Annotated in this window: 51 protein-coding genes, 3 tRNA genes and 1 pseudogene (2 of these 55 only partly in view); 27 read left to right on the top strand and 28 right to left on the bottom strand. The window is 71.6% G+C overall.

Translation table 11 applies throughout. The features are described 5' to 3' along the window. Window positions 1-274, bottom strand: the 5' end (the start) of a protein-coding gene (locus OG627_RS23000) for a sensor histidine kinase (protein ID WP_329067999.1). 1,259 nt of this gene lie to the left of the window's left edge; the window shows 274 of its 1,533 coding nt (coding positions 1-274); it begins with the start codon at window positions 272-274; its stop codon lies off the left edge, out of view. Further along, window positions 271-960: a response regulator transcription factor gene (locus tag OG627_RS22995; protein ID WP_329067998.1), complete on the bottom strand. Its 690-nt coding sequence runs from the start codon at window positions 958-960 to the stop codon at window positions 271-273. The genes OG627_RS23000 and OG627_RS22995 overlap by 4 nt, the downstream gene beginning before the upstream one ends. A gap of 134 nt (window positions 961-1,094) precedes the next feature. On the opposite strand from OG627_RS22995, the gene OG627_RS22990 reads away from it, so the two are divergent. Then, window positions 1,095-1,670 (top strand): hypothetical protein, encoded by a 576-nt coding sequence (locus OG627_RS22990; protein WP_329067996.1) that lies wholly within the window; start codon window positions 1,095-1,097, stop codon window positions 1,668-1,670. A gap of 93 nt (window positions 1,671-1,763) precedes the next feature. Here the strand turns inward: OG627_RS22990 and OG627_RS22985 are convergent, their stop codons facing one another. Beyond that, entirely contained in the window at window positions 1,764-2,630 is an 867-nt protein-coding gene (locus OG627_RS22985; protein ID WP_329067994.1) for a spermidine synthase, read from the bottom strand. A gap of 90 nt (window positions 2,631-2,720) precedes the next feature. Continuing rightward, complete coding sequence (locus tag OG627_RS22980) at window positions 2,721-3,098, bottom strand: hypothetical protein (protein ID WP_329072895.1); 378 nt, start codon at window positions 3,096-3,098, stop codon at window positions 2,721-2,723. 304 nt (window positions 3,099-3,402) lie between these two features. Here OG627_RS22980 and OG627_RS22975 point away from each other — a divergent pair, with 304 nt between their 5' ends. After that, window positions 3,403-4,869: a tetratricopeptide repeat protein gene (locus tag OG627_RS22975; RefSeq protein ID WP_329067992.1), complete on the top strand. Its 1,467-nt coding sequence runs from the start codon at window positions 3,403-3,405 to the stop codon at window positions 4,867-4,869. Window positions 4,870-4,899: 30 nt separating this feature from the next. Here OG627_RS22975 and OG627_RS22970 read toward each other — a convergent pair whose 3' ends face one another. Continuing rightward, window positions 4,900-5,496 (bottom strand): histidine phosphatase family protein, encoded by a 597-nt coding sequence (locus OG627_RS22970; RefSeq protein WP_329067990.1) that lies wholly within the window; start codon window positions 5,494-5,496, stop codon window positions 4,900-4,902. A 218-nt stretch (window positions 5,497-5,714) separates the two neighbouring features. Here OG627_RS22970 and OG627_RS22965 point away from each other — a divergent pair, with 218 nt between their 5' ends. From OG627_RS22965 to OG627_RS22930, 8 genes and pseudogenes are all read left to right on the top strand, one after another. Further along, entirely contained in the window at window positions 5,715-6,680 is a 966-nt protein-coding gene (locus OG627_RS22965) for a phosphatase PAP2 family protein (RefSeq protein ID WP_329067988.1), read from the top strand. Further along, a complete protein-coding gene (locus tag OG627_RS22960) occupies window positions 6,592-7,833 on the top strand; it encodes a hypothetical protein (RefSeq protein ID WP_329067986.1) in 1,242 nt (413 codons plus the stop codon). Before OG627_RS22965 ends, OG627_RS22960 begins: the two co-directional genes overlap by 89 nt. Beyond that, entirely contained in the window at window positions 7,833-9,452 is a 1,620-nt protein-coding gene (locus OG627_RS22955; protein ID WP_329067984.1) for a hypothetical protein, read from the top strand. Before OG627_RS22960 ends, OG627_RS22955 begins: the two co-directional genes overlap by 1 nt. Window positions 9,453-9,513: 61 nt before the next feature. Next, on the top strand, window positions 9,514-10,860 hold the full coding sequence (locus OG627_RS22950; RefSeq protein WP_329067982.1) for an AAA family ATPase: 1,347 nt from the start codon (window positions 9,514-9,516) through the stop codon (window positions 10,858-10,860). Between the two features lie 179 nt (window positions 10,861-11,039). After that, on the top strand, window positions 11,040-11,468 hold the full coding sequence (locus OG627_RS22945; protein WP_329067979.1) for a hypothetical protein: 429 nt from the start codon (window positions 11,040-11,042) through the stop codon (window positions 11,466-11,468). 126 nt (window positions 11,469-11,594) lie between these two features. After that, window positions 11,595-11,945, top strand: a complete 351-nt coding sequence (locus tag OG627_RS22940) for a hypothetical protein (protein ID WP_329067977.1) — start codon at window positions 11,595-11,597, stop codon at window positions 11,943-11,945. 116 nt (window positions 11,946-12,061) lie between these two features. Continuing rightward, window positions 12,062-12,808: pseudogene (locus OG627_RS22935) on the top strand (bifunctional DNA primase/polymerase). Next, window positions 12,799-12,872 (top strand) — tRNA-Lys (locus OG627_RS22930). The pseudogene OG627_RS22935 and the gene OG627_RS22930 overlap by 10 nt, the downstream one beginning before the upstream one ends. A 78-nt stretch (window positions 12,873-12,950) precedes the next feature. On the opposite strand, the gene OG627_RS22925 is transcribed toward OG627_RS22930, so the two are convergent. Next, window positions 12,951-14,195 (bottom strand): M6 family metalloprotease domain-containing protein, encoded by a 1,245-nt coding sequence (locus OG627_RS22925; protein ID WP_329067976.1) that lies wholly within the window; start codon window positions 14,193-14,195, stop codon window positions 12,951-12,953. 472 nt (window positions 14,196-14,667) lie between these two features. Between OG627_RS22925 and OG627_RS22920 the strand changes: the two genes are divergently transcribed. Continuing rightward, window positions 14,668-16,704, top strand: coding sequence for a putative bifunctional diguanylate cyclase/phosphodiesterase (locus OG627_RS22920; protein ID WP_443073523.1), 2,037 nt, complete (start codon window positions 14,668-14,670; stop codon window positions 16,702-16,704). A gap of 160 nt (window positions 16,705-16,864) precedes the next feature. Here the strand turns inward: OG627_RS22920 and OG627_RS22915 are convergent, their stop codons facing one another. The 4 genes from OG627_RS22915 to OG627_RS22900 form a co-directional block, all read right to left on the bottom strand. Beyond that, on the bottom strand, window positions 16,865-18,310 hold the full coding sequence (locus OG627_RS22915; protein ID WP_329067974.1) for a WGR domain-containing protein: 1,446 nt from the start codon (window positions 18,308-18,310) through the stop codon (window positions 16,865-16,867). Window positions 18,311-18,453: 143 nt separating this feature from the next. Further along, on the bottom strand, window positions 18,454-19,506 hold the full coding sequence (locus OG627_RS22910; protein WP_443073645.1) for an LLM class flavin-dependent oxidoreductase: 1,053 nt from the start codon (window positions 19,504-19,506) through the stop codon (window positions 18,454-18,456). A 245-nt stretch (window positions 19,507-19,751) separates the two neighbouring features. After that, a complete protein-coding gene (locus tag OG627_RS22905) occupies window positions 19,752-20,471 on the bottom strand; it encodes a maleate cis-trans isomerase family protein (RefSeq protein ID WP_329067970.1) in 720 nt (239 codons plus the stop codon). Then, a complete protein-coding gene (locus tag OG627_RS22900; RefSeq protein WP_329067968.1) occupies window positions 20,468-21,361 on the bottom strand; it encodes a maleate cis-trans isomerase family protein in 894 nt (297 codons plus the stop codon). Before OG627_RS22900 ends, OG627_RS22905 begins: the two co-directional genes overlap by 4 nt. 155 nt (window positions 21,362-21,516) lie before the next feature. On the opposite strand from OG627_RS22900, the gene OG627_RS22895 reads away from it, so the two are divergent. Continuing rightward, window positions 21,517-22,479, top strand: coding sequence for a D-2-hydroxyacid dehydrogenase (locus OG627_RS22895; RefSeq protein WP_329067966.1), 963 nt, complete (start codon window positions 21,517-21,519; stop codon window positions 22,477-22,479). Continuing rightward, the gene (locus OG627_RS22890; RefSeq protein WP_329067963.1) at window positions 22,472-23,989 is read left to right on the top strand and encodes an amidase; all 1,518 of its coding nucleotides are present in this window, start codon (window positions 22,472-22,474) and stop codon (window positions 23,987-23,989) included. The genes OG627_RS22895 and OG627_RS22890 overlap by 8 nt, the downstream gene beginning before the upstream one ends. A 126-nt stretch (window positions 23,990-24,115) precedes the next feature. On the opposite strand, the gene OG627_RS22885 is transcribed toward OG627_RS22890, so the two are convergent. Further along, a complete protein-coding gene (locus tag OG627_RS22885; protein WP_329067961.1) occupies window positions 24,116-24,613 on the bottom strand; it encodes a DUF3830 family protein in 498 nt (165 codons plus the stop codon). A 107-nt stretch (window positions 24,614-24,720) separates the two neighbouring features. Between OG627_RS22885 and ehuB the strand changes: the two genes are divergently transcribed. From ehuB to OG627_RS22860, 5 genes are all read left to right on the top strand, one after another. Beyond that, window positions 24,721-25,623 carry an ectoine/hydroxyectoine ABC transporter substrate-binding protein EhuB gene (gene ehuB / locus OG627_RS22880; protein WP_329067959.1) on the top strand — a complete coding sequence of 301 codons (903 nt, stop codon included), beginning with the start codon at window positions 24,721-24,723 and terminating at the stop codon, window positions 25,621-25,623. Next, window positions 25,620-26,294 carry an ectoine/hydroxyectoine ABC transporter permease subunit EhuC gene (gene ehuC / locus OG627_RS22875; RefSeq protein WP_329067957.1) on the top strand — a complete coding sequence of 225 codons (675 nt, stop codon included), beginning with the start codon at window positions 25,620-25,622 and terminating at the stop codon, window positions 26,292-26,294. Before ehuB ends, ehuC begins: the two co-directional genes overlap by 4 nt. After that, window positions 26,291-26,941 carry an ectoine/hydroxyectoine ABC transporter permease subunit EhuD gene (ehuD, locus tag OG627_RS22870; RefSeq protein WP_329067955.1) on the top strand — a complete coding sequence of 217 codons (651 nt, stop codon included), beginning with the start codon at window positions 26,291-26,293 and terminating at the stop codon, window positions 26,939-26,941. The genes ehuC and ehuD overlap by 4 nt, the downstream gene beginning before the upstream one ends. Beyond that, complete coding sequence (ehuA, locus tag OG627_RS22865) at window positions 26,931-27,713, top strand: ectoine/hydroxyectoine ABC transporter ATP-binding protein EhuA (protein WP_329067953.1); 783 nt, start codon at window positions 26,931-26,933, stop codon at window positions 27,711-27,713. Before ehuD ends, ehuA begins: the two co-directional genes overlap by 11 nt. 187 nt (window positions 27,714-27,900) lie before the next feature. Then, a complete protein-coding gene (locus OG627_RS22860) occupies window positions 27,901-28,659 on the top strand; it encodes an IclR family transcriptional regulator (protein ID WP_329067951.1) in 759 nt (252 codons plus the stop codon). Window positions 28,660-28,717: 58 nt separating this feature from the next. Here the strand turns inward: OG627_RS22860 and OG627_RS22855 are convergent, their stop codons facing one another. After that, window positions 28,718-29,320 (bottom strand): DinB family protein, encoded by a 603-nt coding sequence (locus OG627_RS22855; protein ID WP_329067949.1) that lies wholly within the window; start codon window positions 29,318-29,320, stop codon window positions 28,718-28,720. A 186-nt stretch (window positions 29,321-29,506) separates the two neighbouring features. On the opposite strand from OG627_RS22855, the gene OG627_RS22850 reads away from it, so the two are divergent. Further along, window positions 29,507-29,580: transfer RNA gene (locus tag OG627_RS22850), tRNA-Lys, on the top strand. Between the two features lie 68 nt (window positions 29,581-29,648). Here OG627_RS22850 and OG627_RS22845 read toward each other — a convergent pair. The 4 genes from OG627_RS22845 to OG627_RS22830 form a co-directional block, all read right to left on the bottom strand. Beyond that, complete coding sequence (locus tag OG627_RS22845; protein ID WP_329067947.1) at window positions 29,649-30,152, bottom strand: phospholipase; 504 nt, start codon at window positions 30,150-30,152, stop codon at window positions 29,649-29,651. 295 nt (window positions 30,153-30,447) lie between these two features. Further along, on the bottom strand, window positions 30,448-31,038 hold the full coding sequence (locus OG627_RS22840; protein ID WP_329067945.1) for a lytic polysaccharide monooxygenase auxiliary activity family 9 protein: 591 nt from the start codon (window positions 31,036-31,038) through the stop codon (window positions 30,448-30,450). Window positions 31,039-31,300: 262 nt separating this feature from the next. Next, complete coding sequence (locus tag OG627_RS22835) at window positions 31,301-33,169, bottom strand: SPFH domain-containing protein (RefSeq protein WP_329067943.1); 1,869 nt, start codon at window positions 33,167-33,169, stop codon at window positions 31,301-31,303. Window positions 33,170-33,180: 11 nt separating this feature from the next. Beyond that, window positions 33,181-34,641: a peptidoglycan-binding protein gene (locus tag OG627_RS22830; RefSeq protein WP_329067941.1), complete on the bottom strand. Its 1,461-nt coding sequence runs from the start codon at window positions 34,639-34,641 to the stop codon at window positions 33,181-33,183. 183 nt (window positions 34,642-34,824) lie between these two features. Here OG627_RS22830 and OG627_RS22825 point away from each other — a divergent pair. The 4 genes from OG627_RS22825 (at window position 34,825) to glyA (ending at window position 40,995) form a co-directional block, all read left to right on the top strand. Beyond that, window positions 34,825-34,898, top strand: a tRNA-Lys gene (locus OG627_RS22825). 586 nt (window positions 34,899-35,484) lie between these two features. Next, window positions 35,485-37,506: a glycosyltransferase family 2 protein gene (locus tag OG627_RS22820; protein ID WP_329067939.1), complete on the top strand. Its 2,022-nt coding sequence runs from the start codon at window positions 35,485-35,487 to the stop codon at window positions 37,504-37,506. Beyond that, window positions 37,503-39,458 (top strand): kelch motif-containing protein, encoded by a 1,956-nt coding sequence (locus OG627_RS22815; protein WP_329067936.1) that lies wholly within the window; start codon window positions 37,503-37,505, stop codon window positions 39,456-39,458. The genes OG627_RS22820 and OG627_RS22815 overlap by 4 nt, the downstream gene beginning before the upstream one ends. A gap of 214 nt (window positions 39,459-39,672) precedes the next feature. Continuing rightward, the gene (gene glyA, locus OG627_RS22810) at window positions 39,673-40,995 is read left to right on the top strand and encodes a serine hydroxymethyltransferase (RefSeq protein ID WP_329067934.1); all 1,323 of its coding nucleotides are present in this window, start codon (window positions 39,673-39,675) and stop codon (window positions 40,993-40,995) included. 86 nt (window positions 40,996-41,081) lie between these two features. Here the strand turns inward: glyA and OG627_RS22805 are convergent, their stop codons facing one another. The 7 genes from OG627_RS22805 to OG627_RS22775 all read right to left on the bottom strand — a co-directional run bounded on the left by OG627_RS22805 (window position 41,082) and on the right by OG627_RS22775 (window position 48,186). Next, on the bottom strand, window positions 41,082-41,786 hold the full coding sequence (locus OG627_RS22805; RefSeq protein WP_329067932.1) for a nucleoside/nucleotide kinase family protein: 705 nt from the start codon (window positions 41,784-41,786) through the stop codon (window positions 41,082-41,084). 17 nt (window positions 41,787-41,803) lie between these two features. After that, a complete protein-coding gene (locus OG627_RS22800) occupies window positions 41,804-42,832 on the bottom strand; it encodes a glycoside hydrolase family 6 protein (RefSeq protein ID WP_329067930.1) in 1,029 nt (342 codons plus the stop codon). Window positions 42,833-43,001: 169 nt separating this feature from the next. Then, complete coding sequence (locus OG627_RS22795) at window positions 43,002-43,715, bottom strand: class F sortase (RefSeq protein WP_329067928.1); 714 nt, start codon at window positions 43,713-43,715, stop codon at window positions 43,002-43,004. A gap of 212 nt (window positions 43,716-43,927) precedes the next feature. Further along, window positions 43,928-44,692, bottom strand: coding sequence for a hypothetical protein (locus OG627_RS22790; RefSeq protein ID WP_329067926.1), 765 nt, complete (start codon window positions 44,690-44,692; stop codon window positions 43,928-43,930). 111 nt (window positions 44,693-44,803) lie between these two features. Beyond that, complete coding sequence (locus tag OG627_RS22785) at window positions 44,804-45,583, bottom strand: HAD-IIA family hydrolase (RefSeq protein WP_329067924.1); 780 nt, start codon at window positions 45,581-45,583, stop codon at window positions 44,804-44,806. A 126-nt stretch (window positions 45,584-45,709) separates the two neighbouring features. Further along, the gene (locus OG627_RS22780) at window positions 45,710-46,639 is read right to left on the bottom strand and encodes a hypothetical protein (protein WP_329067922.1); all 930 of its coding nucleotides are present in this window, start codon (window positions 46,637-46,639) and stop codon (window positions 45,710-45,712) included. A gap of 146 nt (window positions 46,640-46,785) precedes the next feature. Beyond that, window positions 46,786-48,186 carry an ROK family transcriptional regulator gene (locus OG627_RS22775; RefSeq protein WP_443073644.1) on the bottom strand — a complete coding sequence of 467 codons (1,401 nt, stop codon included), beginning with the start codon at window positions 48,184-48,186 and terminating at the stop codon, window positions 46,786-46,788. A 65-nt stretch (window positions 48,187-48,251) separates the two neighbouring features. Here OG627_RS22775 and OG627_RS22770 point away from each other — a divergent pair, with 65 nt between their 5' ends. Both OG627_RS22770 and OG627_RS22765 read left to right on the top strand, forming a co-directional pair. Next, window positions 48,252-49,400, top strand: a complete 1,149-nt coding sequence (locus tag OG627_RS22770) for a Gfo/Idh/MocA family oxidoreductase (protein ID WP_329067920.1) — start codon at window positions 48,252-48,254, stop codon at window positions 49,398-49,400. Beyond that, the gene (locus OG627_RS22765; RefSeq protein ID WP_329067918.1) at window positions 49,397-49,864 is read left to right on the top strand and encodes a heme-degrading domain-containing protein; all 468 of its coding nucleotides are present in this window, start codon (window positions 49,397-49,399) and stop codon (window positions 49,862-49,864) included. The genes OG627_RS22770 and OG627_RS22765 overlap by 4 nt, the downstream gene beginning before the upstream one ends. Window positions 49,865-50,004: 140 nt before the next feature. Here the strand turns inward: OG627_RS22765 and OG627_RS22760 are convergent, their stop codons facing one another. The 5 genes from OG627_RS22760 to OG627_RS22740 all read right to left on the bottom strand — a co-directional run bounded on the left by OG627_RS22760 (window position 50,005) and on the right by OG627_RS22740 (window position 54,467). Beyond that, entirely contained in the window at window positions 50,005-50,874 is an 870-nt protein-coding gene (locus OG627_RS22760; RefSeq protein ID WP_329067916.1) for a fumarylacetoacetate hydrolase family protein, read from the bottom strand. Between the two features lie 280 nt (window positions 50,875-51,154). Beyond that, on the bottom strand, window positions 51,155-51,925 hold the full coding sequence (locus OG627_RS22755) for a YidC/Oxa1 family membrane protein insertase (RefSeq protein WP_329067914.1): 771 nt from the start codon (window positions 51,923-51,925) through the stop codon (window positions 51,155-51,157). Between the two features lie 200 nt (window positions 51,926-52,125). Further along, window positions 52,126-52,437: a DUF6412 domain-containing protein gene (locus OG627_RS22750; RefSeq protein WP_329067912.1), complete on the bottom strand. Its 312-nt coding sequence runs from the start codon at window positions 52,435-52,437 to the stop codon at window positions 52,126-52,128. A gap of 186 nt (window positions 52,438-52,623) precedes the next feature. After that, a complete protein-coding gene (locus OG627_RS22745; protein WP_329067910.1) occupies window positions 52,624-54,201 on the bottom strand; it encodes a sodium:solute symporter family protein in 1,578 nt (525 codons plus the stop codon). Continuing rightward, the gene (locus tag OG627_RS22740) at window positions 54,198-54,467 is read right to left on the bottom strand and encodes a DUF3311 domain-containing protein (RefSeq protein WP_329067908.1); all 270 of its coding nucleotides are present in this window, start codon (window positions 54,465-54,467) and stop codon (window positions 54,198-54,200) included. The genes OG627_RS22745 and OG627_RS22740 overlap by 4 nt, the downstream gene beginning before the upstream one ends. Before the next feature lie 201 nt (window positions 54,468-54,668). On the opposite strand from OG627_RS22740, the gene OG627_RS22735 reads away from it, so the two are divergent. Both OG627_RS22735 and OG627_RS22730 read left to right on the top strand, forming a co-directional pair. Then, complete coding sequence (locus tag OG627_RS22735) at window positions 54,669-55,670, top strand: tetratricopeptide repeat protein (RefSeq protein ID WP_329067906.1); 1,002 nt, start codon at window positions 54,669-54,671, stop codon at window positions 55,668-55,670. A 52-nt stretch (window positions 55,671-55,722) separates the two neighbouring features. Continuing rightward, window positions 55,723-56,533, top strand: the 5' portion of a protein-coding gene (locus tag OG627_RS22730; RefSeq protein ID WP_329067904.1) for a NaeI family type II restriction endonuclease. It continues 152 nt past the right edge of the window; 811 of the gene's 963 nt are visible here — the first part of the coding sequence; it begins with the start codon at window positions 55,723-55,725; the stop codon falls past the right edge of the window.

Below are 56,533 nucleotides of genomic sequence, written 5' to 3'. Positions count from 1 at the left end.
CATCGGCGTCCCGCGCGCCACCGGAGGCGGTGGCCGGCACGTGCACTGCCATCCGGCCGTCCGCGCCGGCCTGGGTGGAGGCCATGGCGCGCTCCAGCGCGTTGCGGTCGGTGGTGATGGAGAGGGTCGGCCCGATGGCGGCGGCCTGGCGTTCGGCGTTGGAGAAGGCCCTGTCCCTGGCCATCTCCTTGATGACGAGCCCCAGGGGGACGGCGAAGGCCACCACGACCATCACGGTCACCGCGATGACCACCTTGACCAGGGCCCATCTCATACGGGCGGCTCCAGCTTCACCCCGACGCCCCGCAGGGTGTGCAGATAGCGCGGGCGGGCCGCCGTCTCCCCCAGCTTCCGGCGCAGCCAGGACAGATGGACGTCGATGGTCTGGTCGTCGCCGTACGACTGCTGCCACACCTCGGCGAGCAGTTCCTTGCGCGCCACGACCACCCCGGGGCGGCTGGCGAGAAAGGTCAGCAGGTCGAACTCCCGCCGGGTCAGGTCGAGTCGCGTGCCGTCCAGCTCGGCCTGGCGGCGCAGCGGATCGATGGCGAGCCCGCCGACCCGGACGACGCTCGGTGGCGCGGCCTCCTCGGCGGTGGCGCGGGCCCGGCGCAGCACGGCGGCGATCCTGGCCGAGAGGTGTTCCACCGAGAACGGCTTGGTGAGGTAGTCGTCGGCGCCGTCGTTGAGCAGCCGTACGATCTCCGACTCGTCGTCCCGGGCGGTGGCGATGATCACGGGTACGTCGGTGATGCCGCGCAGCATCTTCAGCGCCTCCGCCCCGTCGAGATCGGGCAGGCCGAGATCGAGGATGACCACGTCGAAGCGGAAATGGGCCACCTCACGCAGCGCTTCGAGGGCCGTTCCGACGCTCCGCACGGTGTGGGCGGCCTCGGTCAGGTGCCGGATGAGGGCGGAGCGTACGAACTGGTCGTCCTCGACGACGAGCACACTGGGCATGGGCGGCACCGTACGCCATCCGGCGGGCGCGGGGAGCCCGCTCCGCGCGGCCGGGCCCGGCTCGGGCGGCCGTACCGGCGGGAGTTGGCCTTCCTTCGGGACCCGTGGGACAGGTGAGGGACCTGTGGTGCACTATGGCCCCGATGCGCACCGGACTCATACACACGACGGCATGGCTGCTCGCCACGGGCGCCGCGGTGACCCTGTCGTGGTGGGGGGTCCACACGGTGATGGCGGGCACGGCGTACGATCCGCCGCGCGCGCTGCCGCTGCCCGTCGACAGCTCGGCGGAGCCGGGGCCAGCGCCCGTGGCGTCCTCGACCCGGCGGCCCGAGAGCCCGACGGCGAAGCCGACCCCGTCCGCCCCCTCCGCGCCCTCCGTACCCTCGTCGGCGTCCGCGCCGCCGGACACCAACGGACAGGCCGCTCCCGGCACTCCGGAGAAGACCCCGGACGGGGGCGGCGAGGCGGACGCCAAGGGCGCGTCCGGCCGGGTGGAGAGTTACGCGGTCGACGGCGGCCGGGTCGTCCTCGACCTCGGTGAGTCCTCGGCGGAGCTGGTCTCGGCGACACCGGAGGCGGGCTGGCAGATGCAGGTGTGGACGGAACCGTTCTGGATCCGGGTGACGTTCACGCGGGACGGGCGCGAGGTGTCGGTCTTCTGCACCTGGCACGACCATCCGCCGACGGTGGAGTTCGACGACCGCTGACGGTACGGGCTCTGACGGTACGGGCGCTGACGGTACGGCCGCTGAGAGTAGGGGCGCGGTGCCGTCGGAGCCGGGCGGCGGGCCCGCGCGCCGTCAGGTGTGGAACACCCCGGCCGGCGGCGACGGCGACGCCTTGGCGCTCGCGTCCGTGACGGCGGGGGCGCCGCCGGTGAAGTCGGTGAGGGCCCGGCCGTGTTCGACCCGCCCGGGGTGCGGGTCGCCCGCGATCCGGCGGGTCAGCTCGGCGACGGGCAGCTCGCCGTCCGAAGCGACCAGTACGGCGTTGCCGAAGCGCCGCCCGCGCAGCACGGCCGGATCGGCCGCGAGCGCGAGCTGCCCGAAGACCCCGGCGGCGGTGGCGATCTGGCCGCGCAGATGGGCGAGGGGCGGCCCGTCGGCGAGGTTGGCCGCGTACCAGCCGTCCGGGCGCAGCGCCCTGCGCACCTCCCGCAGGAATTCGGTGCTGGTCAGATGCGCGGGCGTACGGGCGCCGCCGAACACGTCGGCGATCACCAGGTCGGCCCACCCGTCGGGCACCTTGCCGAGCCCGGCGCGGGCGTCGGCGGAGCGGACCCGGATCCGCGCGTTCGGGTCGAGCGGCAGGCGCTCGCGGACGAACCGGACGAGGGCCGCGTCCAGTTCGACGATCTGCTGGGTGGAGCGGGGGCGGGTGGCGGCGACGTAACGGGCGAGGGTGAAGGCGCCGCCGCCGAGGTGCACGACGCGCAGCGGCCGGCCGGCCGGGGCGACCAGGTCGGCGACATGGCCGAATCTGCGCTGGTACTCGAAGGAGAGCCGCGCGGGGTCGTCCAGGTCGACGTGCGACTGCGGAGCGCCGTCGATCAGCAGCGTCCAGGCGCGGGGGTGCTCCCGGTCGGGCCGCAGCTCGGCGACCCCGCCGTCGACGGTCTCGACGACGGACTCGGCCTCGCCGCGCCCACGGCGCCTGTTCTTTGCCACCCGTCCATTATCGGTCCCGCGAGCGGACCGCCGGGAACCCGGGTCCCGCCCAGGTCCCGCTCCGGCCGCCCCCGGATCCCGCTCAGGTCTCTACGAACACCGGTCGGCCGCCTCGATCAGCCGCGCCGCCTCCCCCAGGGCCTCCCGCAGCACCACCGGATCCGTGACCGGGCCCGCCGCTTCGGGCGGCAGGAGCCAGTCCGAGCCGGTGACCGGCGGCTCCGTGGGGATCCGCAGGCCGCGCCCGTTGGTCTGCGTACAGGCGCTGCCCGGCACGTCCCACTCCTCGGCCGTACCGGGCGGCACCAGAAAGCCGAGGGTGTCGCACGGCCCGTCGTGCAGCACGGGCCCCACCACCGGGGTGGCGCCGCGACGCAGGATGTCGACCGCCTCCAGCCCCTGCCGGGCGGGCACCGTCACCAGATCACAGGGCTCCCCGGTGTCCCCGGAACGCGCGCTGAACTCCATACCGACCTCCAACTTCAACAAGGGAACACCCTTCCTCGTCGAGTGCGGACGCACTGGGCGACTCCATACGGTTCAACGCGTTACGGCGTCAACAGCTACGGCGGCACGCCGCCGCAAAGGATGGCAGTTCATGGCAGATCGTGGGCGAGAAATCCGATTTGTAGCAAAACTCTATGTATAAAGCCCGTCACAGACGGTACGTTCTTGATCCGCCGGAACAACCGGAGTTGGGCGGCGCGGAACCATGTCCTGCCAGGCACCGGGCCCGTGGGCGCCCACGGCTGTACCAGGAGAGGGCTCGGCCATGGCGTCGTCTCGGGCAGTTCCCAACCACGCGTTCCGCCGGCTGCGCGCACAGCGCTCGCCGGGGGAGTTCGCGGCGGCCGTGCGCAGGGCCGCCCGTGAGATCGATGAGCAAGTGGCGTGCGACGCACGTTACATCGGACGAGTGGAGGCCGGCGAGATCCGCTGTCCCAACTACGCGTACGAACGGGTCTTCCTGCACATGTTCCCCGGGCTGACCCTGAAGGACCTGGGCTTCTCGCCACGTGCGGAGGTACGTGGCAGAGCGGCGCGGGTCACCGACCCTGCCCCTCCCCGTTCCGCCGGCCCGGACGGCCACGGCGACACCGGCGCGTCCGGTACGTACGGCGTTTCCGGCACGTACGGCACGTCCGGCACGTATCGCGTGTCCGGAGCTTCCGGCGGAACAAGCGACACCAGCGAGGAGAGCGACGTGCTGCGTCGCGCATTCATGACGAGCGGCCCCGTCACGGTGATGGCCGCGTCCCTCGGTCTCGGCGGTGCGCCCGCCGGGGCCGCTTCCCCGCCGCCGGGGCCGCTGGCCATTCCCGCGCCGCGCCGGGTCGGCGAGGCCGAGGTGAACGCCGTCGAGGACGCCGTACGCAGAATCAGACTGCTCGACGACCGGCACGGCGCCGACGGGCTCTACCGGCGCGCCGCCCAGCCGCTGCGCGCCGCGTACGCGCTGCTGGACGCGGGCGCGACCGCCCGTCAGTCCACCGCCGACCGGCTGCACTCCGGCGCGGGCGAGCTGTCGATCTCGGTGGGCTGGCTGGCCCACGACTCCGGCCGCCTCGACGACGCGCGCTCGTACTACGCGGAGGCGCTGGCGACCGCGCGGGTGGCGGGCGACGCGGCACTGGAGGCGCACGCCTTCTGCAACACGTCGTTCCTGGCCCGGGATTCGGGCCGCTGCCGGGAGGCCGTGCGCACCGCGCAGGCGGGCAGACGTGCGGCGGCGTCGCTGGGCTCGCCCCGGCTGCTGTCGCTGCTCGCGCTGCGGGAGGCGGCCGGCTGGGCGGGGCTCGGCGACCGTACGGGGTGCGACCAGGCCCTCGCCCAGGCGCACAGCCTGTTCGACGAGGGTCCCCGCGACGCCGACCCCGAGTGGATGTCCTTCTTCGGCGAGCCGGAGCTGGAGTCGCAGGAGGCGCTCTGCCACGAGGCGTTGGGCGACTGGGCGCGGGCGGCCCGTCACGCGTACCGGGCCACCGTCCTCCAGGCCCCCCACTTCACCAGGAACCTCGCCCTCTACCGCGCGGAGCTGGCCACCTATCTGGCCAGGGCGGGGGCGCCCGACGAGGCCGCGGCGGCGGGCCACCAGGTGCTCGACCTGCTGGACGAGGTCCAGTCGTCCCGTATCCAGACCAAGCTCGCGTCCACCGCCCGCGTCCTGCTGCCGCAGCGGCGGCTGCCGGAGGTGGGCGCCTTCCTGGAGCGGCACACCTCGACGAACGTGCGGTTGTGAACCGATGCCCGGGACGCCGACTGGGCGGGCTCAGGGCGCCAGGTGTCCGGTGTCGTTCCAGACCTGGATCGCGGGCAGGCCGTACGCCCAGTCGAGCACCGACAGCGACGTCGGGTCGAGCCGGATACGGGCCGCGAACGAGATGTCCTCGCCCAGCCAGCGCGCGCCGATCGCGCGCAGGATGTGGCCGTGCGCGAAGACCAGTACGTCACGGTCGGCCGAGCGCGCCCACGCGACGACCTCGTCCGCGCGCGCGGAGACCTGCGCGAGCGTCTCACCGTCCGGAACGCCGTCGCGCCAGATGAACCAGTCGGGCCGGTCCGCCTTGATCTGCGCGGGCGTCATGCCCTCGTACGCGCCGTAGTCGAACTCCATGAGCGCGTCCCACGGCTCGGCGCGCTCGCCGAACCCCGCGAGCGCGCAGGTCTCGGCCGCGCGAGCCAGCGGGCTCGTACGGATCTCCACGTCAGCCAGCCCCGACCACGGCTCACGGTGCAGCCGCTCCCCCAGCAGTTCGGCGCCGCGGCGGCCCTCCTCCAGAAGAGGTATGTCCGTCCTGCCGGTGTGCTGTCCGGACAGCGACCAGGCCGTCTGGCCGTGCCGGGCGAGCAGGATACGCGGTGCCATGGTGGTACTCCCTGGGTTCACAACGGTGCCGTTCCATCATCACGCACCTGAACGAGAGGCAACCGTCAGGGGCGTCCCGGCGTCCCACAGGGCGTCCGGGAGGTGTCCCGGTCGAACACGGCGGCGGGGGTACACCCGGCCGAGCGAGTCGGCCGAATGCACCGTACGGTTGAACGTCGGCCGACAGCAGCACGAAAATATGATGGAGACCGTCCCGGATGCCGCACAGCGCCAGCGCGACCCACAGACCGCTGCCCCGCCCACGGCCCCGCTGGTGGACGGAGCTGATCCTGCTCGTCGTGGTCTACGGCGCGTATTCGGCGGGCCGGCTGCTGGCGCGCGGCGACGTGTCGACAGCGGTCGATCACGGGCTGGCGATCCTGCGCGTGGAGAAGGCGCTCCTCCTCAACGCCGAACACCCGCTCAACCGGCTGTTCACCAGCACCCCCGCGATCGGGATACCCGCCGACTTCGCGTACGCCTCGCTGCACTACCTGGTCACCCCGGCCGTGCTGATCTGGCTGTTCCGCCGCCGCCCGGCCCGCTACCGCGCGGCCCGCACCTGGCTGATGGCCTCCACCCTGCTCGGTCTCGTCGGCTTCACCCTCCTGCCCACCTGCCCGCCCCGGCTGCTCGACGCCGGGCACGGCTTCGTGGACACGATGGCGCAGTACAGCTCGTACGGCTGGTGGGGCACCGAGGCGAGCGCGCCGCGCGGACTGGGCGGGATGACCAACCAGTACGCGGCGATGCCGAGTCTGCACGTCGGCTGGGCCGTGTGGTGCGGGGTGCTGCTGTGGCGGCACGCCCGCAGCCCGCTGGTGCGGTGGCTGGGCGTGGCCTATCCGGTGGTGATCACCGTCGTGGTGATGGGGACCGCCAACCACTACTTCCTCGACGCCGTCGCGGGGGTCGCTGTGATGGCCGCGGGAGCGGCGCTGACCAGGCCCGCGATGCGGGCGGCCGACCACACCAGGAGCTGGGCGCGGGCCCGGTTCACGGCGGCGCGTACGCCGTCCGCGGTCCCGGCCCCGGATCCGTCCCCGGCACCCCGTTCCACCCCGATTGTCAGCGGTGGATGCGAGACTTCCGCGGGTGAGCGATTCCCCGGGCAGCGGACCCGCACCAGCACCACCGACGCCGTCGGCGCCTCCACCGACGACGCTCCGGCGACGACTCGCTGAGCTGCGCGGCCCCACCGTCCCGCCACGTCCCCTGGACGCCCGCGCGCTGGCGGCGCTCGCCGCCAACCCCGGCTGCCGACGGCGCGCTCTGCTGGACGGCGCGGGGGTCGACAAGGCGGCGCTCGCGACGGCGCTCGGCTCACCGGCGCCGTTCGGCCAGTCCCAGTTCGCCTTCATGCGCGGGAACGCCTTCGAGGCCCGGGTCAAGGCCGACGGCGGTACGGAGCTGATGCGGCTCCTCGCCGACCGGCTCGGCGAGGGGGTCCCCGTACCCGGGCCCGGTGAGGTGCTCGTCCCCGACCTGGCGGCGGCCGGTCCCGAGGGCCGGACGGCGCGCACGGCGCTGGCGCTGCGGGAGGCCACCGAGGCGGGGGCCTGGGCGCTGCTGGACCATCCGCTGCTCGCCCTGGAGGTGGCGGGATCGCCCGCGTACCTGGAGCCGGACGCGGTGGTGGTGCGGCCCGACGGCCGCTGGACGGTCGTGGAGATCAAGTCCTTCCCGATGATCGACGGTTCGGCCGACGCGGCGAAGGTCGGCGCGGCGGCGCGGCAGGCCGCGGTGTACGTACTGGCGCTGGAGCGGGTCGCCGAGCTGACCCGGGGCGCCGAGGTCGGCCACCGCGTCCTGCTGGTCTGCCCGAAGGACTTCTCGAACCTTCCGACGGCCTCCGTCGTGGACGTGCGCAAACAGCTCTCGGTGACGCGCCGCCAGCTGACCCGGCTGGCCCGGATCGAGGACATCGCCGCCGCGCTCCCCGAGGGCACCACGTTCGACGTCGGCGACCGCACGGGCGAGGAACTGGCCGGCGCCGTCGAGTCGGTCACCGCCGCCTACGCCCCGGAGTGCCTGGCCGCCTGCGAACTGGCCTTCCACTGCCGCTCCCGGGCCCGCGCGGCGGACGCGGTGGAGGCGCTGGGCCGGAGCGTACGGGGCGAGCTGGGCGCCCTGACCACCGTGCCCGAGGTCCTGGCGGCGGCGCGCGGCGAGGCGGGCGACCCGGCCGATCCGACGGTCGCGGCGCTGCGCAGAGCGGCGGCGCTGCGGGCGGAGGCGCTGGCGTTCGCGGGGCGGTCAGCGGGGAACTCGGCAGAGCGGTCAGCAGAGAATTCCGCAGTGAACTTCGCGGGGAATTCCGTCGGGAGGGAGGACTGATGTCGCTGATCAGTACGCTCGCGCGGCTGGAAGCCGTGCAGAGCGGGCAGGCCCAGCCGCTGGCCACCGTCCGGCACCGCCGGATCTCCGACCGGCCGCTCGTGCTCGTGCCGCTCACCACCTCGGGCGAGGCCGGTGCTCCGCTCGGCGCGCTCGTCGGCACGGACCGGGACTCGCCCCGGCTGCTGACGGTCGCGCAGCCGCGCGACCGTGATCTGCGGTTCGCGTTCCTCGGGGAGCTGGCCGAGGCCGTCCTGCCGTATCTGGACGCGTACGCCGATGTGATCGAGCCCGCCGAGCGCAACGAGACGGACCCGGAGACCGGCAAGCGCGTCAAGGTCGAGGTCGAGCTGTGCGTGGACGCGCCGCAGTTGATCGTGCCGAGCCGCCCCGGCCTCGACTTCGTACGGCTGCTGGGCCGGTCCATGCGGTTCCGGCGCACCGCCGAGGACGACCCGGACACGCCGTACCCCGCTCCCCCTCGGGTGCCGCTGCTCGGCCGCTGGCTGACGCACTACGGGGAGCGCGCCCGGGTGCCCGGCTCCTCGCTGCTGCTCGCGGCGACCGATCTGCTGAACCGGCACTGGGCGACGGGCCAGTCCAGCCTGGAGGACCAGCATCTGGGCGCGCTCCTGGCCTGGCTCGCGCCTCCGGAGGGGCTCACGGGCGGGGAAGCGGCGCTGCGCGCGGAGCTGGACCGGGACCGGGAGGGACAGCTGCTGTGCCCGCCGGCCGGCCCCGCGACGGATCCGGCCTTCGACAACCGGCTGCTGGCCCCGGCCATCGAGTCCTACGACCGGGCACGCCAGACGCTCGCGGCGGCCGAGGACGGCCCCGGCGCCGAGGAGCAGCTCGCCCGGCTGACCGCCGCCGAGCGGCGGATCCGCGAGCTGCTGGCCGGGGTCATGCGGCCGACCTGGGACGCCGTGTGGGACGGCCTCGATCTGCTGCGCGTGCTGCCGGAGGGCCCCAGGGTCGCCGACCGCTGGACCCGCGACCGCTGGTCGTTCACCGGCCACCGCGACCGCGTGCGCGCCGGGGAACCGCCGCAGCCCCGCCGGGACGACGCGGTGACGGCGGCTCAGAAGCTGGCCTCCCGCGAGAGCGCGCAGGCGCAGCTGGAGGCACAGGAGGCTCTGGACGACCCGCTGGTCCTGGCCGGACGCAGGCTCTCCGGCGAGGCGTTCCTCGGCGAGGTCACGGAGGTCGTCATGGCCTACAGCGAGAGCAAGCGCCCCAGCCCGCGCCCCCTGATCACGGTCCGCACGGACGACCGCCCGCACCTGGGCGAGCGTACGAAGGTCTACCGCTCGCTGGAGGGCAAGCCGCAGTCGGCCGAGTTCGTCCGGGCCGTCGACGAGACGGACGGCACCCTGCTCCTGCGGCTGACCGACCGCATGGGCCGCACCAGGGAACCGGCGCCCGGCTCGGTCCCGGCGAAGGGCGACCTGATCGCCTGGACCCTCTTCGAACACGATCAGCGGGGCGGCCCGAAACTCCCGGACCCGGAGGAGACGCCGTGGACGCACGGGGGGCCGCCGCAGGAGTCGTCGGCGCCGGGGTCGTCAGCACCGGAGTCGTCGGCGCCGGACGCGATGACGGACGAGGACATCCTGTGAGACAGGAACCCCACGCCCTCGACCACCCACACCTAGACCCGCACCCGCACCAGGAGCCCTGATGCACGCGCAGCCGACCCGTGCCGCCGACCCCGCCGTCGCGGCCACCCGCGCCACCGACGCCATCCTCCGCGACACCCTCCACAGCCCCCACCGCGGCGTGGTCGTCGACTCGCCCCCCGGCGCCGGCAAGTCGACGCTGGTCGTGCGGGCCGCGCTGGAGCTGGCCGCTGCGGGGCGTCCGCTGATGGTGGTCGCGCAGACGAACGCACAGGTGGACGATCTCGTCGTACGGCTCGCCGAGAAGGACCCCGACCTGCCGGTCGGCCGGCTGCACAGCAACGACCCGGACCCGTACGACAAGGCGCTGGACGAGCTGCCCGCCGTGCGCAAGTCCGCGAAGGCCGCCGATCTCGCGGGGCTGGACATCGTGGTGTCGACGGCCGCGAAGTGGGCGCATGTGCAGGGCGTCGAGCCGTGGCGGCACGCGATCGTGGACGAGGCGTACCAGATGCGTTCGGACGCGCTGCTCGCCGTCGCCGGTCTCTTCGAGCGCGCGCTGTTCGTCGGGGACCCGGGCCAGCTGGACCCGTTCAGCGTGGTGGGCGCTGAGCAGTGGGCGGGGCTGTCGTACGACCCGTCGGCGAGCGCGGTCTCGACGCTGCTCGCGCACAACCCGGAGCTGCCCCAGCACCGGCTGCCCGTGTCGTGGCGGCTGCCCGCGTCGGCGGCGCCGCTGGTGTCGGACGCGTTCTACCCGTACACCCCGTTCCGCAGCGGCACCGGTCCCGGCGACCGGCGGCTCGCCTTCGGGGTGGCGTCGGACGGCTCGGGTCCCGACCGGGTGCTGGACGAGGCGGCCGAGTCGGGATGGGGGCTGCTGGAGCTGCCGGCCCGGCACACGCCCCGTACGGACCCGGAGGCGGTACGGGCGGTGGCGCTGGTGGTCCGCAGGCTGCTGGACCGAGGGGGCGTGGCCACCAGCGAGCGGGCGCCGGACCCGGTGCCGGTGACGGCGGACCGGATCGCGGTCGGCACGGCCCACCGCGACCAGGCGGCGGCGGTCCGGGCGGCGCTGGCCGAGCTGGGGGTGGAGGGGGTGGCCGTGGACACCGCGAACCGGCTCCAGGGGCGGGAGTTCGACGTGACGGTGGTGCTGCACCCGCTCTCGGGCCGGCCGGACGCGACGGCGTTCCACCTGGAGACGGGCCGGCTGTGCGTACTCGCCTCCCGGCACCGGCACGCGTGCGTCGTGGTGTGCCGGGCGGGCGTCGCGGAACTGCTCGACGAGCATCCGTCGACGGAACCGGTGCAGCTGGGGGTCACGGTGAAGTTCCCGGACGGCTGGGAGGCGAATCACGCGGTGCTGGCGCGGCTGTCGGAGCACAGGGTGAGCTGGCGCCCGTAATCGCGCCGGAGTGGGGCACGGCCGCTGCTGAAGAGTCCCGTCCCGGAGTACGCTCCCGCCTCTTTATGCGGGCGCATCGTCACCCCTTGGGGCAGCAGCTACTTCAGCGGCTCCTACGCCACTCTGGATGTGGTGAACGGAAAGGCGCGGGGCCGGTTCTCCGGCCGTCCGGCCTTCATGTGGGACCGCACCCATCGGGGTGCGCCGGACGCGTCACGGATGTCTACCACCGGGAGGAGGGAGAGAAGGGCAGCACCGACATCCCGCCGCAGAACGTGATCCAGGACGATCCCGCGTTCTTCACCGGCCTGAGCGTGACCGATGCCTGGTACCACTGGTGCGGCGCGGACGACGGCAGCGGGGAGGCCACCCTGTGGTTCTTCGCCGACGACCGGAAATCGTGGGCGACCGTCGAGTACGTCCCCGGCGCGGAGACGTACGAGGTGGAACAGTACGGCCCCCGCGCGCTGTGGGACGACGTACGGAAGGCATTCCTCCGGTGGCACGAACTGGGGGAGCCGGAACGGTCCCGCTTCGGCCTGTCGGTCGACAGCGACGGTCAACGGGTGTGGCTGGATGACCCGCGTCACGTCGTCGGCCGGCAGTAGGGCTCAACGCAGGTCCCACCGCGCGCGAGCACCGGTCCGCACGGCCGTTCCGAGGCCCACTTGCGCGCGGTTGGACAATGGATGGTGGCCCATGGGGCCCGTACACGCACGAGCAGGAGGAACCACATGGCGGATGCCGAGCGGAGCGAGCGGCGGGTACGACCGGCGCCACTGCTCTTCGAGCCCTCGGAGGCGGTCGCCGACCCCGAGCACTTCTTCGATCTGGAGTCCCTGGAGGACCCGGCCGAGCTGCTGTCCAGAGCGACCGAGCTCACTCTCGCGTTCCGCGCGGCGACGGACAGGGCGGTCGAGTTCCAGGCGGTGGCCGCCGCGCAGCTCGCCGATCCGCGCCGTTTCGACCGGCTGACGACCGCCGATATCGCGCTGCGGGCGGAGTGGACCGAGGACTACACCGAGAAGATGGTCGAATTCGGCCGGGACCTGCTGAGCGGCGAGGGACTGGCGGGACACCCGTAGTCTCGCGCTACGCGTGTGGCATATGCCGAGGCGAAGGTTACGCCCCCGCGTGCCGCCTGTCCCGGTTTTCGGGAACTCTCAGGAACAGGATCGTTACTCCCGGTAGATCTGGAGTCATGAGCGCATGGCGACGAGACGACCCCACCCCGAGCCCCGGCGCGTTGCACGCTGAGCGCCGCTCCGACATCTTCGGCCTTGTCCACGACGAGAGCCGCCATCAGACCGCGTACGTCACCCCGGCGGGCGCCCGCTGGCTCGCCTCGGCGGGGCCGTATCCCCGCTCCACCCTCTCCCTGTGGGACGCCCGGCCGGCCGCGCCGAGCGTGCTGCCCTGCGGCTCCGCGTTCGACGTGGTGAGCGCCCCGGCGGTGTTCGGCCGGCGCATGCTGGACCGGCTGTGGTCCGACGGCCCCGGCTCCGGACCGGTGGCCGAGTACCGCGGCCGTACGCTGCTCTTCGCCGCGCCGGGCACCGCGCAGCGGCTGCCGTCCCTGCTGTCCTGGGAGGAGTGGGGCGGCGCGGGAACCGGCGGCTCCGGCAGCCCCGGCGGCTCCGGCGGGCGGGAGAGCGCGCCGCCGCCGCTGCTCTGCCACGGCGCCGGTGACGCCGTGACCGTACCGCCGCTGGTCCCGGGCCCCGCGCCCGGTCCGCGCTGGGTGGTCGCTCCCGACACCCTCCAGCCGTGGCTGCCGGGTCCCGAGGTGCTGCTGTGGGCCTGTGTACGGGCGGCCCGCGCCCTGCGGCGCGCCCCCACGCGCACCGCCCTGACCACCTGAAACGGCTCCGCGAGCGGCCCGCGGATATCGATTTTTCCTACCGCCGATCCGGGTGCTAAGGTCTACGACGTCAGCAGGCGCCGCTAGCTCAGTTGGTTAGAGCAGCTGACTCTTAATCAGCGGGTCCGGGGTTCGAGTCCCTGGCGGCGCACCGACAGAAGGAAGCCCCTCACTCGCGTGAGGGGCTTCCTTCGTTCTGCCCCCTCCCGAACGCGTCCCCGACCGCGCTTCAGACGCCCGGGGTGATCTTGACCGTCCAGGCGCCCGTGGCCGTCCGGTCCTCCACCTGCACCCGCGTCCGCTCCCCCGGCACCGTGAAGGTCTCGCCGACGCCGAGCGGCGCGTTCGCCAGCTGCGGGTAGACCGACCGGTCCCAGCAGGCCTCGCTGCCCGGATGGGTGTCCACCACCTCCACCGGGCCGCCGCCGGAGGCGGTGGAGCCCCGCACCCGGTAGATCAGCACGCCCTCGGTGCAGGTGTTGATGTCGTTGCCGGTCGCGGCGCGGGCCTCGATGGCCAGCACCGAGTCCTTGCCGGTCCTGACGACCGCGAGCCTCGTCCCCGTACTGCCGCCGACGGAGCGCGGGGCGGCGATCGGCTCCAGGGTGAGCAGGCTCGTACGCGTCGGCGGTACGCAGCGCACCTGGCGCCGGTCGAGCCAGCCGAGCTTCCACTTGTGCCAGCCGAAGAGGTCGGGCGAGAGACCGAACTGACTGCCCATCACGTCCCAGTCCCCGACGTAGGTGTCCCAGTCGCCCTTGCCGTCCATGGGCCGGTGGTAGAGGTCGGCCAGGTCGAAGACGTGCCCGGTCTCGTGGGCCAGCACATTGCGGTCGGGCGGATGCCGCTCGAAGACGGTGACGACGCGCTTGATGTCCGTACCGTCCGCCCGCAGGGGGTGTTCGAAGTTGACCACCTTGGTGGCGTCGGAGTCGACGCCCGGCGCGTCCGGGTCCGCGACCAGATAGACGATGTCGTAGCGCGAGAAGTCGACGTGCGGATCGGCGACCGCCAGCGCGTCCCGCAGATACGCCGTGCGCCGCGTCGGCGCCCAGTCGCGCCGTATCCCGTACGCGGTCGACGGGTGCGGCATCCGGAGCCAGTCGCGGCGCGGATGCGCGCGGAGCTTGAACTTCCCGTACGAGGCGTGCTCGTAGAAGCGGCTGGTGGCGGGGAAGTGATCGGCGGCCAGCTCGGCCGGACGGTACTTGGGCCTGGAGTCGGGGAACGACAGGAAGATCATGATCGCGTCGAGGGTGCGGTCGGGACGCGGGTAGGACGCGTTCCAGGTGTCGAGGCCGAGGGAGTGGTGCGCGGCGGTACGGGGCAGGGCGCACGGTCCCCGCGCGGCCCCCGCCACCGCGGGCCCGGCCACCAGGGAGGTGGCGGCGAGCGCCATGAGGGAGGTGAAGGCCGCCGCGGTCCTGCGCAGTCGGGGGCGCTCGATCGGCCCGGGTGGCTGCGGACGCTCCACGTCGACCTCCGGCTACAGGATGGGGGACACCACACCCACCCTGTGCGATTTTGAGGTGATATGCCCTGTTCCGCTGCCCCACATGAGTGAGCACCCGCACCACCCCGCCATCACCGCGCCAACCACCGGCATCCCACCGGCATCACCATCGGCCTCACCGTCTCCATCACGACCGTGATCACCATGTGCACCACCCTCACCACCGTCACCACGGCGTCAGCACGCGGTGAACACCACGACACCCCGGTTCTTACGGAAAGTCACCGTGGATCGCGAGCGATCGGCGGGGCGTCCGCCAAGGCCAGGCGCGCAGAAACGATCGTTCAATCAGTTGCCCGCGGCTTTCCGTCTCTTGCTTCCCTGTCCAGAAGCTGGAATGGCCCCCCGGCATCCCTCTATGATCGGCACACTTTCTCTGGCTGACCCGTCCCGACCCCCCTGATACGACACCACTGCACCGCGGGAGCGAGCCGTGAGCGGAACCTCCGAAGGGCCGCGGCCGGCGGCAGTCGCGGCGGCCGGCACCGTACGCCACCCGATCACAGAACGTCACACCCTCGGCAGAACCTCCGCCGAGCAGCAGAACCCTCGCGAGCAGGAGCGGCACAGCCCTCGCGAGCAGGACGGCCTCCACGAGCAGGAGCCGCAGGACCCCCGCGAGTCGCAGGACCTCCGCGACCGGTGTGAGCCGACGGCGGCCCCCGAGCCGCCCGGCTCCGAGTCCGAGCTCCGCGCGCTGCGCGACTTCCACGCCGCGTTCCAGGTGGCCCAGCTCGCCATGGCCGTCATCGACCACGAGGGCGCGGTCATCAGCGCCAACGACGCGCTGGCCGCGCTTCTGGGTACGGAGCCCGCCGCCCTGTGCCACCAGCCCGCCGCCGACCTCGTCGACCTCGCGTCGGACAGCCGCACCTGGCACTCCTACCGCCAGGTGCTGGACAACCGGCGCTCCCGCTTCCGCTGCACCCGCCGCCTCAAGCACCCCGACGGGCGGACGCTGTGGGCCGAGGTCACCGTCGCGCCCGTGCCCGAGAGCGGCAATGTGCTGCTGTCGATCGCGGACATCAGCGACCGGCGCGAACTCCAGGCGCGGCTGCGTCACCTCCAGATGCACGACTCGGTGACCCGGCTGCCCAACCGGACCCTGTTCTTCGAGCGGCTCGCCTCGGCGCTGGAGGCGTCGACATGCGACGTCGGGATCGGGGCCGTGGCCGGGGCGTACGACCCGGCCCGCCGGTCGTACAGCGATGGCAGAACAGGGCGGATCGGTCTCTGCTACCTCGATCTCGACGGTTTCAAGGCCGTCAACGACACCCTCGGCCACCGCATCGGCGACCGGCTGCTGGCCGCCGTCGCGGGTCGGCTCACCGAGTGCGCCGACCACGACGGCTACACCCGCAGCGGCGGCCATCTGGTGGCGCGGCTCGGCGGCGACGAGTTCGCGATCCTCGTCGAGGACTCCACCGGTACGGAGCAACTCGCCGACCTCGCCCGCTCCGTGCTCGTCGCGCTCCAGCGCCCCTTCGACCTGGCCGGGCAGCGGCTCTCGGTCTCGGCGTCGATCGGGGTCGTGGAGCGCGCGGCGGAAGGCACCACCCCGACCGGTCTGATGCAGGCCGCGGACACCACGCTGTACTGGGCGAAGGCCGACGGCAAGGCCCGCTGGACGCTCTTCGATCCGGAGCGCAACGCCCACCGGATGACCCGGCAGGCGCTCACCTCGACGTTGCGACCGGCCGTCGAGCGCGAGGAGTTCGTCCTCCAGTACCAGCCGCTGGTGGGGATGGCGGACGGCATCGTGCGCGGGGTGGAGGCGCTGGTGCGCTGGAACCATCCGCAATTCGGCACTCTGGCGCCGAATCGGTTCATCGGTATCGCCGAGGAGGACGGCTCGATCGTGCAGCTCGGCCGGTGGGTGCTGCGGACGGCCTGTCGCCAGGCGCGGCGCTGGCAGCTGGACCATCCGGACACCGCGCCGCTGTTCGTCAGCGTCAACGTCGCCGTGCGCCAGGTCTGGGACTCGGACCTCGTCACCGATGTCGCCGAGATCCTGGGCGAGACCGGGCTCGCGCCGAAGCTGCTGCAACTGGAGCTGACCGAGTCCGCGGTGATGGGCTCGGCGGGCCGCCCCCTCCAGGCGCTCCAGGCGCTGAGCGACATGGGGGTGCGGATCGCCATCGACGACTTCGGCACCGGCTACTCCAACCTGGCCTATCTGAGCCGGCTGCCCGTCTCGGTCCTCAAGCTGGACGGCTCGTTCGTACGGGGGTTCAGGTACGACGAGGGGGTGCACCCGAGTCCGGCGGACGAGACGATCGTCGAGGCGCTGGTGCAGCTCGCGCACCGGCTGGGGCTGACGGTCACCGCCGAGTGCGTGGAGACGTCCGGTCAGGCCGCGCGGCTCCAGCGGATCGGCTGCGACACGGGCCAGGGCTGGCTGTTCTCCCGCCCGGTGGCGCCCGAGCGGATCGCGGAGATGATCGTGGCGGTCGCGGCGAACCACGCGTGACCGGCGCTCCCCACGCCCCCTCCCCGGCTCCCGGCCCCCGCCCGGAGCACCATCCCCGCTCCCGCCTCCGTGCCCGCTCCCGCCCCCGTGCCCGTGCCCACTCCCACTCCCGCCCCCGCTCCCGCCCCCGTGCCCGTGCCCGCGCCCGCCGCCGCCCGGGTCAGACCAGCCGCTTGATCTCGCCCCGTACCCGGTAGAAGCCCCCCTGCGCCGGGTGCAGCGCCTCCACCACGTACCGGGTGCCGGCCTGGCGTATGCCGCGCGGGAACTGGACGTTCCAGGTGGGCTCGAAGCCGTCCGAGACGACATGGACGCGGAGCCTGCCGCCGTCGTCGACGCACTCCACGACCACCCCGCCCGCCGGAGCCGCCGCCGAGGAGACCGTCGCGACCGTCCGGACCGAGGTGGCCGGGGTGTAGGTGGGCAGCGCGGCGGCCGACTTGACGTCCATCGCGACGGGGACCGTGCCCTGCTGGGCGGCGGTGACGGCGGTGGCGCTCGCGTCCACGCAGACGAGGGAGCCGTCGGTGGTGACCATGTACAGCTTCTCGTCCAGATACTGCATGGAGAGCGCGGAGCCGCCGCCCGTGCCCAGCTTCCACAGCCGGGTCCCGTCGGCGTCGAAGCAGTAGACCGAGGAGGAGCTGTCACCGGCGAAGACATAGCGCCCGCCCGGCGCGGTGGCGCACGAGTAGACGGCGGTGTCGCAGCGGTACGTCGCCTCGACGACGCCCGTGGCCTTCGCGAGGCGCTGGACGACGTGGCGCGACGTGCCCGCGTACACCGACGCGTCCTCCTGCCAGCCGAACAGCACCCCGCCCGTCGTCGGGGTGTGCCACAGCTCGCCGGACCCGCCCGGCTCGTACGCCGTGACGCCCTTGCCGTGTCCGTGGTAGACCGCCCGCTCGTCGGCGCGCACCATCCAGGCGCCTCCCCCGGCGGACCTGCGGGACCACTGGTGCTCGTCCTCGTGGTCGATGACCGTCAGCCCGCCGTCGCGGTCGGAGACGTTGAGCACGCCCTCGCGGATGTCGAGCCAGAAGATGTCGACGTCGGCCGCGATGTCGTACGCCGCGAAGGGCAGCTTCGACGACAGGTCGTACACCTTGCCGTCGTCGCACCCCGCGTATATCCAGAAGTCGTCCGCCACCAGGCACTTGACGCCGTCGGGCAGCGCGTAGCGCGCCAGCACCTCGCCGCCGTGGCTGAGGGTGTAGACGTCCCCCGCCTGGTTGCCCACCCAGCAGCGGTCCTCGTCGATGTGGATGCCGAAGGCCGAGGAGCCCGTACGGAACCGCCACAGCACCGGGGCGACGGAGCGGGACGTGGAGGGCGCCGAGGTGACCTGGCGGCGCGTCACCGCGCGTGCCGCGCGCCGGCCCTGGACCGCGGGCGCGTATCCCTTGCGGACCTTCTCGCCCACCTTCTTCGCGGCGGCGGCCCGCGCCTTCTCCTCCGTCGGGAAGGACGAGATCTGCGACTGGCCGTCCGCGCCGATCCGGCCGTAGCGCACCGAGACCACCGTGCCGTCCACGGTCACCTCGTAGAACTTGTGCGCCCCGGCGCCTTCCTGCGACAGCTCCAGATACGTCGTGGCACGCGACATGACAGACCTCTCCCCCAGGCTGGGCCCGGCGGCCTTGTCCGCCGCACCCACTACGAGAACGCTACGAGGAGGCACTGACAATCGGCCCCGGGCGCGGGTGCGCCCGGGGCCGGGAGGAGGGGGGTCGAGAGGAGGGGGAGGGATCAGTCCGTCGGCAGGCCGTACGCGTCCGCGATCAGCTCGTAGCTGCGCAGCCGGACGTCGCCGCCGTGGGCCTGGGCGGTGATCATCAGTTCGTCGGCGCCCGTGCGCTTCTGAAGGTCGTTCAGGCCGTCGCGCACCTCGTCCGGGGTGCCGTGGACGATATTGCCGAGCCAGTTGTCCACGAAGTCCTGCTCCATGGAGCTGAAGCGGTACGCCTCCGCCTCCTCCGGTGTCGGTACGAGGCCGGGGCGGCCGGTGCGCAGCCGGACCATGGAGAGCGCGCCGGAGAGCACCTGCCTGCGGGCCTCGTGCTCGGACTCGCTCGCCAGGGCCGCGACGCCGATCACCGCGTACGGGGCGTCCAGCACCCCGGAGGGGCTGAAGGACTCGCGGTAGAGGTCCAGCGCGGGAACGGTGTTCTGGGCGGAGAAGTGGTGCGCGAAGGCGAACGGCAGCCCCAGCACCCCGGCCAGTCGCGCGCTGAAGCCGGAGGAGCCCAGGAGCCAGACCGGCGGCCGTCCCGGAGGTCCCTGGACCGGCCCGGGGACCGCGTGGATACGGGAGTACGGGTGGCCGTCGGGGAAGTCGTCGTCCAGGAAGCGAGTCAGCTCGGCGAGCTGCTGCGGGAAGTCGTCCGCGCCCTCGTTCAGCCGGTCCGTACGGCGCAGCGCGGCGGCCGTGGCCCCGTCCGTGCCCGGGGCGCGGCCGAGTCCGAGGTCGACGCGGCCGGGGGCGAGGGCCTCCAGCGTGCCGAACTGCTCGGCGATCACCAGGGGCGCGTGGTTGGGCAGCATCACGCCGCCGGAGCCCAGCCTGATGCGCTCGGTGTGGGCGGCGAGGTGGGCGAGGATCACCGCCGGGGACGACGAGGCGACGCCCGGCATCGAGTGGTGCTCGGCGACCCAGTGGCGGTGGTAGCCCCTGCGCTCGGCGAGCCGGGCCAGCTCGACGCTGGTGCGCAGCGACTGGGTGGCGGTGGAGCCGCTGCCCACCGTGACCAGGTCCAGTACGGACAGGGGTACGGGGGCGGTGCCGCGTGCCGTGCCCCGGATGGGGTCCGTGGACTCCCGGGGCGCGTCCGCCGTCCTCTCGCCCGTGGTACCGCCGCTCGTATCGGCCGTCGTGCCTCGGCTCGCCTCGTCCACCGGTCAGACCCTCCCGCGCATAAAGACAACTGCTTGAAGACAACTGCATCAAGACAACTAGCAGATCATCTCCAACAGGAGGGTCGCTCCGGTTATTCCGGACGGCGATTCCCAGCCCCGCCGCTGCACCCGGCCCCGCCGCACCTGCCCCGCTACACCCGGCTCGCGAACAGCGTCCCCAGCCTCGGCGCCCACACCTTGCGCTCCGCCAGCCGCAGCCCCTCCCAGACCGTCACCTGGTTCGCCGTGAGCACGGGCTTGCCGAGCGCCTCCTCCAGCTCCGGCAGATACGCCGCCGTGTGCAGCGCCGTATCGGGCAGCAGGACGATCTCCGCGTCCGGATGATCACCCGCGCGCGCCAGCTCCAGCACCTGGTCACGGTCCCAGGTGCCGACCTCGGCCGCCGTGATGATGCCGCTGGCGCGGTCGGCGACGACCTCGATCCCGGCCGCCTTGAGGAACGCCGTGAAGTGTCCGGTGACATCCTCCGGATACGTCGCGGCGATGGCGACCCGCTCGGCGCCCAGCTCCCGTACGGCGTGGGCGAAGGCGAACGACGTACTCGACGCGGGCAGCCCGGCCGCCCCGGCGAGGGCGCGGGTCTGTTCCCGCGCGCCGTCCCACCCGTACACGAAACTGCCGCTGGTGCAGGCCCAGACCACCGACTCGGCGCCGGCCAGCCGCAGCTCCTCCACTCCCGTGGCGAGCCGCTCGTCCTCGCCCATCCGGATCAGCGCGTCGACCCGGTGGGCGTCCTCGCCGATGTCGGTGTGGACGAGGGGCAGCCTGATGTCGCTGTCGAGCAGCACCTCGATGCGCGGATAGTCGTCCTCGGCGGAGTGCCCGGGGTAGAGGAATCCGACGGTCGTCATGTCCATCCTTCCGAATCGTCCGGCAGCGGCAGCGCGTCCGGCGGCAGGCCCGCCTGCGCCGGCCCCACCGGTGCGATCGGAGGAAGGGACTCCACCGGCGGCACCGGCGGCACCGGCGGCACTTCCCGCACGGGCGGCCGCAGCGGTCCGGCCTGACGCCGGTCCATCAGCAGCGCCTGGTACGGGCCGACGGCCTGCGCGCCGAGTCTGCGCAACGCCGCCCACATCGTCACCTGGTTGGCCGACAGGACGGGCATCCGCAGCTCGGCCTCCAACTGGGGAATCGCGTCGTACGTCGGCAGATTCGTGCAGCTGATGAAGAGCGCGTCGGCCGCCCCGACGACGGCCTGCCGCGCCATATCCATGACCGAGCGGTACGGCACCTTCCAGATATCCCTGGTCAGCCCCAGAAAAGCGCGTCCTGTGACCGTTACCCCGACCTCGGCCAGATAGTCCTCCAGCGATTGGGTGACGGACTCCGTATAGGGCGTGACCAGCGCGATCCGGGTGGCTCCCAGCTCTCTCAGCGCTTCGACCAGCGCGCCGGTGGTGGTCAGCGAGTCCACCTCGCCGGAGCGGCTCATCTCCTCGCACATGGCCCGTTCGGCGAGCGGGCCGCCGACGAAGCTGCCGGAGGTACAGGCGTAGGCGACGACCTCGGGTTCGGACGCGCTCAGCGCCCGTACCGCTTCGCGGAGCGTCTCGTGCTCGCTGACCAGCCGGGCGAGATCGAGGGAGACCTCGACCGGCACATAGGGCGTTCTGGTCACACGCAGCGAGATTTCGTCGGGCACCCATCGCCAGAGTTCGCGATCGAGTGCGAAATCGAACGGAGCGACCACGCCGACACCACGCTGCGGCTGTGGTCCACCCAGAAAGGAGACTTCCATGGCTGGCCCCCTTATACGCTTCTTGTTGACGACGGTAGGAGCCAGGTGCGAGCGTGGTCAATCGTCACATCTCAGACGTTGCACGGATTTTTCCCGCAGGAAATCCGGCGGGAGATCCGACGGCGAATCCGGCCCCGGCAGAAGGGCACCTCCGCATGGCGTCCCCCACTCTCCTCGTCCTCGAACCGGCCGGCCCCTCCCCCTCCTCACCACGGCTCGGCCGGCTCACCGGCAGGGCGCTGGTGAGCACCACCGACGAGGCAGGTCTCGCCGCCGCGCTGCCGCTCGCCGATGTCCTGCTGGTCTGGGACTTCACCTCCGACGCGGTACGGAACGCCTGGCCGGGCGAGGGTCCGCGGCCGCGCTGGGTGCACACCGCGAGCGCCGGGGTGGACCGGCTGCTCTGCCCGGAGCTGGTCGCCTCCGACACGGTCGTCACCAATGCCAGGGGGATCTTCGAGGAGCCCATCGCCGAGTACGTGGCGGGGCTGGTTCTCGCCATGGCGAAGGACCTCCCCGGCACCCTGGAGCTTCAGCGGCAGCGCCGCTGGCGCCATCGCGAGGGGCTGCGGGTCGCGGAGAGCCGCGCCGTGGTGATCGGCGCGGGTCCGATCGGCCGGGCCGTGGCGCGGACGTTGCGGACGCTCGGCGTGGCGGTCGCCGTCACCGGCCGTACGGCGCGCCCCGGCATCCACGGCGCCGACCAGCTGGACCGGCTGGTCACCCGCGCCGACTGGGTGATCGGCGCGGCGCCGTTGACGGACGCGACGCGCGGGATGTTCGACGCCCGGCTGTTCGGGCTGATGCAGCCGTCGGCGCGGTTCATCAACGTGGGGCGCGGACAGCTCGTCGTGGAGGAGGACCTGATCGCCGCGGTCTCCAAGCGGTGGATCGCGGGCGCCGCGCTCGACGTCTTCGAGCGGGAGCCGCTCGACGCGCGGAGCCCGCTGTGGGACGTTCCCGGGCTGATCGTCTCGCCGCACATGAGCGGGGACACGGTCGGCTGGCGCGACCGGCTGGGTGAACAGTTCGTGGAGCTTTACGAACTTTGGGCGGCCGGAAAGCCCCTTTCGAACGTGGTGGACAAGAAACGTGGGTACGTCCCCATGCATGACTGATCACGCGTTCCCGACCGACCCGAGCGCCCCGACCGACGTGACCACTCCCGCCACTCCCGCCGACCCCGCCGACCCCGCAGGTCTCACCCGGCTGACCGCGCGGCAGCTGCTGGCGGGCTACCGGCGGGGCGACTTCTCCCCCGTCGACGTGACCCGCGCCGTACTGGACCGGATCGCGGCGGTCCAGCCGCTGGTCAACGCGTTCGTACGGGTGGACTCCGAGGCGGCGCTCGCCCAGGCGGAGGCGTCGGCCGGGCGGTGGCGGGCGAACGAGCCGCAGGGGCTGCTGGACGGCGTGCCGGTCTCGGTGAAGGACATCTTCCTCCAGCGCGGCGGCCCCACCCTGCGCGGCTCCCGGACCGTACGGGCGGCCGGTGCCTGGGACGTGGACGCGCCGGCGGTGGCGCGGCTGCGCGAGCACGGCGCGGTTCTCGTCGGGAAGACGACCACGCCGGAGTTCGGCTGGAAGGGGGTCACGGACTCGCCGCTGAACGGGGTGACCCGTAACCCGTACGACCTATCCCGCACCTCGGGCGGGTCCAGCGGCGGCAGCGCGGCGGCGGTGGCGGCGGGCGCGGCGCCGCTGTCCATCGGCACGGACGGCGGCGGCTCGGTGCGCATCCCGGCCTCGTTCTGCGGGATCTTCGGGCTCAAGCCGACGTACGGGCGCGTGCCGCTCTATCCGTCCAGCCCGTTCGGCACGCTCGCGCACGCGGGCGCGATGGCGCGGGACGCGGCGGACACGGCTCTGCTGACGGATGTGATCAGCGGCGCCGACTGGCGCGACTGGTCGCAGCTCGCCCCGGCGCCGGCTCTCACCGGCTCGCTCGCGGAGGGCGTGAAGGGGCTGCGGATCGCGTACTCGCCGTCCTTCGGCGGCCAGGTCGCGGTCCAGCCCGCGGTGGCCTCGGCGGTACGGCGGGCGGTGGGCCGGCTCGCGGAGCTGGGCGCGTACATCGAGGAGGCCGATCCGGACATCAGCGATCCGGTGGAGGCTTTCCACACCCTGTGGTTCGGCGGCGCGGCGCGGCTGACGCAGTCGTTCAACAAGGAGCAGCGGGAGCTGCTCGATCCGGGGCTGCGGGAGATCGTGGCGGCGGGTGAGCGGTACAGCGCGCTGGAGTACCTGGCCGCGGTGGACGCGCGGATGGAGCTGGGGCGGCGCCTGGGCAGGTTCCACGAGTCGTACGACCTGCTGGTGACGCCGACCCTGCCGGTCACGGCGTTCGCCGCGGGGGTGGAGACGCCCGGGGGCGCGGGCGGCCGGGGGGCGGGCGGCAGGGGGACGGGGCAGCGGCGCTGGACGTCGTGGACCCCGTTCACGTACCCGTTCAATCTGACCCAGCAGCCCGCCGTGAGCGTGCCGTGCGGGGTGGACGGGGACGGGCTGCCCATCGGGGTCCAGATCGTCGCCGCCCGGCACGGGGACGCGCTGGTGATGCGGGCCGCGCACGCGCTGTACGAGGCGGGGGCGGCGCACATCCCGGCGCCGGGGGTGGGGGTGGGCTGAGCGCCCGCGGCGGCCTCGTCGGCCGGGACGGCCGGGGCGCCCGGGATGCCCGGGACGCCTGGGATGCCCGGGACGCCTGGGACGCCTGGGACGCCCGGGAGGGGGTACGCCGCTCCCGGCGGGCAACTACTCCCGGCGGAAGCTGAGCGTCTCGCCGATGGCGCCCGCCCGCCACAGGTCCTGGCACGCCTCGGCCATCCGGTCGAGGCCGTCGACCACCGTGCCCCAGACGATGCCGGGGATCCACCCCATGTCGCCGTTGATCAGCAGATTGTTCCGCTCGTAGAAGAGGGCCAGGTCGACGGTGGTGCGGCGGGCGGTCACGGCCTTCGTGTCGTATCCGTACGACGAGGTGCCCAACTCGGTGTCGGAGAAGGTGAAGTAGCACAGATCTCCGGGGATGGGGGTCACGGTCGGATTCTCCAGCGGCGGTTCCTCGGCGGCGAAGGCCGGAAACAGCGCGTAGATCTCGTTGCGCGCGTACTTCGCGTGGTAGACGTCCGAGCCGAGCGGCAGCGCCTCCCACACCGCCGCGCAGGTGACCGGAGCCCGGTCATCCAGGAGTTTCGCGGTGCAACGCACCCCGCGCTTGTCGAGCGACACAGTCACAAATCGGTCGGTCATGCCTTCATGGTCCTCGCCTGATCCACCGAGTCAAGGGCACACCGGCCGCGGGTGATCGGCTCAAATTGATGTGCATAACCCGATTGGAGTCGGGTAGCCGCGCGCCCATGGCTTCACCTCCAGAGCACCACAGAGAAAGAACCACAAAACGGTCCATAGGGCGACGATCTCTGCTGCTGGGCACGGCGGTACTGGGCGCGGCGGGGGCGCTCGGAACCGCCGGCTGCGCGAAGATCCCCTCCGGTGACACGCTCGCCCGGCTGAAATCGCAGCGCACCGTGCGGCTCGGCATCGCGGGCGAGGCTCCGTACGGCTACGTCAACGACCAGGGCGACTTCACCGGCGAGGCCGTGGAGCTGGCGAAGATCATCTTCAAGCGGCTCGGCGTCGCCAACGTGCAGCCCGTGGCCACCGACTTCTCCTCGCTGATACCCGGGCTGAACTCCCAGCAGTTCGATGTGGTCTCGGCCGGGATGTACATCAACGCGGACCGGTGCAAACAGGTCATCTTCGCCGATCCCGAGTATCAGATGCTCGACTCGTTCCTCGTCCGTACGGGCAACCCCAAGGGTCTCCACTCGTACCAGGACGTGGTGCGGACCAAGGCGAAGTTCGCCACCGGCACCGGCTACGCCGAGATCGAGTACGCGATATCCGCCGGCGTCCCCGAGAAGGAGATCGTCATCCTCCAGGACCCGGTCGCCGGGCTGAACGCGGTCGAGTCGGGCCGGGTGGACGTCTTCGCGGGCACCGCGCTCACCGGCCGCGAAGTGGTGAAGAAGAGCCGCAAGGCCGAGGCGACGAAGCCGTTCGCCCCGCTGGTGGACGGCGAGAAGAAGGTCGACGGCGGCGGCTTCGCGTTCCGTCCCACGGACACCGGCCTGCGCGACGCCTTCAACGTCGAGATCCACAAGATGAAGAAGAGCGGAGAGCTGTTCCGCGTCCTGAAGCCCTTCGGCTTCACCGAGTCGGAGATGACGACGCTCACCGCAGAGGAGCTGTGCGCATGACCGCCGGCCTCTGGACCAACTGGGTGCTCCCGGGAATCTGGATCACCGTCCAGCTCACCCTGTACAGCGCCGCGCTGGCCACCTTCGTGGCCTTCACCGTGGGGACGGCCAGGACCCACCGTTCGCGCTTCGTCCGCTTCCTCGCGGGCTTCTACACCGAGATCTTCCGGGGCACTTCGGCCCTGGTGCTGATGTTCTGGCTGTTCTTCGTCATGCCGGGCCTCTTCGGCTGGGCCCTGGTCCCGATGTGGGCGGCGGTGCTCGCGCTCGGACTGTCGTACGGGGCGTACGGCGCCGAGGTCGTGCGCGGCGCGCTGAACTCCGTCGCGCCGGCGCAGCGTGAGGCCGGGATCGCCCTGAACTTCACCCCCTGGCAGCGGCTGCGGCTGATCCTGCTGCCGCAGGCGGTGCCCGAGATGATCCCGCCGTTCAGCAATCTCCTCATCGAGCTGCTGAAGGGCACCGCGCTGGTCTCCCTGCTCGGCGTCGCCGATGTGTCGTTCGCGGCCTATCTGGTGCGGCTGGCCACCCAGGAGAGCGCGCAGATCTACTCGATCACGCTGGTGATCTACTTCGTGCTCGCCTTCCTGCTCGCCCGGGGAATGCGGGTGCTGGAACGCAGGACCAAGGCCGGGATCGGCATCACCACCACGCCGGGAGGTGCCCGATGAACTGGGACTGGTCCGCTGTCGCGGATTTCATGCCGCGTTTCTGGGACGGCCTGCTCCTCACCCTTCAGGTGCTGGTGCTCGGCTCGGTCCTCTCGTTCACCCTCGGTCTCGTCTGGGCGATCGGATTCCGGGCGCCGACGCGTTTCATCCGGTGGCCGGTGAACGTCCTCACCGAATTCATCCGCAACACCCCGCTGCTGGTGCAGCTTTTCTTCTTCTTCTTCGTGCTGCCCGAATGGGGGGTGCAGTTCTCCGGACTGACCACGGGCACGATCGCGATCGGGCTGCACTATTCGACGTACACCGCGCAGGTCTACCGCGCGGGCATCGACGCGGTGCCGGCCGGGCAGTGGGAGGCGGCCACGGCGCTGAGCCTGCCGGTGGGCCGGACCTGGCTGGCGGTGATCCTGCCGCAGGCGATCCGGCGCATCGTGCCTGCGCTGGGGAACTACGTCATCTCGATGCTGAAGGACACGCCGCTGCTCGCCGGGATCAGCGTGCTGGAGATGCTCCAGCAGTCCCGGCTGGAGAGCGCGGCCACCTTCCAGTACACCGAGCCGCTGACCGTCGTCGGCGTCGCCTTCATCCTCATCGCCTATCCGGCTTCTCTTCTCATGCGAGCCCTGGAGCGTCGTCTTGTCCGCTGAAACCGTGTCCGCCGAGAACGTGTCCGCCGAGAACGCCAACGAATTGATCCGGTTCGACAACGTCACGAAGAGATTCGGCAAGAACACCGTCCTGGACGACCTCTGTTTCTCCGTACAGCCCGGAAAGCACGTCACCCTGGTCGGCCCGTCGGGATCCGGGAAGACCACGATCCTGCGGCTGCTGATGACCCTGGTGAAACCGGACGAGGGAACGATAACGGTCAACGGCGAGAAGCTGTTTCCCGCCGACAACAAGCATGTGCGGGAGGTACGGAAGAACATCGGCATGGTCTTCCAGCAGTTCAACCTCTTCCCGAACATGAACGTCCTGCGCAATGTCACCGAAGCCCCGGTACGGGTGCTCGGCCTGGGCAAGGACGAGGCCGAGGAGCGCGGTCGCGAGCTGCTCGACCTGGTCGGTCTCGGCGACCGCTGCGCGGCCAGGCCCACACAGCTCTCGGGCGGCCAGCAGCAGCGGGTGGCGATCGCCCGCGCGCTGGCGATGCGGCCGCGCATCCTGCTGCTGGACGAGGTCACCTCGGCGCTCGACCCGGAGCTGGTGGCCGGGGTGCTGGACGTCCTGCGGGACATCGCCCACACCACGGACATCACGATGCTCTGCGTCACGCACGAGATGAACTTCGCCCGGGACATCTCGGACGACGTGATGATGTTCGACTCCGGCAAGGTCATCGAGTCCGGCCCGCCGGAGAAAATCTTCACGGACCCGGAGCACGAACGTACTCGCGAGTTTCTCAGCGCGGTGCTCTGAGCACGTCCGTACCGCCCTGACCTCACATTCCGTTGAAGCAAGTATTCCGCTGGCATATGCCAGAGTGGTGCGGCCCAGTACAGCGGCCTGGGCCGCACCCTGATCCGCGGTCAACAGGGCGCCCGTGGCGGACTCTTGGCGGTTATCGTGGTCGTGAGCTTGCGGTCACAACCTGCTAGGGGGAACCGTGGTGCTGAAGCCGGAACCGACCGCGCCGTTCCACTCGGTGCGCTACGTCCTGCGCGTCCTGGAGACCGTTTCCAAGTACGGCGGCGGGGTGACCGACACCCGGATCGCCCGGGAGAGCGGACTGCCGGCCGCACACCTCGCCCCGCTGCTGTCGATGCTGCGGCGCGAGGGGTACGTGGAGCAGATCCCGGACGGCGCCTATGTGATCGGTGACTCGCTGGCCCTGCTCGGCTCGGGCACCGACCGGCGCCAGGCGCTGGCCGCCCGGCTCCAGGACGGCCTCGGCGAGCTGCGCGACGAAATCGGCGCGGCGGTCTACGTCAGCCGGTACGTCGACGGCGAGATCCGGGTCACCGAGGTCGCGGACGGTCCGCTCACCCCGGCGGTCAACGAGTACGTGGACTTCCGGGCGACCGGCCACGCCAGCGCGATCGGCAAGTGCCTGATCGGCCAATTGGACCGCGACGGCCGCAAGGACCATCTGACCCGCCACCGGATCGCCCGGTTCACCTCGCGGACGATCACCAGCGAGCGGCTGCTCCTCTCCCGCCTCGACGGCCACCCGCCGACCATGCCCGTACTCGACCTCCAGGAGTACGCGCTCGGCACCATCTGCGCGGCGGTCCCGCTGACGGCGGGCTCCACCGTCGGCTGCCTGGCACTCTCCCTCCCGCTCGAACAGATGCACCGCCTGCGCGCGGCGGCCGAGACGCTGAACCGCAGGGCGGCCCCGCTGGCACTGGCGCTGACGATCTAGGACGGACCACGTCCGACGAGCAGCCGTCACCCGGGCACCGCACCGTCCCCCGCCGGGATCAGCCCCCGCCGGCCTCCCGCGCCACCCGCTCCAGTCGGCCCCGGTACCCCTCCCACCACGCGGAATCACCGGGTGGCAGGCTGTCCTTGCCCCGCAACCAGCCGACTGACCCGTCCATGAGCTCGCGCCCGATATCGGCGTGGCCGGCGTGGCGCTGAGCATCGCCGATCACGCGCACGACGGCGTGGTGCAGCGTCACCTCGCGTTGCCCCTCGGCCCACCACGAGACGTATCCGGTCGCGTCCAGGTCCAGCGCTTCGATCGTGCCGTTGGAGTGCTTCCATGCCTGCCGGTACAGGTCCGCGATCTGTTCACGGGACTCGTCCTCGGTGGCCCACATGTCCACGTTGGGCTCGTCGGTCTCCGTGTACCACCAGGAAGGGCGGCTCTCCTCGTCGAAGTACGGCCGTCCGAACACGTCGCCGAGGTAGCCCAGCTCCACGCTGGCGGCGTGCTTGACCAGGCCCAACAGGTTGGTGCCGGTCGGCGTGAAGGGGCGGCGGATGTCGTACTCGGAGAGCCCCTCCAGCTTCCACAGCAAGGAGTCCCGAGCGTCCTGAAGGTAGCGGAGAAGGTCCGCTTTCGGGTTCGATTCGACCATGCCGCGCAGTCTCCCACCCGGCACTGACAACGAGCCCTGCGAACGGCCGGCTCCGACGCCCGCTGGCGAGGTCGCGGACGGGGCCCAGGCCCTGTCACGGGCGGGAGTGGCTGATCGGGAGTGGCTGATCGGGAGTGGCTGGTTCGGAGCACTCCCCGGGGGCGGGTATTATTTTCGAGTCAGCAGGCGCCGCTAGCTCAGTTGGTTAGAGCAGCTGACTCTTAATCAGCGGGTCCGGGGTTCGAGTCCCTGGCGGCGCACAGACAGGGTGGGGCCTCTCGCGGGAGCGAGGGGCCCCACTTTTTTGGCCTCTGCCGTTTTCCGGGTGCTACGCGGCGGCGGCCGGAGCGGCGTCCGCCGGGGTGCCGTTCGCCGGGGCCACGCCGAAGATGTCGACCGCGTGGTAGTACGTCCACGCCGTGCCGTCGCAGGACGTCTTCGTCGCACCCGAGTACGCCGAGCAGACCCGCTTCAGGTCCTCGTAGAACGCGGAGTCGATCCGGGCCTTGTTGCCGCTGAACGTGCCGGCCGCCTTGTAGTTGCGGTAACCGAAGTCATGACGGGCGCAGGCGGTCTTGAAGGGGAAGCCGAAGGGGTTGTCCGGCGAGGACGAGCAGTAGTCCGTGGACCAGTCGAACGCGTAGGCCGACCAGGCGCCCTGGTTGTTCCGGGCGGCGAGCCAGGTGTTGTAACTGGCGGCACTGGTCTGGGTCCAGTTGCTGAGCACCTGGGGCTTGTCGGCCGGAGCGGCGGTGGCCTGAGTGGTGGTCAGCAGGACCGTGGCGAAGGAGAGGGCGACGCTGACGAGCGGAAGGGCGAGGCGTCTGCGCATGACGGAAAACCTCCGGGCGGAAGTGGGGGGGAAGACGCTCCGGACCCGGGGCGGCACGGAGCGACCACAGCGTGAACTCCGCGGCTGTCGCACGGTTCTACGCGCGATGACCGTCGCGGGAATGGTGCCCAGCCTTCAGGTGTCGCCAAACGCGCCGAAGGCCGAACTCCGTAGGGAAAATGGCTTGTTAGCGGTCCCCCGCCGTCCCTGCCGCCCCCGCCGTGCCCCCGCGCCGGGAACAAACCGCCCGGGGGCGGACTGCACGCCCCCGGGCGGTCGGATCACGGACGATCCGTCAGAACTGCACGTCGGAACAGGCGTAGAACGCGTTCGACGTGTCCGCGATGGTCCAGACGGCCACGATCATGTGCCGTCCCGACTTCGAGGGCAGCGTCCCCGAGTGCGAAAGCGTCTCCGGCGGCTGCTGGTTGTTGTACGGCACGGTCAGGAACGGCTGCGCGTCCAGTGCCGCACGGGTGAGCGGCTGGGACGCGTTCCAGCCGGTCTTGGTGATGTAGTACTTGAAGTCGGTCGTGGCGTGCCGGGCGGTGAACTGCCAGCGGAAGTTGTAGCTCTGGCCGCTCGACACCTTGGTGGTGGGCCATCCCGTGCCGCCGCGCTGATCGTCGAGTTGCGCGAACTGCCCGTTGCCGCCCGAGCAGATCTTGCCGTCGGCGGGGCCGGCGGCCGGGAAGCCCTTGGGGCCCTCGACGCTCTGCGGCTCCCACTGGATGTTGCCGCAGTTGGTCACGGTGCCGTTGGCACAGAGCTTCTGCCGGCTGACGGGTGAGTCGGTGTAGCCGTGGCTGCTGGCGCTGCCCGTGGCGAACAGGGACACGCCGGCGATCGCGAGGCCGACCACGGCCGCGCCTATCTTCTTTCGCATGCTTCGCTCCAGAGAACGTGGGGAGTTCGGTGAGCCGTGCCGCACGCGTGCGGGAGGAACAGACGGAACGGTCTGCGGTCTAGACCAAGCCTCAGGATATGGACAGCACTTGGCCATGTCCATATCAAAAACAGATCAGGTCCAGACCATTCCCGGCAGTCGTGGCGAGACATCGCGGTGGGGCGCGGCCCGTCGTCCACGGGCCGCGCCCCACCGTCACCCCACCGTCGTCCCGGCATCCCCACCCGTCATCCCGGCCGGGTCACAGCCTCTCGCCGACCCCCTGCCGTCCCGTGTAGAAGGCCACGGTCAGATCCTTGACCAGCGCCTTGCGCTCGTAGTCGTCCAGCTCGACCAGCCCGCGCGAGGTCAGCCGGCTGACGGTGTCGTCCACCGCGTCCACCACCGATGTCAGCACGCTGTCCCGGTGCTTGGCGTCGATCGCGGCGATCCGGCTGCGCTGTATGGCGGCGGCGATCTCCGGCGCGTACTCGATCCGGGTCGGCTGGGCCGAGAAGACATCGACCCCGACGGGCCGGCACTCCGCCGCCAGCATCCGCGTCAGCGCGTCGCCCACCGCCTCGGCGTTCCGCAGCGTCGGCGCCTCGTCGTGGAAGGCGTCGGCGGGCAGCTGGGAGAGCACCCGCGCCATCGCCGCCTCCACCTGCTCCCGCAGATACTCCTCGTGGTCCTGGACCCCGAGCGCCGCGCGGACCGTGTCCCTGACCCGCCAGACCACCAGGACGACCACGCGCAGCGCCGTACCGTTCGAGTCGACGGCGGGCATCGGCTCGCTGCGCCAGTGGCGCAGCCGTACGTCCACTCCGCGGCGCAGCAGGAGCGGGCTCACCCAGAGCAGTCCCGTACGGCGCACGCTCCCCCGGTAGTCGCCGAAGAGCGTCAGCACCCACGCGTGCCCGACCCGGCCGCGACCGAGCCCGCCGAAGGCGAGGAGCGCGACCGTCGCGCCGAGCGCGAGCAGGGCCCATGTCCCGACCCCGACGCCGTGGTACGGACGGGACGGCAGCCGGAACGCCCCGGTCACCGCGTCCGGCAGGGCCCCGCACCACCACGCCACCGCCACGCACGCGAGCAGCGCCGCGCATCCGGTGAGCACGGCGGCCCAGCCGGGGAGCACGGGCCCCGGCCGCTCGGCCAGCTTCGGATCACCGGACGGAGCGGCTCGCGCCGGTACGACGGGTACGGGTACGGGTACGGGCGGCCGCTCCCGTACCCGGGGCTGCTCGCCGGAGCCCCAACGGCGGCCGATGACGGTGGGCCTGGGCATCGCGGGGCGGCCCGTTCCCGCGTCGGGGCGGTCGGCCTCGTCGCGGAAGAGGAGGTGGACGGGGATCTCGTGGGTGCTCTCCCCGACGATGAGCGGACTCCACCGGGGCGGCCGGCCGCCGTCGGCGAGGGCGGCGCCGGTGCGCGGGCCGGGGGCGGTGCCGGAGGCGGTCTCGCGGGGACTGGTCTCGCGGAAACCGGTCTCGCGCGGACCCGTTTCGTGCGCATCCGTTTCGCGGAGACCCGTTTCGCGGGGGCCACTGTCCGTGGCCCTGTCGGCGCCGCCGCCTAGGGTCAGAGGGACGGGCAGTTCCCACGGGGCGAGGAGCGCGGTGTCGGCGGGACTCGTCGCGGAGGCGGAAGCGGAAGCAGGATCGGAGTCGGAGTCGGAGTCGGAGTCGGGAGCAGGGTCGAGGCCGAGGTCGGAATCAGGGGCGAGGTCGGCAGCGGTGACCGGTTCCGGGTCGGGGTCGGGGTCGGGGTCCGGGTCGAAGTCCGGGTCGGCGGCGAAGAGCGGCGCGGCCACCGACGCGGCGACCGGCTCCCTGCGCGGCTCGGTGTCCGCCGTACCGTCCGTGTCCCACACGTCCCACACGTCCCGCACATCTCTCCTGTCCCTCGTCTCCCCCTCCCTCGCGTCCGCATCCGCGTCCACCGCGTGTTCCGCGGCACCCGTACCTTCCGCGTGCTCGATCACCGGCTCCTGCGGCCGGATCCCCGGGGCGGGTACGTCCTCGCCGGGGCCTCCGTAGCCGGCGTCCGCCGGGAACGACTCGGGCCGTACGGCGAACACGCCTCGCAGGTCGGGCCCTTCGTCGTTCGGTTGCGGGGTCGTCGTGGTCATCCTTGCCTCCGTCATGCGAAGAGTCGCCGCCAGGTCTGCGGGCCCGGGTAGCCGTCGGCCTCGGCGCCGCGCCAGCCCTGGGCGCGTTGGAACGCCTCGACATTGCGCCGGTCGGCCTCGGTCCACCGGGGGCCGGGGCCCGTGGAGTAGTGCTTGCCGAAGCCCTTGCGCACGAGCTGCTTGCCGAGTTCGGCGACATGCGTGCTGGAGCGGCCCGGCCGGAAGTACGCGCCTCCCGGGTACGCGGGCGCGCCCGCGCTCACCTGCGCGCCGCTGCCGCCCTGGGCGCTCGCGCCCTGCGCTCCGGCGCTCGCGCTCACCCCCGGACTGCCGCCCGCGCCCGCGGCCGGGATGTTCTTGCCCAGTCCGTTCACCAGATAGCGCCAGGTGTCCCGGCCGGGCAGCCCGTCCGCGTCCGGGCCGCGCCAGCCCTGCGCCCGCTGGAACGCCTGGGTCGCGCGGCGGTCCGCCTCGCTCCAGCGCGGCCCCGGGCCCTGGGTGTAGAAGCGCTTGCCGCCGCGCTCCACCAGCATCTGGCCGAGCTGGGTGACGTACTTGTTGTTGGCGCCGGGGCCGAAGGAGGACGCTCCGGGGAACGTCGCCGAGGCGCCGGTGCCGGTGGGTTTGCCCGAACCCGCGCCCGTACCCGTATCCGGTCCCGGGCCCTTGCCGTCGGAGGATTCGGCCAGCCCCTTGTAGCGGTAGGGCACGTACCGGCTGGAATTGCTCCAGTACGCCATCGGCGTCGCCTGCGAGCGGGTGTGCGGCTTCGTCTGCTCGTACGCCACGTAGGACGAGTGCGTGTAGTCGGTCCAGCCGCCGAAGATCGTGACGTGCGACCCCTTGTTCGGGTCGGCCGGATTGTGGAAGAGCAGGATGTCGCCGGGCTGGAGTTCCTCGCGCTCGATCCGCACCCCGAACTGCGCGAGGCTGCCCGTCCACTCGTTGCCTTCGAGGTTCCAGGCCATCGAGACATAGCCGGAGCAGTCCTGCCGGTAGCCGTCCGACCAGAACTTCTCCATGCTGTACGGCACCTTCGCGTTCACCCACCGCTTGGCGCGGTTGATGATGTCGGCCCGGGTGGACTTGCGCAGCTCGGCCGACGGATGGCTGGAGCCGGGCCCCGGCAGCGGACGCCCGTGCAGGGGCGCGCTGCCGCCCTGCGGGGTGTCCGGGTCGGGGGCGGCGGGCAGCGCGGCGGCACCCTGTGCGGCCGCGTCGAGCAGGGACGGCCCGGTCTGCGGGCTGGCCGGCGCTGCCGCCGCCCGCGCCGAGTCGGCGCCGACACCGGTGGCGCCGAGCGCGACCCCGGCGGCGGTCGCCAGGACGAGCGCGCGGCGCACGCCGTGCGCGGCCGGGTGGCCACCGGCTCGTACCGGCAGCCCTCTGGCCAGATCCCGCCGTCGCTCGGCACACCCTGCGCAGGGGCAGTCGAGAGCGGGCTCGTACTCCTCGAAGACCGGGACGGTCATGCGATCCCCTCCACACTCATCAAGATCTTTTGACGCGTCTGCACGGGCGCCAGTTTCTCAACTGTCCAGACAAGTCGCATTTTGACGGATCAAAGGTAAGAAAAGACAATCCGACAGGCCGCAACACCCATCAAATGGTCGGAGCCACTCGCTCCGATCGGGTAGAGTTCTCCAGGTCAGCAGGCGCCGCTAGCTCAGTTGGTTAGAGCAGCTGACTCTTAATCAGCGGGTCCGGGGTTCGAGTCCCTGGCGGCGCACGCACAGCGCAAGCCCCTTCACCACGCGTGAAGGGGCTTCGCTCGTTCACCCGGCGGCGATTTCCGCGCGACGCCCGCGCGTCCGGCGACCGGGCCGCCCGCCGGCTCCGCCGTGTTCACCGGGCCTGCCCGGTTCGTGGGGCGGCTCACACCCGCGCGCTCAACCCCGTACACATGCCCTCGAAACCTGTGAACGATGGCGCATGGTCGCCATCACATCCATCACACATCCGTCACACCGGTCGCTCAAATCGCTCAAATGACCTACATTCGGCCTTTTTCTTCCTTGCGATCACGACGGGGGTCGGAGAACCTATCCTGAACCCATTGACCCCAATGGGGCATGCGGTCCGAACAGTTGGACACGGCACGAGGAGTTGTCCCGACGGAGGGGTCCGACGGGGCAGGGGGGCTTCCGCGTCACGCATGGCCGTCGTCGTCGCATCACGCAACCGAACGGCCGCCGTTTCTGTCCATACCGGACAGGGGGCGCAATTGACGCGTCCGGGGTGATGGTCGAGGGGGACCATTCCGGACGAACCGATCGACCAGACACGCAGCGAAGTGCGTGCGGGGGGATGGACTCATGACGTCGACGCCGGCCGGCGATCCGCGGGACAGCGACGTTTCCCGGACCACACAGCTGCGGCTTCCCGCCCAGCTCAGAAGGGGCGGGCAGAGACAGCGCCCCAAGAAGACCGAGCTGCCCAAGTACGACTACGAGCACTACAGCAGGCTCGCCGGACCTCTCACGCGCCCCGACCCCGCGAAGCCGTACAAGGTGCAGTACCGCTCGCTGCTCTCCCAGGAGCCGCACCGGATCCGGGCCGCGCTGCTGCTCGGTGCCGCCCCGCTGCTCTCGCTCGGTCTCTTCGTGTGGCTGATGCAGCCCCAGCACTGGACCGAGCGCGATCCGAACCTGAAGAACGACACGCTCCTCGTCCTCGACATCGTGATGCTCGTCTCGATCGGACTGATCGAGCTGTTCCGGACGATGAACGTGCTCTCCAACGCGCACGCGACGCTGGTGGCCCGCGATCCCGTCCCGGTCATCCCCGAGCCCGACACCCGGGTCGCCTTCCTCACCTCCTTCGTACCGGGCAAGGAGCCCCTGGAGATGGTGACGAAGACCCTGGAGGCCGCGGTACGGATCCGGCACCGCGGGCTGATGCACGTATGGCTGCTCGACGAGGGCGACGACCCGGCGGTCAAGGAGGTCTGCGCGCGCCTGGGGGTACGCCACTTCTCGCGCAAGGGCATCGCCGAGTGGAACCAGGCGAAGGGCCCGCACCGCGCCAAGACGAAGCACGGCAACTACAACGCCTGGCTCGACGCGCACGGTGACGACTACGACTACTTCGCCTCCGTCGACACCGACCACATCCCGATGCCGAACTATCTGGAGCGGATGCTCGGTTACTTCCGCGACCCGGACGTCGGCTTCGTCATCGGACCGCAGGTCTACGGCAACTACGACTCGTTCGTCACCAAGGCCGCCGAGTCGCAGCAGTTCCTCTTCCACGCCCTGATCCAGCGCGCGGGCAACCGCTACGGCGCGCCCATGTTCGTCGGCACGAGCAACGCGGTGCGGATCAAGGCGCTGAAGCAGATCGGCGGTCTGTACGACTCGATCACCGAGGACATGGCGACGGGCTTCGAGATCCACCGCCACAAGAACCCGGCCACCGGCCGCAAGTGGCGCTCGGTCTACACCCCGGACGTGCTGGCCGTCGGCGAGGGCCCGACCGCCTGGACGGACTTCTTCACGCAGCAGCTGCGCTGGTCGCGCGGGACGTACGACACGATCCTGCGGCAGTACTGGCGCGGCTTCACCACGCTGCCGCCCGGCAAACTCTTCAACTACACGATGATGATCATCTTCTACCCGATGTCCGCCCTCAACTGGATCCTGGCGGCGCTGAGCTGCGCGCTGTTCCTGGGCATGGGCGCCTCGGGCGTGCAGATCGACCCGACGATCTGGATGATGCTCTACGGCAACGCCTCGGCCCTCCAGATCGGCCTCTACGTCTGGAACCGGCGCCACAACGTCTCGCCGCACGAGCCGGAGGGCTCCGGCGGACTGGCCGGCATGGCGATGTCCGCGATGTCCGCGCCGCTCTACGCCCGGTCGCTGATGGACGCCGTACTGCACCGCAAGAGCAAGTTCGTGGTGACGCCGAAGGGCGACTCGTCCAGTCCGGACACGCTGTTCGGTACGTTCCGTATCCATCTCTTCTTCATCGTGGTCTTCGGCGGATCGATCGGCGCGTCCTTCTTCAACGGGCACTCCCACCCGGCGATGGTCACCTGGGCGACGCTGGCCATGCTGATCACGGCGGCGCCGATCATCGTCTGGCGGCTGGGCATGCGCGACGAGAAGAAGAAGCGCCGGGCGCGGCGCGGTGGCGGAGCGCCCGGTGGCGGAGCCCACGGTGGCGGAGCGCGGCACGCGGGTCCGGCCGGGCCCGCGACGGGTCCGCGGACCGCCGTACTGCCCTCACCCCTTCCCGGAACCTCGGCGGCCGCCGGAACCCCGGCGACCGCGCCTCTCCCGGTGACCAACGATCAGACAGCAACGCGGATTTCCCTTGGGGGACGTAAGAAATGAGTGCGATTCCCGTCCGGCAACAGAACCACCGCAAGAACCGCGCACGGCGCATAGCGATAGGCGCCGCCGTCGTGGTCGCGGTTGCCGGGTTCAACGGACCCGCCCTCTACCGGTTCAGCTCGCAGCAGTACCACGAGTACAAGATCAACCGGCCTGACTACAAGGCGGCCAACGGCCACTGGGACTTCCTCGACGTCCCGGCGGAGTTCCGGATCAACTCGATCCACGCCTCGCTGCTCCACACCGGCAAGGTGCTGCTGATCGCCGGCTCCGGGAACAACCAGAAGAACTTCGACGCGGGCAAGTTCGAGTCGGTGCTCTGGGACCCGGTGGACGACTCGTACAAGATGATCCCCACCCCGAAGGACATGTTCTGCTCCGGGCACACCCAGCTGCCCGACGGGAACCTGCTGGTGGCGGGCGGTACGAAGCGGTACGAGAAGCTCAAGGGCGACATCACCAAGGCGGGCGGCCTGATGGTCGTCCACAACGAGGACCCGGACAAGCCGATCACCCTGCCCGCCGGGACGGTGTTCACGGGCAAGGAGAACAACAAGACGTTCGTCTCCAAGGACCCGATCCTGGTCGAGAAGGCCAAGAAGATCTTCGACCCGGACACGGGCGCCTTCCTGCGGACCGAGGCCGGTCTCGGCCGTATCTACGTCGAGGCCCGCCAGTCCGGCACGAAGTACGAGACCGGCGCCGAGGACAACTACCGGGTGCACGGCATGAAGGGCTCCGACGCCCGCAACGTGTACGGCATCGCGCAGAAGCTGGCGCTGGACAAGAAGGACTTCCAGGGCATCAAGGAGGCGTACGAGTTCGATCCGGTGGCGGAGAAGTACATCAGCGTCGACCCGATGAACGAGGCCCGCTGGTACCCGACGCTGACCACCCTCAAGGACGGCAAGGTCCTGGCGATGTCCGGGCTGGACGAGATCGGCCAGATCGTCCCGGGCAAGGACGAGATCTACGACCCGAAGACCCGCAGCTGGGAGTACACCGGGATCATCCGTAAGTTCCCCACGTACCCGGCGGTCTTCCTGCTGGACAGCGGCAAGCTGTTCTACAGCGGCTCCAACGCGGGGTACGGACCGGCCGACGTCGGCCGCACGCCGGGCGTGTGGGATCTGGAGACGAACAAGTTCGACAAGATCCCGGGGCTGAGCGATTCCGACAAGATGGAGACCTCGGCGACGGTGATGCTGCCGCCGGCGCAGGACCAGAAGTTCATGGTCATCGGCGGCGGCGGGGTCGGCGAGTCGGAGAAGTCCAGCGAGAAGTCCCGGCTCGTCGACCTCAAGGACCCCGACCCGCGCTTCAAGGACGGCCCGACGCTCGACAAGGGCACCCGCTACCCGAGCGCCTCGCTGCTCCCCGACGACAGCGTCCTGGTCACCGGCGGCTCCGAGGACTACCGGGGCCGCGGCGGCTCCAACGTCCTCCAGGCCCGTACGTACGACCCGGTGTCCGGGACGTACACCCGCGTCGCCGACCCGGCGGTGGGCCGCAACTACCACTCGGGGTCGGTGCTGCTGCCCGACGGCCGCGTGATGATCTTCGGCTCGGACTCCCTCTACGCGGACAAGGCCAACACCAAGCCGGGCGTCTTCGAGCAGCGCATCGAGATCTACACCCCGCCCTACCTGTACCGGGACTCCCGCCCCGAACTCACGGGCGGCCCGAAGGAGATCGAGCGCGGCGCGACGGGCGTCTTCAAGACCAAGGACCCCGCCGGCATCAAGACCGCCAAACTCATGCGCCCGAGCGCGGTCACCCATGTCACGGACGTGGAGCAGCGCACGATCGCGCTCGACTTCGAGAAGACGGCGGACGGCATCGAGGTCACGGTCCCGAAGAACTCGGCCCTGGTCCCCGCCGGCTGGTACATGCTCTTCGTGACGGACGGGAAGGGGACGCCGTCGGAGGCGGTGTGGGTGGATGTCCAGTAGCGCTCGCGGGCGGGCGGGCTAAGCTGACGGGGACGCGCGGCGACTGGCGCACGGGGAAGCGACCCCGGGGGAGCCGCGCGGGCCGAGCACACGGGGTGCCGCCCGCCTGGGCACCTACGGGACATGTCCCGTACGGGTGCGCGGCGGGGCAGGTGACCGGGCGGCCCGGGACGGGACGACGACCGAACAGACGGATCGCCCCGGAGGACCCACCATGACGACGCCCGACCCGAAGAACCGCCACACCACGAACCGCCACGCCGCGGACAACCTCCCCGCGGACCGCCACCCCGCCCTCAGCGCCGCCGACCCCGAACTGGCGGCGCTGATCAGGGCCGAGGAGCGGCTCCAGTCCGACACGCTGCGCCTCATCCCGAGCGAGAACTACGCGTCGAGCGCGGTGCTGGAGGCGTCCGGCACCGTCCTCCAGAACAAGTACAGCGAGGGCTACCCCGGCCGGCGCTACTACGAGGGCCAGCAGGTCATCGACCAGGTCGAGCTGCTCGCCGCGGCCCGCGCCAAGGCCCTCTTCGGCGTCGAGCACGCCAATGTGCAGCCGTACTCCGGTTCCCCGGCGAACCTCGCCGTCTATCTCGCCTTCGCCCGGCCCGGCGACCCGGTCATGGGCATGGCGCTGCCGATGGGCGGGCACCTCACCCACGGCTGGGGCGTCTCGGCGACCGGTACATGGTTCCGGGGCGTGCGGTACGGGGTGCGGGCGGACACCGGCCGGGTCGATCTGGACGAGGTACGCGACCTGGCCCTCAAAGAGCGGCCGAAGATCATCTTCTGTGGCGGTACGGCCCTCCCCCGCACGATCGACTTCCCGGCCTTCGCGGAGATCGCCCGGGAGTCGGGCGCGGTCCTCGTCGCGGACATCGCCCATATCGCCGGCCTGATCGCGGGCGGCGCCCACCCCTCGCCCGTTCCGTACGCGGACGTCGTCTCGACGACCACGCACAAGACCCTGCGCGGCCCGCGCGGCGCGATGCTCATGTCCCGCGCGGAACACGCCAAGGCCATCGACAAGGCGGTCTTCCCCGGTCTCCAGGGCGGCCCGCACAACCAGACCACCGCCGCCATCGCCGTCGCCCTGCGCGAGGCGGCCCGCCCGTCCTTCCGTGACTACGCCCACGCGGTCGTGGCGAACGCCGCCGCCCTCGCCGACGAACTGCTGGCCCGGGGCTACGACCTGGTCTCCGGCGGCACCGACAACCACCTCCTCCTGATCGACCTCACGGCGCAGGACGTCCCGGGCAAGACCGCGGCGAAGGCCCTGGACCGGGCGGGCATCGTCGTCAACCACAACACCGTCCCGTACGACCCGAGGAAGCCCTTCGACCCCTCCGGCATCCGCATCGGCACCCCGTCCCTGACCTCCCGCGGCCTGTCCACGGAGCACATGGCGACGGTGGCGGCATGGATCGACCGGGGCATCACGGCGGCCCGGACGGCGGACGAGGACGCCCTGTCCACGATCCGCACCGAGGTGGCCGACCTGCTCACGGCGTACCCGGCCCCGGGCCTGCCGGTCTGACATCCGGCACTTGCCGTCCGGCACCTGCCGTCCGTCGCAGGAGCCGGGCCCGGCGGGGAGCTGACCCGGGACGTCATCGGTGAGCGTCAGTGCGCGGCGGCGGCGTCGTTGTCGGTCGGGCGTACCACCAGGTCGGCGTGGGGGCGGGTGGTCGCGATCAGTTCGGCGTTGCGCTGGTCGGTGCCGTGTGCCCAGGCGTGGGCGGCCCGCGGGGGTTTGCCGAACTGGATGTGGCGGTCGACCAGGCGTCGCAGGCGTAGGGGCTCGTCCGGTTCCACGTACCAGGACTCGTCCAGCAGCGGCCGTACTCGGGCCCAGGGGCCCTGCGGCAGCAGCAGGTAGTTGCCTTCGGTGATGACGAGCCGCACCTCCGGGCCGATCGCGATCTCGCCCGCGATGGACTCCTCGATCTCGCGGTGGAAGCGCGGCGCGTAGACGGTCTCCGGACCGCTCCCGGCATCGTCCTCCGCCGCGCGCAGGCGGCGCAGCAGCGCGGCGTATCCCGGGGCGTCGAAGGTGTCGGGGGCGCCCTTGCGGTCGCGGCGGCCGAGGGCGTCGAGTACGGAGTTGGCCAGGTGGTAGCCGTCCATGGGCAACAGGGCCGCACGGGGCCCCAGTTCGCGGGCGAGGAGTGCGGCCAGGGTGCTCTTGCCCGCGGCCGGGGCGCCGACGATGCCGAGTACGGTGCGGCCGGGCCGGGCCATGAGGCGGCCGGCCCGTTCCACCAGGGCGGCGGGGTCGGACTCCACCGGGTGCGGCCGGGGGCTCGCGTTCGGGCCGGAAGGGCTCATGAGGTCTCTCCGCGCGGTTACTTGGCGTTCCGGGCCAGGCCGAGGGCGTACTCCGCGTACCAGTCGCCCGCCTTGGGACCGCCCTTGCAGTCGCCGTCCGACTCGCCGGGGCGCTTGATCCACAGGTACGCCTTGACGAGCGGGTCGGCGGTCGTGGTGGTGGGCTGTTCGCCCAGTGCGCGGCCGGGCGGGTTGCACCAGTTCTCGCTGGGATCGCCCTTGGTGTAGGGGCCGTTGCCGTTGCGGCTGGTGTCGATGACGAAGGGCTTGCCGCCGACCTTGGCGGAGAGCCGCTTGCCGAAGTCCGTACTGGCGTCCGTCGGATAGAAGTTGGACACGTTGACGGAGAAGCCGTCCGCGTCGGCGATACCGGCCCGCTGGAGGGGTTCGAAGAGGGTGTCGGGGGACTGCCAGCCGGCGTTGCCCGCGTCGAGGTAGACCGTGGTGGCGGGCTGCTGCTTGAGCCGCTGGACGGCTCCCTTGAGGAGGTCGTAGCGCTCCTCGTGGAACTCGGCGGGGGTACAGCCGTCCACGAGGTGGAGTACGGCGTCGGGCTCCAGGATCACCGTGGCGCGGCGGTCCCCGATGCCCTGGGCGACCTTGTCGACCCACTGCCGGTACGCGTCGCCGTCCGAGGCGCCGCCCTTGGAGAACTGGCCGCAGTCGCGGTGCGGCACGTTGTAGAGGACCAGCAGGGCGTCCCGGTCTGCCTTGGTGGCCGCTTCGGTGAAGCCCTTGGCCTGCTCCTGCGGGGTGTCGGGGGATATCCACTCCCCGACGGGCTGTTCGGCGATCTTCTTGATCAGCTCGGCGTTCCCGTCGTCGCCCTTGGCCGTGTAATCGGCGACCTGCTTGGCCGCGTTGCCGTCCGGGTTGACCCAGTACGGGTCTTCCGCCTTGGGCCGCTGGCTGACCGGCGCGGGCTTCTTGTCACCGCCGTCGTCCCCCTTGGAGGAGCAGCCCGCCAGGAGCACCGCCACGCCTGTCGCGGTGGCCGTCAGGACGGCCGCGCGTATGCGGCCCCGACCGGGATAACTGCCGTACATCCGCTCCCCCTTGGTGCGCTGTCCCCTACTGTCCCCGCCATGTCACCGCGCACCGCCATGCCCCCCGCGGTCCCGAGTGGTTCCGAGTGGTTCCGCGCAGGCGGGCCCGGTCGCCAATCCTGGCATACCGGGCCCGGCGGCCACGCACGACGGGAGCGGACAGAACCGGTTACCGGTTCGCCGTTCCGCTCGGCTCTTTGACACCGGTCAGATACGCCGAGACCACCACGTTCGCCGTGTAGGCGCGCTCCTTCGTGTCGAAGGTCCCCCCGCAGGTGATCAGCCGCAGTTCCGCGCGGTTCTTCTCGCGCGGACCGTAGACCTTCTTCGCGTCGAAGCGGTCCCGGGGCACGACCCGCACATCGTCGATCGTGAACTCGGCGATCCGCCCGTCCGCCCTGGTCACGGCGACCTTGCCGCCGGGTTTGGCGGCGCTCAGCCCGTAGAAGACGGCGGCCTGCTGCTCGGTGTCCACATGCCCGACCAGGAGGGCCGCGCCCACCGCGCCCGGCTGGACTCCGTCGCCGTACCAGCCGACCGTGCCGGGCGTCTCGTACGGCGGCGGGTCGACCGCGCCGTCGGCGTCGAGGCCGCGCGCCACGATGGGCGCGGCGATGCCGAGGGACGGGATCTCGACCCGTTTCGGGGCCGGGACCGCCGGGGGCGCCGCCGCCACGGCGTCGCGCCCCGACGCGCGCCCCGAGCCGCGCCGCGCGTCACCCGGAGCGTCGTCGAGGGGATCCCTGGGGGGCGGCAGCCGTACCCCCAGGGGGCGGCCCACCGCCGCCACATCGCCGGTGGTGGGCGCGGACCGTCCGCCGAGACCGTCACCGACGCCCCGGCCCCAGACCCAGAGCCCGAGCAGGAGTACGGCCCAGGCCACGCCGGTCAGCAGTCTTCCTCGGCCGGCGCGGCCCGGTGAACCCGTGGGGCTGGTGGGGCTGGTGGGGCCTTTGGGATCCTTGGGGCCTGCGGGATCCGTATGGCCCTTGGTGCCCCTCGCACCTCTGATACCTCTGATACCTCTGATACCTCTGGTATTTCTGGTGCCCGTGATGCCCTTGATGCCCTTGACGTGATCCCTGACGGACACGGTCAGTCCGCGTCGCGCGAGGCCGTACGCTGCCGCCGCACGCTCCTGAAGGCCACGGAGACCGCCGCCACTCCGGCCAGCACCAGGCCGATCACCGCGTGCTGGGTGCCGGGACCGGTACTCGTGGCCGTGGACTTCGCGTCCGCGTCCGCCTTCACGGCGTCGGCGTCGGAGGACGCGGCGAGGTTGGTCGCCGTACCGCCGCCGCCGGCCCGCACCGGTGCGTACGGGGTCTTGTCGTGATCGGGGCGTTCGTGGTCGCGGCGGTCCCGGTCGTTGTCCCAGCCCCGGTCATGGTCCCGGTCGTGGTCCCTGCCCCCGTCCCTGCCGCCGTCCCTGCCGCCGTCGGACCGTCCGTCGTGGACGACCTCGAAGCTCCCGGACGAGGCGTGGTCGCGGCCGTCACAGCTCACGTTGATCTCGTACCGTCCGGCGGTGGCGGACGGTTTGATCTTGACGTGGCCACGCAGCGGCACGGCGAAGTTGGGGTTCCTGGCGGTCTCGGCCTGGTCCTGGTTGTACTCCTCGCCGAACGCGCGGCGCGCGAGATCGGCGTCCGAGACGAAGGCCCGGGACTTGGCGACGGCCGAGTGCCCCTTGCACCCCTCGACCTGGACCTCGACCTCACCCCCCGGGCCGGCGGTGGACGGTTTGACGGTGACTCGTACGGAGTCGTTGGCTTGGGCGGCGGTGGTGCCGAGGGCGGGTGCGGCCACCAGGACGGCGACCGCACTCGCGGCACGGAGAGCGAGCAAAGCAGAGCGCATCGTGAACCTCCTGGAACCGAGACTCACCCGCGCGGGCGGTTTTCGCATCCGGAGCGCGCGGTTACCGGCGAGTCGCTCCGCCGTACACCCCTCTGACGTGCTGCGACGCCCTCAGACTCGATCGATCAGATCGGCGATCGAGTCAACGACCCGGGACGGCCGGAAGGGGTAGCGGTCCACATCGGCGTGCGTGGTGACGCCGGTGAGTACGAGGAAGGTCTCCATCCCCGCCTCAAGACCGGCCAGCACGTCGGTGTCCATCCGGTCGCCGATCATCGCGCTGGTCTCGGAGTGGGCGCCGATGGCGTTGAGTCCGGTGCGCATCATCAGCGGGTTCGGCTTGCCCGCGAAGTACGGGTCCTTGCCGGTCGCCTTCGTGATCAGCGCGGCGACGGCCCCGGTGGCGGGCAGCGGGCCCTCGGTGGAGGGGCCGGTCTCGTCGGGATTGGTGCAGATGAACCGCGCGCCGCCGTTGATCAGCCGGATCGCCCTGGTCAGCGCCTCGAAGCTGTAGGTGCGGGTCTCGCCGAGCACCACGTAGTCCGGCTCGTGGTCGGTGAGGATGTAGCCGATGTCGTGCAGCGCTGTGGTCAGTCCGGCCTCGCCGATGACGTACGCCGTGCCGTTGGGGCGCTGGTCCTCCAGGAACTTGGCGGTGGCGAGCGCGGATGTCCAGATGTTGTCGACGGGCACGTCGAGCCCCATCCGGGACAGCCGGGCCTGGAGGTCGCGCGGGGTGTAGATCGAGTTGTTGGTGAGGACGAGGAAGGGCTTGCCCGACTCCCGCAGTCGCTTGAGGAACTCGGCGGCGCCGGGGATCGGGACACCCTCGTGGATGAGGACGCCGTCCATGTCGGTGAGCCAGGACTCGATCGGCTTGCGCTCTGCCACTGGACTGTTCTCCGCTCTGCGGTGGCCAATAATGCACGGTCCGACACGCCCAGCCTATCCAGGGTGGGGCGCGGACGGTACGTGTGCCGGGGGTCGGACCGCAGGCGGGCGGTACTGGGGGGCGAGTCAGGTACGGGGACCGTCGCGGAGCTGGCGTACGCCGATGAACAGGGCGGCCCCGGCGGCGAGGAGCGCGACGGCCGCGACGACCCGCCCGAGGAGGGCGCCCCGGGAGAGGCCGGAGGTGGCGAGTTCGGGGCCGGGGGTGGTGGTCGAGGCCGGGGTGGGGGTGAGGGTCGGGGCAGAGGTAGGAGCGGGACTGGATTTCGTACCTGTGTCTGCACCCGCCGATGCGCCGGTGCCCGTGCCTGTGCCCTTACTCGTACTCGGTGCGGCTCCCTGTTCGGTGTCCGCGCTCGTCTCGGGGCGGTCGCCCCCGCCCTCCCCCACCGTGAAGAGGTACGCGTCCGACGCGCCGACCCAGTCCCCGGCGGCGCCGCGCCGCTGCACGGTCGCCGCGCTGACCGCGATCTCGTTCGGGCGGGCGTCCTCGCCGAAGCTGAGGCGCGCGCGCACCGTGACGGTCCGGCCCGCCGGTACGTCGTACCCCGGGGAACCGTCGTCGAGGACGCCGATGATCTCGTCCTCGTCGGACCGCTCCAGCGACAGCGTGCGCCAGCGCCCCCGAGCGTCGGCGGTCTCCAGCTTGATGTCGGGGGCGGAGAGGCTGCGGTCCCGGTCGACCAGGACCAGGACGGGGTGGATGTCGCGGCAGGCGGCGCCGGTGACGTTCGTCAGGTCGAGGGAGAAGGTCCCGGCCGGGCCGCCCGGCGGGTAGGAGTCGGGGCCGTCGTGGATACGGGCCCGGATCGGGAAGTCGCGGTCGGTCTGCCGGCCGCAGAGAGGCCGTGGCGCCTCGTCGCCGGCCGCTTCCCCCGCATCGGCGTCGGTCTCGGCCGCGACCGCCGCCGGTTCATGGACCACGAGCACGAACGGTGCGAGCGCGGTGGCGGCGGTGACTCCGATGACCAGGGCGTGACGCAGGCGCAGTTGCATGGGTGGCGTGGCCTTTGCGGATCGCGAGGCGGTCGGGACGCGGATGCCTGACTACGGCTGCCCGGCCCTCGACGCTGACATATGCCTTCGGCCCACCGTCGCCGCCCCGACCTCACCGCGCCGACAAATCACATAAATGCACCCCATCAGCCGAGACCCACGCCGCCCGCGCCCCGCCCGCGCCCGAAGAGCGGCGCCAGTACGAGCTGGGCCGCGCCCTCCGCCACCGGGTGCGGTCCGCCTCCGGCCGCGCTCACCGGTACGGCCGTACCGCCCAGGGCGCGTGCGGCGACGGCCGCGCCCACGCCCCGTACGAAACGCTCCTCGTGCGCGGCGATCGTGCGGCCGCCGAGGAGCACGCGGTCGATGTCGAGCAGCCCGACGAGGTTCGCCGCCCCCGCCCCGAGCACGCGCGCGGCCTCGTCCGGATCGCCCCGGCCGACGGCCGCCAGGCAGAGCGCCTCGATACAGCCGCGGTTCCCGCAGTCGCACTCCGGCCCGTCGAGCTGGATGACCTGGTGGCCGAACTCGCCCGCGCCGGTGCGTTCGCCCCGGTGCAGCGCGCCGCCGAGGACGAGTCCGGCGCCCAGGCCCGTACCGAGGTGCAGATACGCGAAGGAGTCGCCCGGCCCGCGCAGCGCGAGTCCGAGGGCGGCGGCGTTGGTGTCCTTGTCGAGGACGACGGGGAGCCGGAGACGGTCGGCGAGGAGGTCGCGCAGCGGGCAACCGGCCCACTGCGGAAAGCCGGTGACGCGCCCGAGGACGCCGGAGGTGTGGTCGAGCGGACCGGGCATGGCGACGCCGACGCCGAGCAGCTCCCCGGCCGCCGAGCCCGTACCTGTGCCTGTGCGCGTACCTGCACCTGTGCCTGCGCCTTCGCGCGTACCTGCGCCTGCACCTGTGCCTTCGCCTTCGCCCGTACCTGCGCCTCCGCCTGTGGCTCCGCCCTCACGCGTCCCCGTATCCGTGCCTTCGCCCGCGCCCCGGCCCGGCGCGGCTCCGCCGCCCGTCCGCGCGTGCTCGGCGCGTACCGCGTCCACCGCCCGCGCCACCGCGGCCACGACGCGCTCCGTGCCCGCGCCGAGGTCGAGCGGGGCGCTCCGTACCGCCACCGGCGCACCGGCCAGATCCACCAGGACCGCCGTCAGTTCGTCCCGTTCCAGGTGCACCCCCACGGCGTACGCGGCGGACGGCACCAGCCGCAGTACGGTCCTGGGCTTCCCGCCCGTGGACGCGCGGCGCCCGGCCTCGGCCGCCAGGCCCTCAGCGCGCAGCCTCGCGGTGATCTTGCTGACCGCCTGCGGGGTGAGGCCGGTGCGGTCGGCGAGTTCCAGCCGGCTGATGCCGCCCTCCCCCGCCGTACGCAGCAGGTCGAGCACGAGCGCGGCGTTGTGGCCGCGCAGGACCGGGAGGTTGGCGCCCGCGCCGGAGCCGCCGACTCCGGTGGATCCCCCGGCTCCGCCTCCCCGCCCGGCCCCACCTGCCCCACCTGCCCCACCTGCCGCGTCGGCCCCGTCACGTCCGCGCCTGTCCGTCACCTCGTTCACCTCGTTCACCTTCGCATTGTCCCTGCTGCTTGCACTTTGGCAACACCGTTGCTTAAGTGGTTCGCATGACTGGTACCGGAACTGGCACGGGCGCTGACGCCCCCCTGCGCGTCGGGCTCGTGGGCTACGGCCTGGCGGGCTCCGTCTTCCACGCCCCGCTGATCGCCGCCACCGAGGGGCTCGTCCTCGACACGGTCGTCACCTCCAGCCCGGAGCGCCGCGCGCAGGCGCGCGCCGAGTTCCCCGACGTACGGTTCGAGGCGTCGCCCGACGCCCTGTGGGAGCGGGCGCGACACGGCGACGGCACAGGCGCCGGGTCCGACCCGTCGGCCCCCCTCGACCTGATCGTCATCGCCTCGCCCAACAAGACGCACGTCCCGATCGCGACGGCCGCCCTCAAGGCCGGGCTGCCGGTCGTCGTGGACAAGCCGCTCGCGGGCAGCGCGGCCGAGGCGCGCGGACTGGCGGCGCTGGCGGAGGAGCGCGGACTGCTGCTCTCCGTCTTCCAGAACCGCCGCTGGGACAACGACTTCCTCACCCTCGCCCGCCTCATCGGCGCCGGCGAGCTGGGCGACGTCCAGCGCTTCGAGTCCCGCTTCGAACGGTGGCGGCCCCAACTGAAGGGCGGCTGGCGCGAGTCGGGCGCGGCGGAGGAGATCGGCGGGCTGCTGTACGACCTCGGCAGCCATGTGGTCGACCAGGCCCTGGTGCTGTTCGGCCCGGCGGTACGGGTGTACGCGGAGAGCGACGTACGCCGCCCGGGCGCCGAGGCCGACGACGACACGTTCATCGCGATCACGCACGCGAACGGTGTCCGCTCCCATCTCTACGCCAGCGCCACCACCGCCCAACTGGGGCCGCGCTTCCGGGTGCTGGGTTCGAAGGCCGGGTACGTGAAGTACGGCCTCGACCCGCAGGAGGCGGACCTGCGCGAGGGCAAGCGCCCCGGGCAGGTGCAGGATTGGGGCGTGGAGCCCGAGGCCCTCTGGGGCCGGATCGGCGCGGGCCAGTCGCCGCTGACGGGCGGCGGCCACCCCGTGGAGACCGAGCCGGGCGACTACCCGGCGTACTACGCGGGCATCGCCGCCGCCCTGCGCGGCGCCACCGAACCGCCGGTGACGGCGCGTCAGGCGGCGGCGGCGCTCGACGTCCTGGAGGCGGCCCGGCGCTCCGCGCGCGAGGGCGTCGCGGTCACTCTGGAGGCCCGGTCATGAGCACCGAACTGCCCGGCGTCGCCGAACTCGAAGCACAGGAAGCCCGGTTGGTCCTCAGCCACTTCACCCACGACGACGCGTGGGCGCTGGGCAGCCTGCTGGTCGGGCTCGCGCGCGGACGGCACGCGCCGGTGGCGATCGACATCCGCAAGGGCACGCGGCAGCTGTTCCACTGCGCCCTGCCGGGCTCGACGGCGGACAACGACGCCTGGATCGACCGTAAGCGCCGGGTCGTGGAACGGTACGGTGCCGCCTCGCTGCTCGTGGGCGCGCGCTTCCGGGCCAAGGGCACCACCTTCGAGGAGTCCTCCCGGCTCGACCCGAATCTGTACGCGGCGCACGGGGGCTCGTTCCCCATCGCCGTCGAGGGCGTGGGGATCATCGGCGCGGCCACGGTCTCGGGGCTGCCGCAAGCGGAGGACCACGCGCTGGTGGTGGAGGCGATGGAGCGGCTGCGGGGGTGAGCCGCAACGGGGTGAGGGGCGCGGGCACCGCGCCCGTACCCCTCGTACCCCTCGTACACCACCCGTACCGGCGGCGGGCCGGGGCGGAGCGGGCGCAGAGCCGGAGCGGAACCCGCCCCCGGCCCGCCCCTCCCCCGTCGCTACGCGTCCTTGAAGACCTGGCGCTGCCGCCCCAGCCCCTCGATCTCCAGCTCCACCACGTCACCCGCCCGCAGATACGGCTTGGGCTCCGGGTGGCCCATCGCCACGCCCGCCGGCGTCCCCGTGTTGATCACGTCGCCCGGGTAGAGCGTCATGAACTGGCTGACGTAGCGCACGACCTCACCCACCCCGAAGATCTGCTGGGCGGTCGTCCCGTCCTGCTTCGTCTCGCCGTTGACGCGGAGGCCGAGCCGCAGGGTCTGCGGGTCCGGCACCTCGTCGGCGGTGACCAGCCAGGGGCCGAGCGGGTTGAACGTCTCGCAGTTCTTGCCCTTGTCCCACGTACCGCCGCGCTCGATCTGGAACTCGCGCTCGGAGACGTCGTGCGAGACGGCGTACCCGGCGACATGGGCGAGGCCCTCCTCGACGGAGTCCAGATAGCGCGCGGTACGGCCGATGACGACCGCGAGTTCGACCTCCCAGTCGGTCTTGCGGCTGCCCCTCGGGACGAGGACCGTGTCCTCAGGTCCGACCACTGTGTCCGGCGCCTTGAAGAAGATGATCGGTTCGGCCGGAATCCGCGCCCCGGTCTCCGCCGCGTGGTCGTGGTAATTCAGCCCGATGCAGACGATCTTCCCGATCCGCGCGAGCGGCGGCCCGACCCGGAGTCCGGCCGCGTCGCCGCCGTCGAGGACCGGCAGCTCACCGGAGGCGGCGGCGTCCCTGATCCGGCCGAGGGCGGCCGCGTCGGCGAGAAGCGCGCCATCGATGTCGCTGACCAGCGACGAGAGGTCTCTGAGGGTCGTCCCGTCCTCGTCCAGCAACGCCGGGCGTTCCGCCCCCGCCGTACCGACTCGCAGCAGCTTCATGCGCTGTCTCCCTCTCCCTCTGATCCCTCTGATCCCTCTGGTCCTGCTAATCCCGCTGATCCCGCTGGCGGCTCGCCCCGAACAATCCGACCCGTACGGCCGGACCCGTCTGACGGCCGCGGCCGTCAGGAGCCGCGACCATCAGACGGGGATTGGCCGATCCTCCAAGACATCGGATGACTACGCAAGACCCCGTTCATTCCGTGGACGGATCACGGGACGCAACGGAGACAGATCGGAACGGGAGAACGGGAGAACGGAAGAAACGGAAGCGGTCCGATCACATCGCGGTCGAGGGAGCCAGCGCGCCCGCGGCCGGCAGGTCGCGGTAGAGGAAGTAGCGCTCGGCCGCCGCCCAGGTCGTACTCGTCACCACGTACAGCGCGGCGGCCAGCGGCACGACGGCGACGGTGAAGAGCGTCGCGAAGGACATCAGCGGCATCACCTTCGTCATCGCCCCCATGCCGGGCACCTGCTGCCCGTCGGGCCCGGCCGGCAGCGCGGGCGCCTTCGCCATCTGGATCTTCGTCCGCCGGAAGTTGAACGTGGCCACGCCCGCGACGATCGCGAAGAGCGCCACGTACACGAGCCCCGCGCCCCCGAACACCCCGCCGCCCGCGAGCGCGTCCGCCCAGCGCTCGCCGAGCGGCGCGGCGAAGAGGGAGTGGCCGAGCAGTTCGTTGGCCCGGCCGCCGATCTCGCGGCTGGAGAAGAGGTGGTACATCAGGAAGAAGGCGGGCATCTGCGCCAGGCTCGGCAGGCAGCCGGAGAGCGGGGAGACCTTCTCCTTCGTGTGCAGTTCCATGAGCGCCTTCTGCATGCGCTCGGGGTTCTTGGCGTGCTTCTTCCGCAACTCCGCGATCTGCGGGGCGAGCTTGGTACGGGCCTTCTGGCCGCGGGCCGAGGCCCGCGAGAGGGGATGCACCGCGAGCCGTACGCAGGCGGTGAAGAGGATGATCGCCGCTGCGGCGGCACCGTCGTGGAAGAGCGGCTGGAGAACATCGGCCAGCAGCCCGACCAGGTGGGCGAACGCGGACATGAAAGCGGACATGGTGAGCCCTCCGGGGCGTCTCGTCGTGCCGGGGGAAGACAGCCATCGCGCTACGGCGGTGAGGAGCACCGCGATACGGCGGCGAATGGCGGGTCGGGTACGGCATGACGGCGCGCGGGGGTACTCCGCGACTGCTCAGCGAGACACCGGACAGGTCGGGTGGCAGGCGGGGCGGGTGTGGCGTGGTGGGCGGCGGAGCCCTACGCGGCCGTCGGCAGAAGACGGCCGGGGGCTCGGGGCCTGATACGGCCCGAGCCGTCGGGATCGCGCTGCGGCAGGAACGCGGTGCGCTGCTCGCGGTCGCGGATGGCCGTCCGTACCCGCTGGTGCGGTACGGCGGGCACGGAGCGCGCGCTGATGACGGCGCAGGCGGCGAGGGTGGAGCCCACGGCGGCGGTGGCGGCGAGGGCGACGGCGGCGGAGAGGCTGCCGGCGTCGACGAGCAGGACCTCGGTGAGGAGGAAGATCAGCAGCCCGGCGGGGCGCAGCAGCCGGAACGCGCTGCGGACCATGACCGACCCCTCTCTCTTCTCTCGCTCGTCACGGCGTCATGGGCGTCGTGGCGTCACGGCACACGACATGAGCCATAAGGCATATGGGCTTCAAACCGTTATACACGATGGGTCACCCGGGGCTGAAGCCGCGCGGGGAGGCGGCGCCGGACCCGATGCCGTCGGCCTCGTCGCCCGGAGAACGGGTCAGGAAGCGTTCGGGGAAGCGTTCAGGGAAGTGTCGTCCAGGGCAGTGTCGTCCACGTCGTCCACGGAATCGTGCGCGAGCACCTCCGAGTCCGGCCTGTCGTCCGGCCTGCCGTCCGGCTTCCCGTCCCGCTTCCCGCCGAGGCGGTCGGCGCTCCCCGCGTACGTCACCCCCACCGCCACCACCAGGTTCGCGGCGAGCGCGACGATCCCGGCGTTGATCCCCCACACCGGATCGTGGCCGCTGAAGACGAGCGCGCACACCGCCGTGACGCCCACGGCCAGCCCGCTCAGCCCGCCCGCGAGCGTAAGGCGCCGCCACACCAGCCCCAGCAGCAACAGGGGCAGAAGCTGCGCCATGGCCTCGTACGAGATGAGCGAGAGCCGTACGAGCGTGTTGGGCACCGCGTACGTCATCACCAGCGCGATCACGCCCGCCGCGACCACCACCACCTGCGCCGCGCCCTTCTCCCGCGTCCGCAGCCGCGGGACGAGGGAGAGGACGCTGCGCCCCCACATCGTGCCGATCACCAGCATGAAGACGGCCATCGGCACGACCGACGAGAGCGCCGCCGCGACCCCGATGATCCCGACCGCCCAGGCGGGCAGCGAGTCGACGACGAGCCGGAAGAGCGCGAGGTTCGACTCGGCGCCGGTCAGCCCGGGGACGACGAAGAGCGCGGCCATCCCGAGGAGCATGGGGACGAACAGCAGCACGTTGTACGCGGGCAGCCAGATCGCGTTGCGGCGCAGCGCGTCGGCGCTGCGGGCGCCCAGATATCCGGCGACGGTGGTGGGGAAGATGACGACGGTCAGGGCGTTGAGCAGCGAGGTCGTGACGAACCACCCCGTACCCAGCCCGCTCTTCGCTCCGCCGGCTCCCGGCAGGGTCAGCCAGGCGCCCTTCTCGTCCACGAGCCGGTCGAGGAGGGGCCCGTACCCGTCGAAGTAGTGCATCGGTACGTACACGGCGAGGAAGCCGAGCGTCCCGATCACCAGCACGTCCTTGAGCACGGAGACCCAGGCGCTGCCGCGCAGCCCGCTGACCACGACGAAGCCGGTGGTCACGGCGAAGGCGATGAAGTAGCCCAGTTCGAGGCTGATCGTGCCGTACGAGATGACCGAGACGACCACGCCCATGCCGGTGATCTGGAGCTGGATGTACGGGAGCAGGAAGACGCTCGCGAGGACGGCGACGAGGGCGCCGAGCCAGGGCCGTCCGTAGCGGTGGGCGATGATGTCGGTGATGCCGACCAGGTCGTGGCGGCGGGCGTAGCGCCAGAGCATGGGGCCGACGACGTAGCCGACCGCGTAGCCGCAGGACATGTAGGCGACCACGTAGAGCACGGGCGCGCCGTAGTTGTAGCCCCAGCCGGCGGCGCCGAGGTAGCTGAAACTGGTGTAGCTCTCGCCCGCCATCAGGACCCAGATGAAGACGGCGCCGAGGCTGCGGCCGCCGACGGACCACTCGGCGAGCCCGCCTCCGGTGCCCGCGCGGCCGCGGACGGCGAGCAGCCCGAGTGCGACGGTGGCGACCATGAAGAGGCCGAAGACGGAGGTGGCGACGACGGCGTTCACGCCCGCCCCCCGGAATTTCCTCGCCGGTCCGCCGCTCGCTGGTCCGCCGCTCGCCGGTCTGCCGCTCGCCGGGCCGCCAGGCGCCGGTCACCGCGGTAGGTGAGCCAGACGGCGAAGGGGGTGACGAGGGTGGCGCCGAGCAGCCACAGGGCGAGGAAGGGCAGGCCGAGGACGACGGGCTGGACCCGGTTCACCCAGGGCGGGGCGCACAGGAAGAGGACGAAGGGCACCAGCAGCCAGAGCAGGTGGGGGCGGTCTCGAAGCACGTCAGGACCTTAGCCCGACCGGGACGGGGTGGACGGGCGACCGCCCGCGTCCCAGGACGACCGCGGGGACGTACGGACGAGACGTACCGACGGGACGAATCGCCGTGCCGACCGCCGGGACGACCGGGACGACCGCCGGACACGGAACCGGGTCCGGACATGGCCTCCGTACGCACCCCGGACAGCAGTACGGTGTGCATCATGCGCCCCGACATGCTGCCTGCTGACCACACCACGGAAGCCGAGCGCCTGCTGCGCACCGCGGCCCAGTACCCCGAGGACAACGAGCCCCTCCTCCTCCAGGCGGCGGCCCATCTCGAACTGGCCGGCGACCACGACCGCGCCACCGGCCTCTACGACAGCCTCCTCGCGGACTCCCCCGACCACCCCCACCTGGTGAAGGCGCTCAAGGCCGCCAACCTGTGGGAGTACGGTCACGAGGCGGAGGCCCGCGCCATCATCGACGGCGTACGCGCCGCGGCCCCGCTGGAGCCGGCGCCGTGGGAGATCGTCGCGGAGACGCTGGAGGCCCACGACGAGCTGGAAGCGGCCCACGACTCCTTCACCTCGGGCCTGAAGCTGCTGCTCGCGCCGGACGAGGAAGTCCCGTACGCCACCCAGTCCCTGCTGATCGGCCGGCACCGCGTCCGCCGCCTGCTGGGCCTGGACCACGACACCTGGGACGCGCTGGCGGACCAGGTCAACCCCGCCTCCGTCGCGCTGGACGAACTCCACGACCCCAAGCGCCTCTGGTCCCTGGGCTCCGACAACCCCGCCGAACTCCAGGCCGAGATCACCCGCCTCCGCGCCGAACTGGGCTCCTACCGCACGGCCCTGTCCCGCCCCTTCCCGGTGGCGGTGCTGCACTGGCCGACCGGTGAGCTGACGGAACTCCTCACGGCGTACCCCGCCCTCACCACCGAGTACCCCTCCCACGAGGCCCACCTCGCCCACCTGGAGTCCTCACTCCGCGACCTGGCCGCCACGGGCACCCCCAACCTCGGCATCGTCACGGCCACGGTCCCCTCGTACGAAGCGTTCGCCGCCTCGGAACAGTCCTCCCCGGCCCACCCCCCGCTCCTCCCCCAGTACGCCACCACCCTGGCAGCCCGAGGCCGAGCCACCCCCTGGCCCCCGGCCCGCAACGCGGGTTGCTGGTGCGGGGCGGACGAGACGTACGGGAAGTGCCACGGGGCGGGGTAACGCGGATTCACAAAACCTGGACTCCCCGCAGCTCCACCTCGCCGACAGGAACATGATGCTGCCTTTTGACGTCACTGCCTCATTGAATATCCAAACACAGGGCTTCCTCGAGGATGATCCCGAGCTAGCCGCCGTATACCAACGCCTCCGCCAACTCGATCCAGACGGCATGCGTTTTTCCATCGTACTGCGAGACACAATCGATCAGCTACTCAATGGAGAAGCCACAGGACGCTACGACTGGAAGACATTATTCAAAACAGAGAAGACTCACGCAGGTACTCTAGTTGAGATTAACCTCCAACGAGAATTTAATTTCGACGACGGCACCCACATGGACTATCGAATTGAAAATATCGAAGTCGACTGCAAATATTCACAGAAATTCGGCGGATGGATGATCCCGCCAGAAGCCATGGATCACCTCTGCTTGCTCGTCTGGGCCGATGATTACCAGAACTGCTGGAGCGCGGGCATTCTACGCATCAGGAAAGAATGGCTGAATGCCGGAAACAACCGAGACCTAAAACTGACAGTAAGAGCAGAGCACAGGGATAAGATTCTTTGGCTTTGGAACAGAGCCCCCCTTCCGCGCAACATCCTCCTGCACATGCCAGATCAAGATCGCGAAGCCGTTTTTTCCCAGAACTCAGGACAAGCGCGGCTAAATGAACTTTTTCGCAGGGTTCAAAGGCAGCGAATCAGCCGAAACACGGTGCGCACTATTGCCCAGCAAAAAGACTACATGAAAAGAGTCAGGGGAAACGGCGGCGCACGCTCAGCCCTCCAGCGTGAGGGGATTCTAATTATGGGAGACTACGAGAGCCACAAAAGAATTGCATCCGGATTGGGAATTCCGGTTC

It is taken from the genome of Streptomyces sp. NBC_01429, from assembly GCF_036231945.1.
Classification (GTDB): domain Bacteria; phylum Actinomycetota; class Actinomycetes; order Streptomycetales; family Streptomycetaceae; genus Streptomyces.
The sequence above is the reverse complement of the archived record's forward strand: the minus strand, read 5'-3'. Positions and strand labels throughout refer to the sequence as shown.

Bases quoted from the DNA above. Each gene is read 5' to 3' on its own strand.
- OG627_RS22800 (WP_329067930.1), bottom strand. From the start codon at position 42,832: ATGTACGGCAGTTATCCCGGTCGGGGCCGCATACGCGCGGCCGTCCTG.
- OG627_RS22905 (WP_329067970.1), bottom strand. From the start codon at position 20,471: ATGACGACCGTCGGATTCCTCTACCCCGGGCACTCCGCCGAGGACGAC.
- ehuB (WP_329067959.1), top strand. From the start codon at position 24,721: ATGGCTTCACCTCCAGAGCACCACAGAGAAAGAACCACAAAACGGTCC.
- OG627_RS22760 (WP_329067916.1), bottom strand. From the start codon at position 50,874: ATGAAGCTGCTGCGAGTCGGTACGGCGGGGGCGGAACGCCCGGCGTTG.
- OG627_RS22970 (WP_329067990.1), bottom strand. From the start codon at position 5,496: ATGGCACCGCGTATCCTGCTCGCCCGGCACGGCCAGACGGCCTGGTCG.
- OG627_RS22735 (WP_329067906.1), top strand. From the start codon at position 54,669: ATGCGCCCCGACATGCTGCCTGCTGACCACACCACGGAAGCCGAGCGC.
- ehuD (WP_329067955.1), top strand. From the start codon at position 26,291: ATGAACTGGGACTGGTCCGCTGTCGCGGATTTCATGCCGCGTTTCTGG.
- glyA (WP_329067934.1), top strand. From the start codon at position 39,673: ATGACGACGCCCGACCCGAAGAACCGCCACACCACGAACCGCCACGCC.
- OG627_RS22840 (WP_329067945.1), bottom strand. From the start codon at position 31,038: ATGCGAAAGAAGATAGGCGCGGCCGTGGTCGGCCTCGCGATCGCCGGC.
- OG627_RS22995 (WP_329067998.1), bottom strand. From the start codon at position 960: ATGCCCAGTGTGCTCGTCGTCGAGGACGACCAGTTCGTACGCTCCGCC.
- OG627_RS22830 (WP_329067941.1), bottom strand. From the start codon at position 34,641: ATGACCGTCCCGGTCTTCGAGGAGTACGAGCCCGCTCTCGACTGCCCC.
- ehuC (WP_329067957.1), top strand. From the start codon at position 25,620: ATGACCGCCGGCCTCTGGACCAACTGGGTGCTCCCGGGAATCTGGATC.
- OG627_RS22820 (WP_329067939.1), top strand. From the start codon at position 35,485: ATGACGTCGACGCCGGCCGGCGATCCGCGGGACAGCGACGTTTCCCGG.
- OG627_RS22980 (WP_329072895.1), bottom strand. From the start codon at position 3,098: ATGGAGTTCAGCGCGCGTTCCGGGGACACCGGGGAGCCCTGTGATCTG.
- OG627_RS22955 (WP_329067984.1), top strand. From the start codon at position 7,833: ATGTCGCTGATCAGTACGCTCGCGCGGCTGGAAGCCGTGCAGAGCGGG.
- OG627_RS22915 (WP_329067974.1), bottom strand. From the start codon at position 18,310: ATGTCGCGTGCCACGACGTATCTGGAGCTGTCGCAGGAAGGCGCCGGG.
- OG627_RS22975 (WP_329067992.1), top strand. From the start codon at position 3,403: ATGGCGTCGTCTCGGGCAGTTCCCAACCACGCGTTCCGCCGGCTGCGC.
- OG627_RS22790 (WP_329067926.1), bottom strand. From the start codon at position 44,692: ATGCGCTCTGCTTTGCTCGCTCTCCGTGCCGCGAGTGCGGTCGCCGTC.
- OG627_RS22765 (WP_329067918.1), top strand. From the start codon at position 49,397: ATGAGCACCGAACTGCCCGGCGTCGCCGAACTCGAAGCACAGGAAGCC.
- OG627_RS22890 (WP_329067963.1), top strand. From the start codon at position 22,472: ATGACTGATCACGCGTTCCCGACCGACCCGAGCGCCCCGACCGACGTG.
- OG627_RS22780 (WP_329067922.1), bottom strand. From the start codon at position 46,639: ATGCAACTGCGCCTGCGTCACGCCCTGGTCATCGGAGTCACCGCCGCC.
- OG627_RS22895 (WP_329067966.1), top strand. From the start codon at position 21,517: ATGGCGTCCCCCACTCTCCTCGTCCTCGAACCGGCCGGCCCCTCCCCC.
- OG627_RS22855 (WP_329067949.1), bottom strand. From the start codon at position 29,320: ATGGTCGAATCGAACCCGAAAGCGGACCTTCTCCGCTACCTTCAGGAC.
- OG627_RS22815 (WP_329067936.1), top strand. From the start codon at position 37,503: ATGAGTGCGATTCCCGTCCGGCAACAGAACCACCGCAAGAACCGCGCA.
- OG627_RS22755 (WP_329067914.1), bottom strand. From the start codon at position 51,925: ATGTCCGCTTTCATGTCCGCGTTCGCCCACCTGGTCGGGCTGCTGGCC.
- OG627_RS22900 (WP_329067968.1), bottom strand. From the start codon at position 21,361: ATGGAAGTCTCCTTTCTGGGTGGACCACAGCCGCAGCGTGGTGTCGGC.
- OG627_RS22770 (WP_329067920.1), top strand. From the start codon at position 48,252: ATGACTGGTACCGGAACTGGCACGGGCGCTGACGCCCCCCTGCGCGTC.
- OG627_RS22990 (WP_329067996.1), top strand. From the start codon at position 1,095: ATGGCCCCGATGCGCACCGGACTCATACACACGACGGCATGGCTGCTC.
- OG627_RS22940 (WP_329067977.1), top strand. From the start codon at position 11,595: ATGGCGGATGCCGAGCGGAGCGAGCGGCGGGTACGACCGGCGCCACTG.
- OG627_RS22750 (WP_329067912.1), bottom strand. From the start codon at position 52,437: ATGGTCCGCAGCGCGTTCCGGCTGCTGCGCCCCGCCGGGCTGCTGATC.
- OG627_RS22885 (WP_329067961.1), bottom strand. From the start codon at position 24,613: ATGACCGACCGATTTGTGACTGTGTCGCTCGACAAGCGCGGGGTGCGT.
- OG627_RS22835 (WP_329067943.1), bottom strand. From the start codon at position 33,169: ATGACCACGACGACCCCGCAACCGAACGACGAAGGGCCCGACCTGCGA.
- OG627_RS22965 (WP_329067988.1), top strand. From the start codon at position 5,715: ATGCCGCACAGCGCCAGCGCGACCCACAGACCGCTGCCCCGCCCACGG.
- OG627_RS22845 (WP_329067947.1), bottom strand. From the start codon at position 30,152: ATGCGCAGACGCCTCGCCCTTCCGCTCGTCAGCGTCGCCCTCTCCTTC.
- OG627_RS22950 (WP_329067982.1), top strand. From the start codon at position 9,514: ATGCACGCGCAGCCGACCCGTGCCGCCGACCCCGCCGTCGCGGCCACC.
- OG627_RS22805 (WP_329067932.1), bottom strand. From the start codon at position 41,786: ATGAGCCCTTCCGGCCCGAACGCGAGCCCCCGGCCGCACCCGGTGGAG.